This is a genomic window from Accumulibacter sp., from assembly GCF_023806625.1.
GTDB lineage: Bacteria > Pseudomonadota > Gammaproteobacteria > Burkholderiales > Rhodocyclaceae > Accumulibacter.
In genome coordinates, this window is record NZ_JAMTDX010000007.1 from 1 (window position 1) to 48,461 (window position 48,461).

Consider the following 48,461-nt stretch of genomic DNA (forward strand, 5'->3'; position numbering starts at 1 on the left):
CGCGAAGAGCTTCATGCCGCGAATGGTCGGCGAGTTTTCCGGTCGCTATCCCGAGATCGCCATCGAACTCGAGATCGCCGATCGTGAGCGGGTCCTCGAGCGGCTGCGCAACAATCTCGACGATCTCTATGTGATGGTTTACCCGCCGGACGACGTCGAGGTGATCTCTCACCCCTTCCTCGACAACCAACTCGTCGTCGTTGCCCCGACCAGCCACTGGGCGGCTGGCCGTCAGATCGACCTGGCGGACATCGCCGGTGAGCGATTCATCCTGCGCGAAGTCGGCTCGGGGTCACGCCTGACTGTAAACGCTCATCTCGTCGCCAGCGGAGTCAAGCTCGACGTCAGGATGAGCGTCAATAGCAACGAGGCGATCCGCGACCTGGTGGCCAGCGGAGTCGGTCTTGCCGTCCTCTCGTCCCACGCGCTTGCCGCGAATCCGGCAGTCGACGGGCTCTGCGTTCTCGACGTTCGCGGTTTCCCGCTGCGCAGGCCTTGGCGAATCGTCCATCTGAAGCAGAAGATCCTCTCGCTGCCTGCGCAGGCCTTCCTCGATCAGGTCCTCGCGTTTGCTGTCCGACTGTCGCGCGAGGGCTAAAGGCCATCCCGGTTGCCGATGTTTCGCGAGGCGGTGAACGGTACGGCAGCGACGCCGTATTTCGCGGCCACTCTCTCGTAGAGTTCACGCGCCGAGATGACCCTCGGATTGCGCAGATCCCGGCTCTGCGCCATCTGCAGGAAACGCAGGCCGCGCTTGGCCAGGCCGGGATCCCAGCCCTTGAGTTCGAGAAGCGTGAAGATGGCCTTTGTCGCATTGACCAGGAACTGCAGATTGGGGACTCGTTCAGCGGCGTCGGTGAGCAGCCTGACGGATCCTTCGACGTCGCCGCGCCGGGCGGCGAGGACGCCTCGATTGTTGATCTCGACGATTTCCTTGCCCACTTCGGCAAGCAGGGTCTGGCCTTCCTCTTCCTTTCCGGCACGGGCGTAGATGGCCTGCACCTCGCCGATCATCGCCCGGTCCTCGTGGTGCTCGGCGGCAAACTGGCGAAGGATTTGGCGGGCGTTGGTCTCGTCACCGCTGGCCAGGCATGCCTGTGCCAGGTCCAGCGTCAGCCTCCGTGAGATCACGCCAGCTCTTCGCTCCTCGGTCAGCGCCTGGCGCACTGCCAGAGCCTTTTCTGCCGCCAGTCTGGCTTTGACCAGTTCGTCTTCCTCGCTTGCCCGCAGGCTGTCGATGACCAGAGCGGCAAACTCACCCTCGGGCTTGCCGCGCCAGTCGCGGCGGAGCTGCTCGGCGAGCCTCCGTGCTCCATCGAGGTGGCCGCGGGCGAGCATCACCCTCGACAGATTCGCGTAGTCTTCGAGTGTCGTCAGCGAGGACCCCTGCCGTCGCTCGATCACCTTGGCGTAAGCCTTTTCGGCCGCCGGCAGATCCTGATTGCGGGTTGCGACGTCGCCAACGAGGCGCTGCCGGGCCGCGTTGTTCGGCGAGATCGCCGCGGCCCGCAAGAGCACCTGCTGGGCTTCGACCGGTCTGCCAAGTTCCTCACGGACTTCGGCGAGGAAGTCATAAGCCGCTGTGAACTCGGGAAACTCATCGACCAGCGAGACGCCAAGCAGCTCTGCCTCGGGCAGTTGCCGTTGCCCGCGCAGGGCAACGGCCAGGCCCATGCGTGCCCACGGCAGGAGGCGCTCGGCGAGGACCTGCTGGTAGACGAGCTGCGCTTCGCCATGACGTCCGAGAGCGTTCAGGATTTCGCCTTTGAGGCGCAGCGCGTCGAAAAGGTAACCGCTGTCTTCGGCGACCAGTCGGTCGCAACTGGCCAGGGCCAGGGCGTAGGCACCATTGTCCAGATGAGCATGGACCTGTCCGAAGAACTTCTTCTTGTGGATCGCACGGAGCAAACGCGCCTGCAACTCGTCGGCGCTGAAAGGCTTGATCAGATAATCGTCCGGGGCGAGTTCGGCCACGGCGACGACGTTCCGGTAGGCACGCTCGCTGGTCACGATCATGAACACCGTGCTCCGTGGCAGGAGATGCTGCTGCCGAAGTTCCTCGAGCAGTTGTTGCCCGTCGCGTCCGTCTTCAAGCAGGTAGTCGGAGAGTACGATGTCGAAGCTATGCGCCTTGACCTGACGGAGCACTTCTGTCGAGTTGCCCGCATTCTGGATGGCATTGACGCCCATTGAGCCGAGCATCATGCGCAGCGAGCTGCGGGCGTTCGGATAGCGGTCGACGAGCAGCGCTCGCATCCGTGTCAGAGAGCTGCCGAGGCTGTGCAGCAGGTCGGCGTTGATATCGGCTGGTCGCATGGAGCCCACCTTACGCGACACGCTCCCGGCGATCAAGTTGCGGTCTCGGCTCGGTCGACCCGGTGTCGGGGTTGGTACTTGCCTGCGCTACGCGGGTCGAGCCGGGGGATCGGCGAGGCTGCGCTGCCGGAGGACGGCATTGTCCGCCGTCCGCGACCGCTGCCAGCCGAACCGAGGCAGCCTGTCAGCCGCCTCATCGCCATCCCTCAGCTGGCCGATGCGCGAATCAGGTGATCGAACGCTCCGAGCGCCGCCGTCGCCCCGGCACCCATGGCGATGACGATCTGCTTGTAGGGCACGGTGGTGACGTCGCCGGCGGCGAAGACACCGGACAGCGAGGTCTGGCCGCGGCTGTCGATTTCGATCTCGCCGCGTGCCGAAAGCGCCAGGGTTCCCTTGAGCCAGTCGCTGTTCGGCAGCAGGCCGATCTGGACAAAGACGCCTTCGAGTTCGAGCATCCTGACCGAGTCGCTGGCGCGGTCGGTATAGACGAGTCCGCTGACCTTCTTCCCGTCACCGGTGACTTCGGTGGTCAAGGCCTGGGTGATGACCGTGACGTTCGGCAGGCTGAAGAGCTTCTTCTGCAGGACCGCATCGGCACGCAGAGTCGCCTCGAACTCGAGAAGAGTGACGTGTCCGACGACTCCGGCGAGGTCGATTGCCGCTTCCACCCCCGAGTTGCCTCCGCCGATGACTGCCACCCTCTTGCCCTTGAACAGCGGGCCGTCACAGTGCGGGCAGTAGGCGACGCCATGTCCGCGATACTCGCGCTCTCCGGGGACGTTCATCTCGCGCCACCTCGCGCCAGTGGCGATGATCACCGCCTTGCTTCGCAACGCTGCGCCGCTCGCCAGTCGCACTTCGATATGACCGTCCTGTCCCGCGGGCCTGAGGGCTTCGGCGCGCTGGAGGTCGATGATGTCGACGTCGTATTCCCTGACGTGCTCCTCGAGTCCGGCGGCCAGTTTCGGGCCGTCGGTTGCCTTGACCGAGATGAAGTTCTCGATGGCCAGCGTGTCGAGAACCTGGCCTCCGAAGCGCTCGCTGAGCACTCCGGTGCGGATTCCCTTCCTCGCCGCGTAGATCGCCGCTGCCGCACCGGCGGGACCGCCGCCGACGACGAGCACGTCGAAAGGCGCGCGCGCGGAAACCTTCTCGGCCTCGCGCTGTGCGGCTGCACTATCGATCCTGGCGACGATCTCCTCGAGCAGCATCCGCCCCTGCCCGAAGTGGTGGCCATTCAGATAGACGGTCGGCACGCCCATGATCTGGCGCGCTTCAATTTCCTGCTGGAACAACGCGCCGTCGATCATCTGGTGGGTGATTCGCGGATTGACGACGGACATCAGGTTCAGTGCCTGGACGACCTCCGGGCAGTTGTGACAGGACAGGGAAATGAAGGTCTCGAAGTGAAACTCACCAGGGATGGCGCTGATCCCTTCGATGACCGCGGCGTCGACCTTCGGCGGGTGACCGCCGACCTGCAGCAATGCGAGGACCAGCGAAGTGAATTCATGGCCCATCGGGATACCGGCGAAGCTGATACGCGCCGCCTCGCCCGGACGGCCGACGGCAAACGAGGGACGACGCTGCGCGTCTCCGTCTTCCCTGACCCGAACCTTGTCCGAAAGCGCAGCGATGTCGTTGAGCAGGGCCAGCAGCTCTCGCGCCTGGTCACTCTGGTCGAGTGAAGCGACGAGTTCGATTGGCTGGCGGATCATTTCCAGATACGCTCTGAGTTGCGTCGCGATGGCGGCGTCCAGCATGGGTCTTCTCCCGTTGTCGAGTGTCATGGAAAAGGGGCCGCAGCGTGGCCCGCTTTGCGGCCCCTTTGCCGTGAAGCCCGAGAGGCAGCCGCCGGCCAGGCCGGCCGGCAGCCAGTGACGGCAGTCGCGTCAGATCTTGCCTACGAGGTCGAGCGACGGCGACAGGGTTGCTTCACCCGGCGTCCACTTGGCCGGGCAGACCTCACCCGGATGGCTGGCAACGTACTGAGCTGCCTGGACCTTGCGTAGCAGTTCCTTGGCGTCGCGACCGATGCCAAGGTCGTGGACCTCGCAGACCTTGATCACTCCCTCGGGATTGATCACGAAGGTGCCGCGCAGCGCGAGACCTTCCTCTTCGATCATGACGCCGAAGTTTCGGGTGATCGTTCCGGTCGGGTCACCGATCATCGGATAACGGATCTTCTTGATCGTCTCCGAGGCGTCGTGCCAGGCCTTGTGGGTGAAGTGCGTGTCGGTGGACACCGAGTATACCTCGACGCCGATCTTCTGGAAAGCAGCATATTCGTCGGCGAGATCGCCGAGTTCGGTCGGACAGACGAAAGTGAAATCGGCCGGATAGAAGAAGACCACCGACCACTTGCCCTTGAGGTCGGCGTCGGACACCGGAACGAACTTTCCGTTGTGGAAGGCGGTCGCCTTGAACGACTTTATTTCGGTATTGATCAGGGACATGCTCAGATCTCCTTGAGAGTGAGTTGAGGAAACGATGCGACCAGCGCATCGTAGTGAAGCCTTGCCAATTGTTCCAATTGATTCTCACAATTTCGGTCATAGCACCTGGCTATGGCTGGCCACCGATTGGTGGCGACTTGCCCAGGACCGCCCGGGTTCTGGCGGGCCCGCCGGGAGACGCTGGCGCGTGCGACGTTCCTGCTTCTGGGCTGCATTCTAGCCGGTGTGGGCTTGTCTGGCGACCGCCCGTAGCGTCGGTCGGCGGTGCCCCGGCCTGACCCGGGCGCTGTTGCGGGGCGTTCGGGAATCCGCGTCGCGTGGACTGAAGACCGGTCGGCTGCGCCACGGACAACCGGCTTGTGCCCGATCGAGGCTCCTCCGGGCGACTGCGGGGCGGCAGCAAAAGCTGCCACCTTCCGGTCACCTGACGTAAAATCCAAAGTTTTCGCGGAGTGCTGCGGCTGCGCAGTGGCCATTGCCGATGTTCTTTCCAGAGCGTTTCGACGTCATCGTCGTCGGTGGCGGCCATGCCGGCACCGAGGCAGCGCTTGCCGCGGCACGCGTTGGTGCGAAAACCCTGCTGTTGACCCACAGTCTGGAAACGCTCGGTGCGATGAGCTGCAATCCGTCGATCGGGGGGATCGGCAAGGGCCATCTGGTCAAGGAGATCGATGCTCTCGGCGGGGCGATGGCCGAGGCCATCGACGAGGCAGGAATCCAGTTTCGGGTACTCAACTCGAGCAAGGGCCCAGCGGTACGGGCGACCCGCGCGCAGGCTGACCGGGTGCTTTACCGGCAGGCGATCCGTCGCCGTCTGGAGAACCAGGCGCGCCTGGCCATTTTCGCGCAGCCATGCGATGACCTGATCGTCGAGGGCGGGCGTGTCGTCGGGGCAAGGACCCAACTCGGGGTTTCGTTTGCCGCGCGCGCCGTCGTCCTGACTACCGGGACCTTCCTCAACGGTCTGATCCACGTCGGACTGGAGAACTGCCGCGGAGGCCGGATGGGCGATCCCCCGGCGCGCGCACTGGCTGATCGCCTGCGTGACATGCGTCTCCCGGCCGGGCGGTTGAAAACCGGTACGCCGCCACGGCTCGACGGTCGTACGATCGACTTCTCGCAGATGAGCGAGCAGCACTCGGACGACCCTTTGCCGGCGTTCTCCTTTCTCGGGGATGCCAGCAGGCATCCGCGGCAGCTGCCCTGCTGGATCACGCACACCAATCCGCATACTCACGAGATCATTCGCGCGAATCTCGACCGCTCGCCGATGTACACCGGCGTGATCGAGGGAATCGGACCGCGCTATTGCCCGTCGATCGAGGACAAGATCCACCGCTTCGCGAGCAAGGACAGCCACCAGGTCTTCCTCGAACCGGAAGGGCTGGCGACGCACGAGATCTACCCAAACGGCATTTCAACGAGCCTGCCATTCGACGTCCAGCTGGCCATCGTCCGTTCGATCCGCGGTCTCGATCGGTGCCACATCCTGCGCCCCGGTTACGCGATCGAGTACGACTACTTCGATCCGCGGGCGCTCAAGGCATCGCTCGAGACGCAGACCGTCGAAGGACTTTTCTTCGCTGGTCAGATCAACGGCACGACAGGCTATGAGGAAGCGGCCGCGCAGGGACTTCTCGCCGGCACCAACGCAGCGCTGCAGGTCCAGAGCCGGGAGCCGTGGACGCCACGGCGCGACGAGGCCTATCTGGGCGTCCTCGTCGACGATCTGATCACGCGGGGGGTTTCCGAGCCTTACCGGATGTTTACGAGCCGAGCCGAGTACCGGCTGTCGCTACGCGAGGACAACGCCGATCTTCGACTGACCGACATCGGGCGTCGTCTGGGGTTGGTCGGCGACGATCGCTGGGCGGCGTTCTGCGCGAAGCGTGAGGCCATCGAGCGCGAGACCCAGCGGCTCAAGGCAGTCTGGCTTCGTCCAGGGGATGTGCCAGACGAGCAGGCAGTGGCGATTCTCGGCAAGCCGCTGGATCGCGAGTACAGGCTCTACGACCTGCTGCGACGGCCGGGAGTGAGCCACCGGGATCTGGTCACCCTGCCTACGGGACGGGATTCCGGTGCGGTCCCGGGGGGCCATCCGGCGGTCGTCGAGCAGGTCGAGATCCAGGCCAAGTATCTGGGCTACATCGATCGCCAGCACGAAGAGGTTGCCCGAAGTCTGGCCAGCGAGCAGTTGCGCTTTCCCGAGCTCTTCGACTTCAGCAGCGTTCATGGCCTGTCCAGCGAGGTCAGACAGAGACTGGTTGCTCAGCGCCCGCAGACGATCGGTCAGGCGTCGCGTATCCAGGGTGTGACACCGGCAGCGATCGCCATCCTGCTGGTTCACGTCAAGCGTGCGCAGAACGCCGGCGATGGCCAGATGCCCGCGCGCCCGGATGCATGAGCCTCGAACTGCAGCTCGGGTCGGGCCTTCAGGCTCTCGGCCTCGATTTGCCCATCGCGGCGCAGGCGAAACTGCTCGACTACCTGGCCCTGCTCGGCAAGTGGAACCGGATTTTTCGCCTGACTGCGGTCGACGATCCGCTGCGGGCGGTGAGTCTCCACCTGCTCGATTCACTGGCCATTCTGCCCTTCGTCGGCCGTGGCCCGTTGCTGGATGTCGGCAGCGGTGCGGGTTTGCCGGGGATTCCTCTGGCCATCGCCCGGCCGGACCTGCGCGTGGTCGTCCTGGACAGCAACTCGAAAAAGGCGGCGTTCCTGAGGCAGGTGGTGATCGAACAGAGTCTGCCGAATGTTGGCGTACACTGCGGTCGTGTCGAAGCCTATCATCCAGCCGACGGCTTTGCCGTCATCGTGGCCCGCGCTTTTTCCGAGCTTGGCGCGCTGGTGCAGTGCTCGCGCCATCTGCTCGGGAACGACGGTTGCTGGCTGGCCCTGAAGGGCGCCTGGCCTGGGGATGAGGTCGCTCGCCTGCCCGGCGATGTGCAGCTTGCTGGCGTTCACCGGCTGGACGTTCCGGGCGTCGATGGCCAGCGCCATCTGCTGGTGATCAGCCGTACTGGCTAGCGGCGATGAAGGGGAGAGTCGATTTGGCAGGAATACTCGCGGTAACCAACCAGAAGGGCGGCGTCGGCAAGACGACGACCGCCGTCAACCTTTCGGCCTGCCTCGCGGAAGCCGGTCAGCGCGTCCTGCTGATCGACCTCGATCCACAGGGCAACGCCACGACCGGCTGCGGGGTCGTCAAGCGCGAAGCGATGCCCACGGTCTATCAGGTACTGATCGGTCAGGCGACGCTCGCCGCAACACGGCTGGGAACCAGCTTCGGCTTCGATGTCCTGCCGGCCAATCGCGATCTGGCCGGCGCCGAGATCGACCTGATCGACATCGGCCAGCGTGAGTACCGCCTTCGTGACGCGCTGGCCGGGATTCTCGGCAATTACGATTTCATCATTGTCGACTGCCCGCCGGCGCTGAACATGCTGACCGTCAATGGCCTGGTCGCGGCCGAGGCGGTGATGATCCCGATGCAGTGCGAATACTACGCGCTCGAGGGGTTGAGCGATCTCGTGGCGACGCTGAAGAAGGTGCGCGCGAAGCTGAATCCGGTGCTCGAGATCGAAGGCCTGCTGCGGACCATGTTCGATCCGCGCTCGACGCTGACCCAGCACGTCTCCCGCGAGCTCGAAGGTCACTTCGGGAGCAAGGTGTACCGAACGATCATCCCGCGCAACGTCAGGCTGGCCGAGGCTCCTTCCTACGGCAAACCGGTGATCGCTTTCGATCGCAGTTCCAAGGGGGCCCAGGCGTATCTTCAGCTGGCCCGCGAAATACTCGAACGGCGAGCGAGCATCGGCCGGATCGACGCCGTCGGGAAGGCACGAATCGGGAGCCGGACGTGAAGCCCAAGGGGCTCGGGCGCGGCCTCGATGCACTTCTCGCGGGCAACGAGTCCCAGGGACGCGAACAGCAGCGGACGCTGGGGGTGGATCAGATTCAGCCAGGCAAGTATCAGCCGCGCACGCGCATGGACAGTGCTTCGCTCGAGGAGCTTGCCGCGTCGATCAGGGCGCAGGGACTGATGCAACCGATCCTCGTACGCCCCATCGCTGGCGATCGCTACGAGATCATCGCTGGGGAGCGCCGCTGGCGGGCGTCCCAGATGGCCGGTCTCGTCGAGGTCCTGACCCTGGTTCGCGAGATTCCCGACGAGGCGGCGCTGGCCATGGCGCTGATCGAGAACATCCAGCGCGAGAACCTCAATCCGCTCGAGGAAGCACTCGGTCTGCAGCGGCTGGTCGACGAGTTCGGGATGACCCATCAACAGGCGGCCGACGCGGTCGGGCGCTCGCGGCCGGCGGCGTCGAACCTGTTGCGCCTGCTGCAGTTGGCGGCTCCGGTCCAGGATCTCCTGATGCGCGGGGATCTCGATATGGGCCACGCGCGGGCGCTGCTGCCGCTGGCTGGTGGACTGCAGGTCCAACTCGCCCAACGCGTGGCCAGCAAGGGACTGTCCGTTCGCGAAACGGAACGGTTGGTCCAGTCCGCCCTGGAGCCGCCCCGGGAAAGACCGCAGCCGAGACCGGACCGCGACGTGCTGCGTCTGCAGGACGAACTGGGTGACCTGCTCGGAGCACAGGTGGCCATCCGCGCGAACCGCCGGGGCTCCGGAAAGGTGCTCATCGAGTTCGCCAGTCTCGATCAGCTGGAGGGCATCCTGCAACGCATCCGGCATTGATGCGGCGCATCAACGGAGCCTCCCCGGGGGGCCTGATCCTTGGCTGTAGAGTAGGTCGGACAAGGCTATCGACATTTTTTTGCATGTGCGGTTTGCTTCCTCAAGTCGACTCTGGTATCCTGTGAATGTTTTGGAGGGGATGGCCGTGCATCCTCAGGTTCGCTGGATCCTCCGCTCCCAGTTGATGGTCACCGCGGCAGCGGGGCTGGTAGCGTGGCTTGCTCTGGGGCTGAACGGGGCTCTTTCCGCTGTGCTCGGGGGCGGGATCGCGACCGCCAGCGCTCTTGCCTATGTATGGCGCGCATTCCGGCCATCGGGGCAGACAGCTGGTGACGCGAGGAAGGCGTTCGACGCCCAGGTGGCCGGCGAAGCCTGCAAGTTCGCCGTGACGCTTTCGCTCTTTGCCCTGGTTTTCGGGACATACGCACAGCTGGTGGGCTTGCCGCTTTTCCTCTCCTATACGGCGACGATGGTTGTTTATTGGGTGGCGCTGCTTCGGCAGCAATAGTCGAACAGGGGGAAAGTATGGCTTCGGGCGAGGCATTAACGAGCAGTGCTTACATTGTCCACCACCTGACCAACCTGACGGTCGGCAACGGATTCTGGACCGTCCATCTCGACTCGCTGATCGTCTCCGGCTTGCTCGGGCTATTCGCCTTCGTCGGCATGGCCAGGCTGGCCGCAAAGGCCAGCGTGACGAAGCCCGGAAAGCTCCAGACGCTCGTCGAAATGATTTGTTCGTTCGTCGACCAGCAGGCCAAGGACACCTATCACGGACGCAGCCCGCTGGTCACGCCGCTGGCGATCACCATCTTCATCTGGGTCTTCCTGATGAACCTGATGGACCTGATCCCGGTCGATTTCATTCCGATGTTCCTCGCCCTGTTCGGGGTCCATTACTTCAAGGTCGTTCCGACCACCGATCCGAACCTGACCTTCGCGCTTTCGTTGAGCGTGTTCACGATCATGATGGTCATGAACGTCAAGGTGAAGGGCCTGGGCGGCTTTCTGCACGAGGTGTTCACGGTGCCCTTCGGCGCCAAGCTCGCGCCGGTAAACCTGCTCTTCCGGATCATCGAGGACATTGCCAAACCGATCTCGCTGTCCCTGCGTCTGTTCGGCAACATGTACGCGGGCGAGATGGTCTTCATCCTGATCGCTCTGCTCGGTTTCTGGCAGTTGCCGCTGGCGCTTCCCTGGGCGCTGTTCCACATCCTGATCATCACCCTGCAGGCTTTTGTCTTCATGATGCTGACCATCGTTTACCTGTCGATGGCCAGCGAGTCCCACGGTTGATGGCTGCCGTCCCTTCGGCTCGAGAGTTCGGTCCGCGTTGTCCCTGTGTCATTCATTTAGCATGTCTTACTAGGAGAAACTAATGGAAGCTGCCCTGTCTATGCTGCTTGGTAATACCGCCATCGCCGTGGCCATCCTGATCGGCGCGGGTGCTCTGGGCACCGCGATCGGGTTCGGTATCCTCGGTGGCCGATTCCTAGAAGGAGCTGCACGCCAGCCGGAAATGATTCCGACTCTCCAGGTCAAGATGTTCATCGTCGCGGGTCTGCTCGATGCAGTGACGATGATCGGCGTCGGTATCGCGCTGTTCATGCTCTTCGCGAATCCGTTCATCGCCGTCGTCAAGGGTTGATCGCGCTGCCTTCCGGACCAACTCTTCAAAGGAGGTTAGCGTGAACATCAACGCAACACTGTTTGGTGAAGCGATCTGGTTCGCCGTCTTCATCTGGATCACGCTGAAGTACGTCTGGCCGCCATTGCAGAAAGCCATGGCCGAACGACAGAAAATGATTGCCGAAGGGCTTGCCGCCGGCGAACGCGCCAAGAAGGAGCTGGAACTGGCCGGCAAGCGATCCGCCGACTCGCTGCGTGACGCCAAGGCGAAAGCCGCCGAGATCATCGCCGCTGCGGAGAGACGTGGCGTTCAGATGATCGAGGAGGCCAAGCAGGCGGCCAAGGTCGAAGCAGACAAGGTCGTCGCCTCGGCCAAGGCGGAAATTGCGCAGCAGGTCGAGCAGGCTCGCGCGGAACTGCGCAGTCGTGTCGCTGACCTCGCCGTGGCGGGCGCCGAGCGCATCCTGAAGCGCGAAGTGGACGCCAAGGTGCACGCGGGCATGCTCGCGGAACTCAGGAAGGAACTCTGAGACCATGGCCGAGCTCGTCACCATCGCGCGCCCTTACGCCGAAGCGGTATTCCGCATGGCGATTGAAAGCAGCACGCTGTCGGCGTGGTCCGACCGTCTTACGCTGCTCTCGGCAATCGCCAGGGATGATCAGATGCGCTCGTGCATCGGCAATCCGGAGCTGTCGGCCAGGCAGAAGAGCGAACTCTTCAAGTCGCTGGTCGGCAGAGCGCTGGAAGGTGGCGAAGCCAACCTGATCGACGTTCTCGCCGCCAACGAGCGGCTGTCTGCTCTGCCCGAAATCGCCAGTCTCTTCGAAGGGCTGAGAGCTGCCCAGGAGGGTGTCAAGGAGGCGACGATCTACAGCGCCTTCCCCCTGGACGACGCACAGCGCAAGGCACTGATTGCCGATCTCGAGGCGCGCTTCAAGACCCGGCTGACTGCCGAAGTCGTCGTCGATCAGTCGCTGATCGGCGGCGTAAAGATTGTGGTTGGCGATCAGGTTCTCGATACCTCTGTCCGCGGCAAGCTCGAGAGCCTGCGACTGGCGCTCACCAACTAGGAGAAATTCCATGCAGCTGAATCCTTCCGAAATCAGCGAACTGATCAGAAGCAAGATCGAAAATCTTGCGATTAGTGCCGATCTGCGCACGCAGGGGACCGTCGTATCGGTGACCGACGGGATCTGTCGCATCTATGGCCTGACCGACGTCATGCAGGGCGAGATGCTCGAGTTCCCGGGCAATACTTTCGGCATGGCGCTGAACCTCGACCGGGACTCGGTTGGTGCCGTGGTCCTGGGTGAGTACGACCAGATCAGCGAGGGCGACACGGTCAAGACGACCGGCCGCATCCTCGAGGTCCCGGTCGGCCCTGAACTGCTGGGGCGGGTGGTCAACTCGCTCGGTCAGCCGATCGACGGCAAGGGGCCGATCAACGCCAAGCTGACCGACAAGATCGAGAAGGTGGCTCCGGGGGTCATCTGGCGCAAGTCCGTTTCGCAGCCCGTGCAGACCGGTCTGAAGTCGATCGATGCGATGGTGCCGATTGGCCGGGGCCAGCGTGAGCTGATCATCGGTGACCGCCAGACGGGCAAGACCGCCGTGGCCGTCGACACGATCATCAACCAGAAGGGCCAGGATCTGATCTGCATTTACGTGGCCATCGGTCAGAAGGCCTCGACGGTGGCGAACGTCGTGCGCAGACTCGAAGAGAATGGCGCAATGGGCTACACGATCGTCGTCGCAGCGACCGCCTCCGAGTCGGCCGCACTGCAGTACATCGCTCCGTACGCCGGCTGCACGATGGGCGAATACTTCCGTGATCGCGGGCAGGACGCGCTGATCATCTACGACGACCTGACCAAGCAGGCGTGGGCTTACCGGCAGGTTTCCCTGCTGCTCCGCCGCCCGCCGGGGCGCGAAGCCTACCCGGGTGACGTGTTCTACCTTCACTCACGGCTGCTCGAGCGCGCCGCCCGTGTGTCTGCCGACTGGGTCGAGCGGTTTACGAACGGCGAAGTGAAGGGCAAGACCGGTTCGCTGACTGCGCTGCCGGTCATCGAGACTCAGGCTGGCGACGTGTCGGCATTCGTTCCGACGAACGTCATCTCGATTACCGACGGTCAGATCTTCCTCGACACGGACCTGTTCAACGCCGGCATCCGCCCGGCGATCGATGCCGGTATTTCGGTCTCTCGGGTTGGTGGCGCGGCGCAGACCAAGGTGATCAAGAAGCTCGGCGGTGGTGTCCGTCTGGCTCTCGCGCAGTACCGGGAACTCGCGGCCTTTGCCCAGTTCGCCTCGGATCTCGACGAGGCGACGCGGAAACAGCTCGATCGCGGCCGGTTGGTCACCGAACTGATGAAGCAACCCCAGTACTCCCCGCTGCCGATTTCCGAGATGGCGATCACCCTGCTTGCAGTGAACAAGGGCTACTTCGACGACGTGGACGTCAAGAAGGCGCTGGCGGTGGAGAAGCAGATGCATGGCTACATCCGGCAGAAGTACGCCGATCTCATCACCAAGATCGAGACCACCAAGGATCTCGACGCCGAAGCCGAGCAGAAGCTCAGCCGGGCGATTGAGGAGTTCAAGGCCACGCTGGCCTGATCGATCGAGGAGATCACCATGCCTAGCGGCAAGGAAATCCGCAACAAGATCAAGAGCGTCGAAAGTACACGCAAGATCACCAAGGCGATGGAGATGGTCGCCGCGTCCAAGATGCGCAAGGCGCAGGACCGGATGCGCGCGGCTCGTCCTTACGGCGAAAAGATACGGGTTGTGGCGGGTAACCTGTCTCACGCCCTGACCGACTACCGCCACCCCTTCCTGACGGTGCGTGAAGACGTGAAGTCCGTGGGCCTGATCGTCGTCACTTCCGACAAGGGGCTCTGCGGGGGGCTGAACACCAACGTGCTCCGGCTGGCCCTGGCCAAGATGAAGGAGTGGGACGCGCAGGGCAAGAAGCTTCGCGTGACGGCCATCGGCAACAAGGGACTCGGCTTCATGCAGCGCGCCGGCGCGAACCTCGTGTCGCAGCTGACGGCCTTGGGCGACACCCCGCACCTCGAAAAGCTGATCGGCCCGGTGAAGGTGCAGCTCGACGCCTACATGAAGGGCGACATCGACGTGCTGTACGTGATCTACACGCGCTTCATCAACACGATGAAGCAGGAGCCGATGCTCTACCAGCTCCTGCCGCTGTCTGGTGATCTGGTCGGTGGTGGTGCGAACCGCTGGGACTACATCTACGAGCCAGACTCAAAGACGGTGATCGACGATCTGCTGGTCCGCTACGTCGAGGCGATTATTTACCAGGCGGTCGCCGAAAACATGGCGTCGGAGCAGAGCGCGCGAATGGTCGCCATGAAATCCGCTTCGGACAACGCCAAGAACGTCATCGCCGAACTCAAGCTGGTGTACAACAAGGCCCGCCAGGCGGCGATTACCAAGGAACTCTCGGAAATCGTCGCCGGCGCCGCGGCTGTCTGACCACGCGATAGTTTGCATATTGTTTAGGGATACAACGATGAATCAAGGAACCATTGTTCAGTGTATCGGCGCCGTGGTGGACATCCAGTTCCCGCGCGATGCGATGCCCCGGATCTACGACGCCCTGGAACTCGACAAGGCCGAAGAGTCGGATATGTGCGAGGCCGATCTGGTCTTCGAAGTCCAGCAACAGCTGGGTGACGGTATCGTCCGCACGATCGCGATGGGTTCGTCCGACGGGCTGCGCCGCGGCATGAAGGTGAACAACACCGGCGCCGCGATTTCGGTTCCTGTGGGCAACGGGACGGTTGGCCGGATCATGAACGTCCTCGGTCGTCCGATCGACGAGGCCGGGCCGATCGCCACCGACGAGCGGCGCGAGATTCACCAGCTGGCGCCAAAGTTCGATGAGCTCTCTCCATCGGTCGACCTGCTCGAGACCGGCATCAAGGTCATCGATCTCGTCTGCCCGTTCGCCAAAGGCGGCAAGGTCGGTCTCTTCGGCGGTGCGGGCGTTGGCAAGACCGTGAACATGATGGAACTGATCAACAACATCGCCAAGCAGCGTTCCGGTCTCTCGGTCTTCGCAGGTGTCGGCGAACGGACGCGTGAGGGAAACGACTTCTACCACGAGATGAAGGAGTCCAACGTTCTCGACAAGGTGGCCATGGTTTTCGGCCAGATGAACGAGCCGCCGGGGAACCGCTTGCGGGTCGCCCTGACCGGCCTGACGATGGCCGAACGCTTCCGTGACGATGGTCGGGACATCCTGTTCTTCGTCGACAACATCTATCGCTACACGCTGGCCGGTACCGAAGTCTCCGCGCTGCTCGGCCGGATGCCTTCGGCCGTGGGCTATCAGCCGACTCTGGCCGAAGAAATGGGTCGTCTCCAGGAGCGCATCACCTCGACCAAGGTCGGTTCGATCACCTCGATCCAGGCCGTCTACGTTCCGGCCGATGACCTGACCGACCCTTCCCCGGCGACGACCTTCCTGCACCTCGACTCGACGGTCGTTCTCTCACGCGACATCGCCTCGCTCGGCATCTACCCGGCCGTCGATCCGCTGGACTCGACGTCGCGGCAGCTCGATCCGCAGGTCGTTGGCGAGGAGCACTACGCGGTCGCGCGGGCCGTGCAGATGACCCTGCAAAAATACAAGGAACTGCGCGACATCATCGCGATCCTGGGAATGGACGAACTGTCGCCCGAAGACAAGCTGGCCGTCTACCGCGCGCGCAAGATCCAGCGTTTTCTCTCGCAGCCGTTCCATGTGGCCGAAGTTTTCACGGGCTCACCCGGAAAGTTCGTGCCCCTGAAGGACACGATCAAGGGCTTCAAGATGATCGTCGACGGCGAGTGCGACAACATTCCCGAGCAGGCGTTCTACATGGTTGGCGGGATCGAGGAGGTCTTCGAGAAGGCCAAGGCGTTGTGATCGCTTGCCCTTAGGTATCGATATCGTCGCGTTCCTCAGTCCAGAGGGCTGGCGGAACGCGCCCTGACAAGGAAAGAAGCATGGCAATCCGAGTGCATGTTGATGTCGTCAGCGCGGAGGAGATGATTTTCTCGGGCGAGACGGATTTCGCGGTCTTTCCAGGGGAGGCTGGAGAACTCGGCATCTATCCGCGCCACACACCATTGCTGACGCGTATCAGGCCAGGCACAGTGCGGCTCAAGGTACCGGACAAGAATGAGTACGAGATGGTCTACGTATCGGGTGGGATGCTCGAAGTCCAGCCTGCGTTGATCACCGTCCTTGCTGACACAGCAATCCGGGCCCACGACCTCGACGAGGCCAAAGCTCTCGAAGCCAAGCGACGTGCAGAGGAGGCCCTGAGAAACCGCAAGGCGGACGTTGGCATCGCGACCGCAGAGGCCGAGCTGGCTCAGGCTGTCGCGCAGCTGGCCGCAATCAAGAAGCTGCGCGCGCGTCACTGATCCGCGGCAACCTCACGAACATCGAGGCAGTCCTATCGGGGCTGCCTTTTTTCGTTGGCTCGCCACGCGCTCGATGGCGACGGCGGCAAGCAGCGGGTCAACGGGATCGGGCTGTCCGTTCGAGTCTCTTCTCGAAGCGCGCCAAGTCGTCACGGAGGACGTCGACGCCTCCGCAGAACTGCTCGACCTCGCTCCTTCGGGCCAGGACCCGTGCCTCTTCTTCAAGGTATTCGGCGACGGACTCGACCAACCTTGTGCTGCTCTCGGCGTGCCAGCGCGCGAAGCTGCCAGCCAACTGAACCGCGCGGCGCGCGACGATGTCGCCGACCAGCTGTGCCAGGTCGTGCTCGACATCCCACCGCAAGTTGCGAAAAACGAAGCCGAGCGCCTCTGCAAGGTCGACCGAACCGGAAATCCTGGCCGACGAAAACAGTGCAGCCGGGTCTCCGGCCATAAGGCCGGCCAGCGAATCCACCGGAAGCTCGATCGTCACGGCAGGGTCGACACCGTCCGGGGCCAATTCGCACAGACCTTGGTCGCCAATCATCAGACCGACGGTGATCGTGCCCCCGAGTCGCAGCTGTGCCAACTTCCCGGCAAAGGCGGCCAATCGTTCCCGAGCCCAGTGTTCACCAGTCAGCAGATGATTCACGAAGGCGAGTGCCGGCCGAGCGAACATCGCCCTCAGCACCAATTGCCCCGGGCAGCGCGTCCCCGCGTCACATCGCCAACTGGCGTGACGGCTGGGCGAGGCGCGCCGCCCGATCGCAGCTCTGCCAGCGTGTGCCGGCGCCCGTTGGCTGCGTTGCGTCGAGTGGAGCTTCCCGGTCCACGTGTCCGGGAAGTGCGGGTCCACTGAGCCATGGCCGGTCCTCGTCTCTCAGAACCTGAACCCTAAGTGCAGCGCGACGACACCCAGGGCCAGGTTGTAGTAATCGACCCGGTCGAAGCCCACCTGCTCCATCATCTTCTTGAGCGACTCCTGGTCGGGATGGACCCGGATCGACTCCGCCAGGTAGCGGTAGCTCGCTTCGTCGTCGGTGATCCACCTGCCGAGGCGGGGAATCACCTGAAAAGAATAGAAGTCATAGAACGGTGCGAGTGGCTTCCAGACTCGAGCAAACTCCAGGATCAGCACGCGACCGCCCGGTCGCAGTACGCGCAGCATCTCCGCCAGCGCCCGATCCTTGTGGGTCATGTTGCGTAGCCCGAAGGCCACCGAGACGCAATCGAAGTACTCGTCGGGGAAAGGGAGCGACTCGGCATCGCATTGGGCGACCGGGAGCATCACCCCCTGATCGAAGAGCCGATCTCGTCCTACCGTCAGCATCGCGTTGTTGATGTCGGTCAGCCAGACCTGGCCGCGCTCGCCGACCTTTCCGGCGAAAGCCTCGGCCAGGTCGCCGGTCCCGCCGGCGACGTCGAGGACTCGCCAACCTTCGCGGACGCCGCTCCTGGCGACCGCGAAGGTCTTCCAAAGGCGATGCAGACCTGCGGACATCAGGTCATTCATCAGGTCATATCGCCCGGCAACGGAGTCGAAAACGCCGGCCACGTGCCGGGCCTTGTCGCCTACAGGCACCTCCTGGTAGCCGAAATGAGTCGTTTCCGGGTTGTTCATTCGCTCCTCGACCATGCCCAGTTCGCGCCTGACGCTGTCAACGCTTCGTGCACCGCCCTCCGGCCCCGCTGCCGGGCACCGGCTGCTGAGCAGCGTCCCGGCTGGCGTGGGCCTTCTCGAGGCGTTCCAGATACGATTGCCAGAGTCGGTCATGCTGCCTGCCGAGCCTGTACAACAGGTCCCACGAGTAGATTCCGGTGTCGTGACCATCGGAGAAGACAGGCCGGACGGCGTAATTGCCGACCGCTTCGATCCGCTCGATCCCGACCTCCCTCTTGCCGACCTGAAGAACTTCCTGTCCGGGACCGTGCCCACGGGCTTCAGCCGAGGGAGTGAACACGCGCAGAAACTCGTAGCTCAGCAGGAATCTCTCGCCATCCTCGAAGCTGATCTCGAGCACGCGCGACTGCTGATGGAGCTTGATCTCGGTGGGAACCTTGGTGCTTTCGTCGAGGCCAGCCATCTCTGTCCCAGTCAGGAATCTGAAGCGGCATCATAGCGCAAAAGCGCTCGCCCGGTTCCAACCTGCGCGCGCAGCCGCCAGCGGTGGTGCGCCGGTCTCGCCATGAGACCGGGGCGGGTCTACAGCGCCCGTATAATCTCCGGTTATTGACCCCTCTCCGGATAACCTCTCGATAAGGACTGCCATGGACCTGATGGCTTTGCTCGCCCGGCCAGAAACCTGGATGGCTTTCGCAACGCTTACCGCGCTCGAACTGGTGCTCGGCATCGATAACGTGATCTTCATTTCGATCCTCGTTGATCGGCTGCCGCCGGGCACGCGCGAGAAGGCACGGCGCCTGGGCCTCTTCCTGGCGATGTTCATGCGTATCGCGTTGCTCCTGCTCCTCTCACTGATCGTCGGAGCGACTGAGCCACTGCTCGCCGTCCTCGGCAAGCCGATCTCGCCGCGCGACATCATCCTGATCGCCGGCGGCGTCTTTCTCGTCTGGAAGAGCACGAAAGAGATCCATCAACTGCTCGAAGGCGAGGAAGGACACGCCTCTGCCGCAGTGCGCGCGACTTTTGCAGCGATCATCGTCCAGATCATCATCATCGATATCGTCTTCTCGCTCGATTCGATCATTACCGCCGTGGGTATGGTGGACGAGGTCGCGGTGATGATTGCTGCGGTGGTCGCCTCTGTAGCCATGATGATGGTCTTCGCTTCGGCGATCGGCCGTTTCGTGTCCGAGCACCCGACGATCAAGATGCTCGCTCTGTCGTTCCTGATGGTCGTCGGTGTCGCGCTGGTCGCCGAAGGCTTCGGGCACAAGGTTCCCAAGGGCTACATCTACTTTGCGATGGCCTTTTCGGTGGTCGTCGAGATGCTCAACATCCGGGCGCGCAGGAAGATGGCCGAGCCCGTTCGCCTGCACGAGCCGTATACGCGCAGCGGTCAGGACTGACCAACCCAAGGACTCCGAATCGTGGACATCGCTCTGCTGTTCCTGCTGATTCTGCTCAACGCCGTCCTGGCAATGTCGGAGATAGCCGTCATTTCGTCGCGCCAGGCCCGGCTGTCGAAGCTCGCCGACGATGGAAACGCCGGCGCACGTACCGCGCTGGCCCTGAACCAGGATCCGGCGACTTTCCTGTCGACGATCCAGGTCGGCATCACGACAGTCGGGATCCTCAGCGGCGCGATTGGCGAGGCAACTCTGGCGACGCCAATCGCCCACTGGCTTGCCGGTTTCGCCCTCCTTGCTCCATATGCCGAAGGCGTTGCCCTGGCCATGGTCGTGGCCACGGTGACCTACTTCTCGGTCGTCGTCGGAGAACTGCTGCCCAAGCAGTTGGCGTTGCGCGCGCCGGAACGGGTCGCGTCGCTGGTCGCGCTGCCGATGGACCTCCTCTCGCGGCTGGCCAGTCCCCTCGTCTGGCTGCTCTCCTCATCATCGAGCCTGCTGCTGCGGCTTACCGGTACTCAGCGCACGGCACCTGCACCGGTCAGCGATGATGAAATCAACGTTCTCATGGGCCAGGGTGCACAGGCCGGCGTTTTCCACGCCAGCGAGCAGGCGATCGTTTCAAACGTCCTGCGCCTGGACGAGCAACGGATCAGCGCGATCATGACCCATCGCAACGACATCTACGTGATCGACCTGAACGAGAGCGAAGCCGAAATCCGCCGTCGCCTGGCAGAGAGCCCGTACAAGCGGATCGTCGTCTGCCGTGACGGACTCGATGAGGTCATCGGTGTCTTGCGGACGAGCGACCTGCTCCGCGGAGCCCTGCTCGGCGGTGCACTATCCATCGAGTCGTTTGTCAGGCCAGCCCTGTATGTTCCGGCAACCGTGACCACCACACAGTTGCTGGAAACCTTTCGCCGCGCGCAGCAGCAGTGCGCGCTGCTGGTCGACGAATACGGCGGCCTGCAGGGTCTGGTCACACTGACCGACGTGCTCACCTCGATCGTTGGCGACCTTCCTGGCTCGGAACCCGTCGAGGAGCAGGACATCGTCGTTCGCGAGGACGGCTCATGGCTCGTCGATGGCAGCGTCACTGTCGAGCGTCTCAAGACCGTCCTGAAGATCAGCACGGAGTGGCCGGGTGAGGAAGACAATGCCTTCAACACCCTCGGCGGCTTCGTGATGTACATGCTCGGACGCATCCCTTCGACGTCGGACCATTTCGTCGCCTGCGGCCTGCGCTTCGAAGTCGTCGACATGGACCGCAACCGGGTGGACAAGGTGCTCGTGGCGAGTGCTGCGCCCGAGCACGAGCCTCTCCAGGGGCGCTCCAGCTGAGATCCCCTGCCACACGGTCTCCGTCGCCACAGGTGCGCAGCGCGAGCCCTGGGGCTGAAGACCGGCAAGATCCAGGTCGCTCTCCACCTCGGCGGTGGATCAGCCGATGTAGCGCGTCGGGTCGGGGATTCCGGCGGCAGAAAAGCCTGCGCGTCGCAGCCTGCACGAATCGCACACCCCGCAAGCCTGCCCGACGTCGTTCGCCTGATAACAGGAGACGGTCAACGAAAAGTCCACTCCCAGCTCGCTGCCGCGGCGGATGATTTCTGCCTTGCTCATGCCGATCAGCGGAGCCCGGATACGCAGCCTGGTGCCTTCAACGGCGATTTTCGTCGCCAAGTTGGCCATTTCCTCGAACGCCTTGATGAACTCCGGCCGGCAGTCCGGATAGCCGGAATAGTCGACCGCGTTGACGCCGACGAAGATGTCGCCACTTGGCAGCACCTCTGCCCAGGCCAGCGCCAGCGCCAGCATGATCGTATTGCGCGCGGGCACGTAGGTGACGGGAATGCCCCCTGCGACCCCGTCGGTCGGCACCGCAATCCGGGCGTCGGTCAGCGCCGAGCCTCCGAAGTCGCCCAACTGGACCTGCATGACCCGATGCTCGTCTGCCCCCAGAGTCCTGACCAGGTTTGCTGCCGCGTTGATCTCGGCGCGGTGCCTCTGCCCATAGTCGACCGTCAGGCAATGGCAGGCGTAGCCACTGGCCTGTGCGATCGCCAGGGTGGTGGCCGAATCGAGGCCGCCAGAGAGCAGGACGACGGCGGCTGGCCGGGCAGGATTTGAAGAGAGGGCAGGCATCGGTCGCACTATAGCGCGTCCCCCTGGTTCGGCGCGAGATCCCGCGAGTCAGGGCGGGCAGGCAGCCCGGTCCATCTTGCGCGAGCGCGACCCGCGGGAGGACAATGTCGCCGAACGGGGTGCCGCAAAGCGGCCACGTCTGATCGTCCCGGGTGGTGATACCGGGCACGGCAGACCTGGGCCAGGCCGCGTTGGTGCCTTCGGCAGTTGCCCAGCGCTCTTTCCCGAGCCGATCTCATGATGCATCTGTACGCCGCCCTGCTCTCGCGCCCAGTGGTGCTGACCGGGACGATCAGGACGCTCGGACGAGGCATTCACAATGTGGAGAATCTCGTCATCACCGACGACGATCGACTCTTCGTCACTGGCCGCGGGGGCGTTCATGAATTCGCCGAAGCGTCGGGCCGATGCGAGAGGCGACTCGTTCCGGTCGACTGCCCGGGCCTTCCGGCCAGTTGCATGAAGAATGGAATAGCCGTGCACGGGGATCACCTGTACCTCGCCTGCGCGCATGTTTTCCAGGGAGCCGCGCCGTTCGCGTCGGCTGTCCTGCCCGACGTCAATCGCCTCGAGCAGGACCTTTCAGGTCTGCTGCGGCTTTCTCTGGCCACCCTGCCCCGTGCGGTGCAGTCATGGGTCGTTCGCTGTGACCTGACGCGACGCGATCTGGCTTTCTCTGCGTGGGCCGATCTGCCCAGCGGTGTTCTGGCCAACGGCATCGCCGTCGATGCAGACGGTGGGTTCCCGCGGCGAACAGTGCTCCGGGGGCAGCGACCGGCATCTGCAGGCTGCCGCTCGATGACAACCCGCGCGCAGAACTCTGGTACCGTCCGCCTGGGTGGAAGCCGAACGGCCTGAAGGCCGGCGATCAGACCGTAGGGTATGCCGGCAACTCGCCGGCGGCGGCCGTTTTCGGATGTGTGCCGATCGAGTCCGACGGCAGCGCCGGTACGCCGCAGGTCGTGAACACTGCGCCGATGCAGATCCTCGACGACCTCGCCTGTGTCCGGCAGGATTTCCTGCTCAGCCAGTTCAGCGACGGCCTTGGCCTGGGACAGGGGTCGCTCCATTTCGTGTCGCGCGGTGGGCGCAGAATCGGCGTCCTCGAAGACGCTCTCGTCACTCGACCCTGTGCCGTCGTCGTGGCCAGACGAGCCGCCGGGCTGTTCGACGACGATGACGTGCTTATTGCCAACAAGCGGCAGCGCGCCGTGCTGGTCTTCAAACCGGACGATCTCTGGCGCGACTGGCTGCGTGCGGCGTGATCGTGTCGCCAGAACCTGCTGCAAGCGAGCGCCGCCTATCGCCCCCTCTCCCCGCCCCACAGGATCTTGTGCAGCTGCACCTGCAGACGCACCGGCAAACGATCGACGAGAATCCAGTCGGCCAGCAGGGCCGGCGAAAGATCGCCGTAGACCGGGGAGAAGAGCAATGGACACAGAGCGCTGAGCTGGCGTTCGATGACCTGCTGGCGTGCCCACTCATAGTCTGCGCGGTCCTTGAGTACGAACTTCAGTTCGTCGTTCGCGGTCAGCAGGCGGAGGTTCGCCCAGTGATTGCGCTGGCTTTCCCCCGAGCCCGGGGCCTTCAAGTCGACAACGCGGGAGACTCGGGCGTCCACTCCTCCGATGTCGAGCGCGCCCGAAGTTTCCAGCGAGACGGCGAAGCCCGCTTCGCTGAGCTTGCTCAGCAGCCTGAGACAAGCCTGTTGGGCCAGCGGCTCGCCACCGGTCACGCAGACGTGGCGCACGCCGTAGCCGGAGACCACATCGACCGCCTGCTGCACCGGCATCTGCTGCCCGCCGCTGAACGCGTAGGCGGTATCGCACCATTGGCAGCGCAGCGGGCAGCCGGTCAGGCGAACGAAGACCGTCGGCCAGCCGGAGCGCGAGCTTTCCCCTTGCAGCGACAGGAAGATCTCGCTGATCCTCAGCGTGTCTTCAGCATTTCGCGTGCCCACCCGGCTATTTCTTGAGCCGCTGCTTTGCCGTGGTGGCCGCCGGAGTATCGGGGTACTTGGCGACCAGCGTCTCCAGCGAGGTCTTGGCGCCTTTCAGGTCACCGAGTTCCTGCTGGCAGGTCGCAACGTTGAGCAGCGCGTCGGGGGCCTTGGCGTGTCCGGGCCACTTGCCGACCACCTGGCGTTGCGCGTCGATCGCCTTCCGGCAATCGCGCAGCGAGTAGTAGGCATTGCCCAGCCAGTAGTAGGCGCCGGGAGTCAGAGTGCTGTCCGGGCGTGACCTGACGAAGCTCTCGAGTGCCGATGCGGCTTCCTTGACCTTGCCCGCCCGGAACATGTTCAACGCAGCCTCGTATTCGCGGGTCTCGGCCGCGGGGTCGCCCGCAGTCTTCCGCGGTGTTTCCGTTGCTCCCGCGCTGTCGTCGGCCGCCTTCACCTCGGCAGCTGGCGTTGACTTCGGCTCGAGCTTGCGCAGTCGCCCGTCGAGGTCGACATAGAAATCCTGCTGCCTTTTCCTCGCTGCCTCAAGCTCGTAAGTCAGCGTTTCGACCTGCCCGCGCAGGCGCGCATTCTCCTCGCGCAGAGCCTGGATCTGGTTTGCGAGATCGATTTGCCCCTTGGCGATCGTGTCCAGCCGCTCGTTCGTCTTGATCGCCAAATCCCTGATCTGTTGTCGCGCCTCGTCGTCGTCGAAGAGGCCGGCATGAACCGGACGGAGCAGAGCCATGCCCAACGCCAGAACCAGCGCGAGCATGAACGGGCGACGAGTGACGGGCGGCAAGAGTCGCCGCATCCTAGAACTCGCCACTGTAGAGCATGTCCCCGCGGCGGTTCTCAGCCCACGCAGCTTCGTTGTGGCCCTCGTTCTTCGGCTTTTCCTCGCCGAGGCTGACCGACTCCAGCTGGTCCTCGCGTGCTCCGAGCAGTGCCAGCATCTTCTTGATCGCGTCGGCGCGCTTCTGACCGAGCGCGAGGTTGTACTCCCGGCTGCCCCGCTCGTCGGTGTTGCCCTGGATCAGCATTTTGAACTGGCGGTTGTCGGTGAGGAACTTGGCATGCGCGGTGACCAGGTCCTTGTATTCGGCCTTCACCTCATAACTGTCGTAGTCGAAATAGACGCTGCGCTTTGACAGAATGCTCTTCGGGTCGGTCAGCGCGGCTGGCAGGCCGCGGCTGTCCACACCACCGCCGGTCACCGTGGCGACCCCCGGTCCACCGCGGGTTTCGACCGGCGCCCCGCCAGCCTGATCGCTGCCCGACGGCGTGGAACTGCAGGCGGCGATCAGAAGAGCCGCAGCAGCTGGGATGACGAATTGCTTCATGAATTGTCTCCTGCTCTAGGGAAGCGATCAAACTGTCGCGTTTACCGACCGAAAGGACCCCATGCCGGCTCTCGAACGTCTCCCGCAGTGATCGAGAGACGTTGCTTGATTCGCCCATCGGTCGACACGGCGGAGAGCACCCCTCGCCCTCCCATTTCGGTGGCAATCAGGATCATTCGGCCGTTCGGCGAAAAGGTTGGGGATTCGTCCTTGTGCGAGTCGCTCAGGATCTGAACCTGCCGGCTGGCCAGGTCCATCACCGCAAGGCGGAAGCTTCCGTCCCTTCGGCTGATGAAGGCCATCGTGTTGCCATCAGGAGATATCCGTGGGGTGACGTTATAGCTGCCCTCGAAGCTGACTCTCTGCACCTCGCCGCCACCGACTGCGATCCGGTAGATTTGCGGGCTGCCACCGCGATCAGAGGTGAAATAGACATACTGGCCGTCGGGGGAGAAGCTTGGCTCGGTATTGATCGCGCCGTCGCTGGTCAGGCGCTGGGCGCCTGAGCCGTCGGCATTGACGAGGAAGATCTGCGAGCCGCCTTCCTTGCTCAGCACGACGGCCAGCTTTCGTCCGTCGGGAGCCCACGCGGGCGCCGAATTCGACCCCTTGAAGTTGGCTACCACCGCGCGTTTGCCTGAGGCCAGGGAGTGCACATAGACCACGGGCTTCTTGTTCTCGAAGGAGACGTAAGCGAGTCGGCTGCCGTCCGGTGACCACGACGGCGAGATGATCGGCTCCTTGGAAATCAGCGCGATCTGCGCGTTCTGGCCGTCAGCGTCGGAGATATGCAGTTCATAACGTGCCGGACCGGATCTGACCACGTAGGCGACCCGGGTCGAGAAGATTCCCGGCTCACCGGTCAGCTTCTCGTAGATCACGTCAGCAATCCGGTGGCCGGCTGCGCGCAGCATCGCTTTCGACGTGACGAATGCCGACCCGGCGAGCACGTTCTGCTTGTTGACGTCGTAGAGGCGAAAGCGCGCCTCCTGGCGGCCGTCGTCGCTCGCGCCGATGCTGCCCGCCACCAGGGCGTCCGCACCACGGCCCCGCCATTCAGGATAGGCGACTGGCGAAGCCTCGGTCATTACCAGGCTGCCGGTGTCAACGATCCTGATCAGTCCGCTGCGCTCGAGGTCACCGCGGATCACCGAGGTGACGACGCGCGACGAGGCCGCATCTCCGCCGAAGTCGGCGATCGCCACCGGGATTCTATTGGCTCCGGCTCCGGTGATTTCGATGGTCAGCTCGGCATGCGCCGTCGCCTGCAGCAGGGCCAGGCTGGCGGCTGCGAACAGCCGGCCGAGGCGACGCGTTGCTGATTCGATTCCAGACATGGCAGAGTTCCCGAGAGAATGGAAGATTATATCGTTTCTCGAGAGCCCTGATTTGTAACCAAACGTGTTGACGGTAGCAGGGTGCACGTGGTCCGCCTGGTCGATCACCCGGGTATCCAGCCCGGCTGATCATCAGTGAGTGGCCAGACGGGCTCCCGCGCCGGCGCGAACGGCTGGGCAGGCGCGATCGAAGGTCTTCGGCGCCGACCGGGCGTGCGACCGGGGAAGCGAGGCTTGACGCTTGCCTGGCACGGTGACAGAATTCCCTGGTTAGGAAATGGTTTCCGGCGAGGCCGTCGCTGGCGGATGCCTCGCCCATCCGCGTCGTCTGACTCTTATCGGTAGGGGGGATCATGAACAGGAGCTTGAGCAAAGGACTCGCGATTGCAGTGCTGGTGGCGGCGGTCTCGGGGTGCGCGTCGGGAGTCAAGAGAGCCGACGAGAGCGCCAGGCGGCCGGCTTACTTCGCGGGCGGAGGCAAGCTCGCCGAGGACGTGACGGTATCGCTGAACCAGGAAGCGCAGGACAAGCTCGCCGACAATCTGAAGTTCGATCAGCAGAAGTTGCTGGCCACCGTGCGTCGCGCGCTCGAAGCGAAGAACCTGCTCGCCAAGGCTCCGGATGCGACGCTTCCGAAGATCGAGATCGTCGTCACCGACATTCGTGTCCGGTCGACCTTCTCCGCCGTGATGTGGGGATTCATGGCCGGCAATGACACTGTCAGCGGCGAGGTCATCGTCCGCGATCCGGCGGGACAGGATCTCCAGCGCTTCACCGTCTCTGCGTCGTACGCCCTTGGCGGGCTTGCCGGCGGGCAGGAGGAGACGCGAATGAACTGGCTGTACGAGACCTTTGCCCAGCACACCGTCGAGGAACTGACGGGAACCGGTTCCGACAGGTAGCAGCGGGCGCGTCGCGCTCGGGCGGTTCGCCGACGCTCAGTCGTCGTGCGGACGGTAAGGGATTTTGAGAACCCGCTCGAAGAGTTCCGGCTGGGCCGGTTTGGGCAGTGGCGACGACTTTCGGATGGCCCGCTCGACGGCCGAGTCGAGCGCCGGGTTGCCGCTCGATCGGCGAACCTTGACGTCGAGGACCTCGCCGGAGGGAAGCTGCGTCACCTCGAAAACCGCTTCGGGATTGCCCGGAATGTTCGGCGGCAGCGTGATGTTCCCGCGAATCTTGCCGCGCACCCGGTCGATGTACTCGTTGAGTGCGCGCTGGTTCCTGGCCGCTGCCCGTTCGGCTTCGAGCTGGCGAAGCTGGCGGGCCTCGGCCTCGGCTCGCGTGCGTTGTTCGCGAGCCGCCTTCTCCTGCTGCAACTGCTGGGTTTCGCGGCGCAGTTCGTCGTCGAAACTGGGGCGTCGTTCGGGCTGTATCCTGGGTTCTTCCCTGACCGGCGGTTCCTTCGCCTTCGGCTCCGGTCGGCGCGCCTCTTCCTTTTTCGCCGGCTCTTTCGCGCGAGGCTCTTCCTTCTTCGGCGTCTCCCTGGCGCGCGGCTCTTCCCTCTTCTGAGGCTCGCGGCTCTTGACCTCTTCCCTGGCCGGCTGTTCCCTGGGCTTCTTCTGTTCCTTGACGGCTATCTGCGGCTTGACCGGCGCCCTGGGTTCCGCCTTGACCTCGGGTTTCGCCTCGGACTTCGCCACCGGCCGGGGCTCCGGCTTCGGCTCGGGTCTGGCCTGAGGCCTGGGCTCGGGCTTCGGAGCCGGCCTGGGTTCGGGCTTCGCTTCGGGCCGGGGTTCGGGCCTGGCTTCCGCTCGCGGTGGCCGGGGGGGTTCCGGTTTCGCTTCCGGTATGACTTCGGGTGTGACCGGAGCCTCGGGGGCTGGCACGGCTCGCCAGACTTCGACTTCGACCGAGGCCGGCGTTTGGCTCTTCCATTGCACGCCGAGGAACAGGGCGCCGATCAGCAGCAGGTGGACGGCCGCCGAGAGCGCCAGTGATGGCCACTTGGCCGGCTCGTTCAGCGGCGGCGTCAGGTGGGCTGCTGCTTCCACGGCTCAGTGCTTCACTTGCCGGTCGGCTGAACGAGAAGGGCGATGCGTTTGACCTGTCGTTGCTGGAGTTCGTCCATGACCTCGAGAACGGCCTGATACCTGACGTTGCGATCCCCGGCGATGACCACTGCCTGATCCGGGTTCCGCCTCTGCGCGGCAACGATGGCTTCGACGAGTTCGCTCCGGCTGACTGCTCGCTCCTCCTTTCCCGGCACCTGGAGGGCTAACGACCGGTCGGCCCGGACATTCACCTGCAGCGGCTTTTCTGGAGGCTGTGCCGCCTTGCCGACCGAGGGCACGTCGATACTTGCGGTGGTCATCATCGGCGCGGTGACCATGAAGATCACCAGCAACACGAGCATCACGTCGATGTACGGGACGACATTGATTTCGTTCTTCAGACGACGCGGGCGCATGGCTCTACCTCATCTGCCGTTGCAGGATGTTCGAGAACTCTTCCATGAACGACTCGAAGCGCGACGAGAGGCGATCGATCTCGTGGGCAAAGCGGTTGTAGGCGACGACCGCCGGGATCGCCGCGAAGAGGCCGATCGCCGTGGCGACGAGCGCCTCGGCGATCCCGGGGGCCACCGCGGCAAGGGTGGCCTGCCCGACGTTGGACAGCCCGCGGAAAGAGTGCATGATCCCCCAGACGGTTCCGAACAGGCCTACGTAGGGGCTGACCGAGCCGACCGAGGCGAGAAACGCCAGGTGCGAGTCGATGCTGTCCATCTCGCGCTGGTAGGTCGCGCGCATGGCGCGTCGCGAGCCGTCGATCACGTCCTTCGGGTCGAGATTCTTCTGACTGCGCAGTTTCGTGAACTCGCGGAAGCCGGCTTCGAAGATCCGCTCCATGCTGCCCGTGCCGTGACGGTCGTTGATCGCGCTCTGGTACAGACTGTTGAGCTCACCGCCGCTCCAGAAGTCGCGCTCGAACTGCTCGGTCTTGGCACGTGCGGCCTTGACCGTGAACCACTTGCGGAAGATGTAGTACCAGGACATGAACGAGACGCAGGCGAGCAGCAGCATGACCGCCTGCACGACTGCGCTCGCGTTGAGGATCAGGTGCAGGATCGAGAGGTCTTGCGAGACGTTCATTGCAGGGCTTCCAGTTTGTTGCGCAGGATTGCGGGAATCGGTGTCGGTTTCATCAGCGAGGCGTTCACGCAGGCAATGTGGATCGCGCCAGTGACCAGTTCCTCCCATTCCCCGTCGCCACACGGGCCGAGACGCCTGATGTGCTGGCGAAAGAAGATCTGCGCCCGGCCGATGCGTTCGACCTCCAGACCGACGATCACTCGATCGTCGAGGCGCGCCGGCTTCAGGTAGTCGATGCTGACGTGGCGCACGACGAAGGCGATTCCCGGATCACGCAGCAGATCGGCCTGCTGGTGACCGATCTCGCGCAGCCATTCGCTGCGGCAGCGTTCGAAGTACTTCAGGTAGTTCGCGTAATAGACGACGCCGCCGGCATCGGTGTCCTCGAAGTAGATCCGGACAGGCACGGTGAAGGCGTTGGGTTTCTGCAGGCGTTTCATCGGCGAGGGGAATTCTAAGGCAGCGTGCTGACGGAGACTGTAAGGGATTGTGATCCGGGTCCTTCGCTCAGCCTGTCTGCCACAGGTTGCCCTGCGCAGTGTCGGGTGCCTGGTCGATCCCCAGGTGGCGGTAGATCGCCGGGGTGGCGACTCGCCCGCGCGGCGTGCGCTGCAGGAATCCCTGCTGGATCAGATAGGGTTCGAGGACATCCTCGATCGTGTCCCGAGCTTCACCGATCGCAGCCGCCAGGTTGTCGACGCCGACCGGACCCCCGGCGAACTTGTCGATCACCGCCGAAAGCAGCTTGCGGTCCATCACGTCGAGGCCGCCATGGTCTACCTCGAGCATCAGCAGCGCCGCGTCGGCGACGTCGCGCGTGATCCTCCCGCTCGCCCTGACCTCGGCGAAGTCGCGCACACGGCGCAGCAGACGGTTGGCGATTCGGGGTGTGCCGCGCGAGCGCCGAGCGACTTCCAGCGATCCGGCGTCGTCGATCGGCACTCCAAGCAGTCCGGCCGAGCGGGAAACGATCAGTTGCAGTTCTTCCGGGGTGTAGAACTCGAGACGCGCAACGATTCCAAAGCGGTCGCGCAGAGGATTGGTCAGCATGCCTGCGCGGGTCGTCGCGCCGATCAGCGTGAACGGCGGCAGGTCAAGTTTGACCGATCGTGCGGCGGGTCCCTCGCCTATGACAATGTCGATCTGGAAGTCCTCGAGGGCAGGGTAGAGGATTTCCTCGACGACTGGCGACAGCCTGTGGATCTCGTCGATGAACAGCACGTCGCGGGGCTCGAGGTTGGTCAGCATCGCGGCGAGGTCGCCAGGGCGCTCGATCACCGGGCCGGAGGTCGAGCGCAGGTTGACGCCCATCTCGGTGGCGATGATGTGTGCCAGCGTGGTCTTTCCGAGACCGGGGGGACCGAAGAGCAGGACGTGATCGAGCGTGTCATTGCGCCTTCGTGCGGCTTCGATGAATACGCTCAGCTGTTCGCGGATCTTCTGCTGTCCGACATAGTCGATCAGTCGTCTCGGGCGCAGCGCCCGTTCAAGTGCTTCTTCCTGAACCGAACGCGCTTCGGCGGAGATCAGTCGGTCGAGCGGTGCGCGGGCGAGGCGTTCGTTTTCGATCATCGCGCTTCCTCGTGCTGGAGCGCGGCTTTGGAATCGGGAGACACCGAGTGGGCGTGTGCGAGCCACTCGCGGATCAGCACCTGACCAAGGGCGAGCAGCGTGGGTCCGAGGAACAGACCGATGAAGCCGAAAACGAGGACGCCGCCGAAGACTCCGACGACGATCAGCAGCAGCGGCAGGCTCGCCGTGCGCGAAATGAGGATCGGCTTGATGAAGTTGTCGACGCTGCTGATTCCAAACATTCCCCAGAGGACCATGAACAGCGCCCAACCGGTCTGTCCCTCGTTGTACAGCCAGACCGCAGCGCCCAGCCAGATCAGCGTCGCTCCGACGACCGGGATCATCGAGAAGAAGAACGTCGCCACGGTCAGCAGCACGACGCCCGGCACGCCGGCGATCAGGAAACCGATCATCGCAACGACCGCCTGTGTCGCAGCGGTGCCGACGATACCGGCCATGACTCCGGTTACCGTCCCTTCGGCCAGCGCCAGCATCCGCTCACCGAGGTCGCCGGCGAGCGCGCGGCTGCTCGTGTGCAGCGCGTCGGCGTAGATGTGCGCGTCGCGGAAGATGAAAAAGACGAAGAAGATGACCAGCAGGAGCTGCAGCAGGCCCTGCGCGAACAGAGCGGCGGCGCCGAGGGCGAGTTTGCGCGTCGGGTCGAGCAACTGGTGCAGGAGGTTGTTCATCTCGTCGCGACTCTCGACGAGTTCCTGCCAGTACACGGCGGCGTCGCGGCCGATCAGCGGCAACCGCTTCAGCCACTCGGGGGGTTCGCTCGGCAGCCCGCTCTCCATCAGCGGCTTCAGGTGGCGTATGGCGACCTCGACGGCATCGGCCAGTGAACCCGAAAGCAGGGCCATCGGCGCGACGAGGAGGATCAGCAGCAGGATCGAGACGAGCAATGCGGCGAGGCTGCTGCGCCCGCGGCAGAACCTCAGCAGGCGATTGCGGATTGGCAGCGTGGTCACGCAGATGACGATGGCGAACAGCAGAGTGCCGGTGAACGGCAGCAGGACGGCGATGCAGCCGACGAAGAGCAGGGCGACGAGCGAGATCTGGATGAGGTTCTTGTGCGCGGCGTTCATGGTCGACTCAGACTCGTGAGAGCAGCTTGAGCGCCTGACGGATCCCGTCGGAGGTCGTGACATCGGGCGGCAGCTGTTTCAGTGCAGCCCCAGCTTCGCGGTCATTGTAACCCAGCGCCAGCAGCGCATTGAGGATGTCACTGCGCGAACTGGCGGCTGCCGGGCTGCTCGCCGGGAGCGCGTCGCCCAGTTTCCCCTTGAGTTCGAGGAGCAGACGCTCGGCGGTTCTGGCGCCGATTCCCGGGATGCGTGTCAGGCGACCAACCTCCTGCCGCGCAACCACCTCTGCGAGGTCGCCGACCGACAGTCCCGAGAGGACCGACAGGGCCAGGCGCGGACCGACTCCCGAGATCTTCAGTAGTTGGCGGAACGCGAAGCGTTCGTCCTCGCTGAGGAAGCCGTAAAGAAAATGACCGTCCTCGCGAACCGCGAAATGAGTCAGCAGAGTCAGCTTTTCGCCGGTGCCCGGCAGGTTGTAGAAGGTGCTCATCGGCACATCGAGTTCGTAGCCCACGCCCTGAACGTCGACGACTACCTGCGGCGGGTTCTTCTCCAGCAGGATACCGCTGATTCGTCCGATCATCAGCCGCGCTCCCTCACCTGCCGGCGATCAGGCGGCCGTTGCGCATGCGCAGCGCGTGACCAGCCAGTGGTCCATGAGCCAGACTGCCGTGCGCGTGTGCGATCGCACAGGCGAGAGCATCGGCAGCGTCCGGACTCGGGTCTGCCGGCAGCGACAGGAGGTGGCGTACCATGTGCTGGACCTGCTCCTTTTCGGCGTGCCCGTGGCCGACCACGGCCTGCTTCACCTGCAGGGCCGTGTACTCCGAGACCGGGATTCCGTTGGCCACCAGCGCAGCGATCGCCGCTCCGCGCGCTTGGCCGAGGAGCAGCGTCGACTGCGGATTGGCATTGACGAAGACGATCTCGGCTGCTGCCTGGTCCGGGCGGTGCAAGGCGACGAGTTCGCTGAGTCCGGCGTAGATCGTCCCCAGACGTTGGGGCAGCGATTCCCTGGCGTTCGTGCGGATGCGGCCACCGGCGACGTAGGTGAGCAGATTCCCCGCCTTCTCGATCAGGCCGAAGCCGGTGACCCGCAGCCCCGGATCGACGCCCAGGATGCGCAGCGCTGGACCGCTCGAGCGGATCATTTCGCTGCCGTCCTGGCAAGGTAGACGCCACCCACCGCGATCGCCATACCGGCAAGCGCCGCTACGCCGAGCGTTTCGTCGAACAGCAGCCAGGCGATCACCGCCGTGCTCGGCGGGGTCAGGTAGAAAAGGCTGGCGACATTGACCGCACTGCCGCTGCGGATCAGGATGTTCAGCAGACTGATCGCGCCGAAGGAGAGGACGAGCACCAGCCAGAGCAGCGCAAAGACGAAATCGGCCGTCCAGCGGATGTGCATGCTCTCGGTGGCTGCGGCGACCAGCCCGGTGATCAGCGCCGTGGGCAGGAACTGGATCACTGCCCCGGTGCGCAAGTCGAAATGCGGGCAGAAACGCTTCTGGTAGAGTGTTCCGACGGTGATTCCAAGGAGCGCTGCGAGCGCCGGGATGAGCATCACCGCGACCGGCGTGTCGCCGACCTTGCTGGCGACGACCAGGGTCACCCCGGCCAGGCCCAGTACGAGTCCCAGCCACTGCCGTGGCGAGACCCGCTCACCCAGCAAGACGCCAGCGCCAACGGCGGTCAGCAGCGGCTGCATGCCGACGACCAGCGAGGTGATCCCAGCCGGCAGGCCACGGCTGATCGCGGTGAACACACCGCCGAGATAGAGCGCATGGACGAGCAGCCCGGAAACCCCGATGTGTACCGTCTGCCGCGCATCTCTCGGCCACGGTGCCCGAGTGGCCAGCGCAAAGCTCGTCATCAGCACGAGCACCAGCACGTAGCGGGCGAGCAGGAAGGTCAGCGGCTCGGCGTACGGTAGCCCGAACCTTGCCCCGATGAAGCCGGTACTCCACAGGAAGACGAACAGGAAAGGCAGCAGGGGGCGAAAGCGATTCATCCGATCGGCCGGAAGATACAGTGCGGAAGTGTATCAAGCATCGCTCGGTCGATGGCTACACGGCGACCGCTTCCTCGCCTCGTCGGCACGTTGTGGCGTTTCGTCGCGCAGGCCAGGCTGGCGACGAATTACACCGCGTCAGGAAGAGGCGGACCATCTGGCCAGATCTCCGTGCCGGCCAGCGACCCGCCGGACGCCGTCAGAGGGCGAACTGCAGGCGTGCGCCGGCGACCGTCGAGTTCGGCAGATACAGACCAGGATTGACGATCCGCTGGACGACCGGCTGAAAGCTGAATCCGGGGACGATCTGGGCCCTGTAGGTCAGCTCGATCGCCGTTTCGGCAGTTCCGGAAACCGGGGTCAGGGCGTCGGCGGCGATCTGCTCGCGCCCCTGCGAGTCGACATGGCCGCGGGTCATGGCCAGTCCGACGCTGTCCTTGTCCCGTCCAGCCAGCGGCCCGCGCAGGTTCAGGCCGACGCTCAGCGAGTAATTGATTGCGTCGGTTCGGCCATCGGTGAAGCCGTAGCGCGCGAATACGGCGAGATCCCGGTTCGCCGCGGGGACCGCATAGACGCTCTGCTCGGCCAGCACGTAGGCCCCCCAATGTGTCGCCATCTGCGGGTCTCCGTTCGCGTCGACGGCGGTGATCTGGGGGAACCTCGGCGCGTATCGCCAGGCCCCGACGGCGACCTTGCTGATCGGTTCGAGGCCCGCGTCGCCCTCCTTCTCCGCGGCGCCGAGCAGCCCGGCCTTGAGCGGGCTGAAGCCGAGTTCGCCGATCACCATGCTGCCGGTGCTCCTGCTCCATGAAAGGTTCGGTCCGGCGCTGTCGAGACGGTCGCTGGTGACGCCCCGGGTCACCGCGAGCATCGCGTACCAGGAGGGATCGGGATCGACGCGCAGGCGCGCACCCCAACTGCTCGTCGCGTAGATCGACGGCGCGGCGAGCGTGCCCGGGTAAGCCGCTTCGGCAGCCATGCCGAACGAGGGGTGCAGGAAGATTCCCGACGATTCAGTCACGTAGAACTCGCTGTCGATCGGATAAAGGCCGACGCGCAGCGATGCCTTGTCGTCGAGGAACGACTGCTGCAGCCAGGCCTTGAAGATACCCGTACGGTTGGCCGGAGCCTCGAAGTTGTCGACCCCCATCAGGCTGCCGACATAGTTGCTGTTCGGGCGACCGCCACCGTTGCCGATCACGTGGAGGTACGCCGATCCGCCTTTCCAGCCGAAGAGCTTCTCGCCGTCGAACTGGAGGATCAGGTCGGCATGGCTCACGTACGCGCCACCCCGCTTCAGGCCCCCGGTCGTGTTGTAAAGATAGTCGCCGGTGTAGCCAAGGTCCGCCTGGACGCCCGCATCGTAAAGTTGCCGGCGCGTGCCGGCCCAGTCTCCGCTGAGCGTGGTTCCGCTCCAGTCGGGTGCGGCCTCAGCCGGCGACCGATCTTCCGTCGATGCTTCCTCTTCGTCAGTCGCCTGGCCCTCTTCGGCAATGGCCGTCGCCACGGGAGGCTCGGCAGCGACCGCCAGCGCAAGCGGCGCCGGCAGAGCCAGCAGCGCGACGAGCAGCGCACCCAGCGCCGGGCGAGAGGGGAGGGATTCAACGGACATCCGGTACTCCTTTGCGGTTGATCAGCCTTGCCGGTCGTGCAGCCGGTGGCGCGTGCGCGCATCCAGCGTCCGTCCGGATGATCGGCATGCTCTGGTCGGTCGGTGCCACCGTGCTTGTCCAGCGAAGCGAGGTCGTCCCAGGCGCCCGCCAGCGATGCGCAACGCGTCGCTGGGTCGCTCGGGAAGCGGTAGCCAGTCAGCCCAACCGACCCATCGTACGATGGTAGCATGGAAGGCGAGTTTGCGCAGCCGGCTGCCTCGGCTCGACGTCACAGCCGGCAGGCCATGAATGCGATGAGGCTCGCAGCGCCGCGATCGTACGCTCCGGGAAGACCTGGGCGACGGGCTGTGCGGGATCGAGCAGGTTCGCCCGGGTCTTCGGGGCGGGCGACGCCCAACCGCTCCAGACGGAGCCACGGTTCTCCGTCGGGGACGGTGGGGACCGTCCACACGCACTGTTCTGCAGGTAGAATCAGGACTTTCATCTGCGGGGACAGATCCGTGACACGAATAATTGTCGTAACGTCGGGCAAGGGAGGAGTCGGCAAGACGACGACCAGCGCGAGCTTTGCCTCGGGCCTCGCCCTGCGCGGGTACAAGACTGCCGTCATCGATTTCGACGTCGGCCTGCGCAACCTGGACCTGATCATGGGTTGCGAACGCCGCGTGGTCTATGATCTCGTCAATGTCCTGCACGGCGAGGCGACCCTGACGCAGGCGTTGATCAAGGACAAGCACTGCGAGAACGGCAATCTCCACGTGCTGCCGGCGTCGCAGACCCGGGACAAGGACGCGTTGACCGAAGAGGGGGTCGAGAGGGTCCTCAAGGAACTCGAGCACATGGGTTTCGACTACGTCGTCTGCGATTCACCGGCCGGGATCGAGCGTGGCGCTGTGATGGCGCTGACCTTCGCTGACGAGGCGCTGGTCGTCAGCAACCCCGAAGTCTCCTCGGTGCGCGACTCGGATCGCATACTCGGCATCATCCAGGCCAAGTCGCGGCGCGCACTGCTCGGCGGCGAGCCGGTCAGGGAACACCTGCTGATCACCCGCTACTCACCGAAAAGGGTGAATGAGGGCGAGATGCTGTCGTACAAGGACGTGCAGGAGATCCTGCGCGTTCCGATCATCGGGGTCATCCCGGAGTCCGAAGCGGTGCTCCAGGCTTCCAACGCGGGAACTCCGGCGATCCACCTGACTGGCACCGAGGTCGCCGGGGCCTATCATGACCTCGTCGGCCGCTTTCTCGGTGAAAGCATTCCGCTGCGCTACGTCGACTACGAGAAGCCCGGCCTGTTCAAGCGCCTGTTCGGGAGCAAATGAGGATGTCCCTCCTGTCCCTGATCTTTGGCAACAAGCCGAAATCGGCGGTGATTGCCAAGGAGCGCCTGCAACTCATCATCGCGCACGAGCGCAGTGGGAGCACCCGGGCGCCCGATTTCCTGCCAGCGCTGCAGCAGGAACTGATGGCCGTGATCTCGAAGTACGTATCGGTCAATCCCGAGGACATCAAGGTGTCGCTCGAGAAACAGGGGAATTTCGAGGTGCTGGAGGTCAATATCGTGATGCCGGAGGGCGGCAACCGCCCCTGAAACGCCCCTTCGGCGTTCAGGACTGAACGTTCGGAAGGCCCGACCAGATTTCGTTGAGGTCGGGGAATTTCCATTTCCCGGGGTCTTCGCGGCTGACGATCCTGAACCGACAGCCCGGTTGCTCGAGGTCGACCACCGCGGGCAGGATTCGGGCGCTGGAACGCGTCGAGAAGAAGACCTTGACGCGGGGACTGAGCAGCGACTTGTCTCCCTGTTCGACGACCACGCCGAGGCGCCCGCAGTTCAGCAGGACCAGCGAGCCGATCGGATAGATGCCGATGCTCTTCACGAAAGCCTGAAAGACGTTCGAGTCGAAGTGTCCGGTACTCCATTCGGCCATCCGGCGCAGTGACTCGGCCGGGTCCCAGCCGGCCTTGTACGGACGGTTCGAGGTGATCGCGTCGTAGACGTCACAGACGGCGCCCATTTTGGCGACGAGACTGATCTCGTCGCCCTTGAGCCGCCGTGGGTAGCCTGAGCCGTCGACCTTCTCGTGATGGTGGAGAACGACATCGAGAGCAACCTCGTCGGCAACTCCCCCCTCGCAGAGCATCCGGTGGCCTTCCTCGGGGTGCGACCTGATGATCGCGAACTCGTCGTCGGTCAGTTTGCCCGGTTTGTTGAGTATCTCGAGAGGCATGACCGCCTTGCCGAGATCGTGAAGGAGACCGGCGGTTCCGGCCACACGCGCTTGCTGCTCGTCGAAGCCGAGTTGTCTGGCGAGTGCGATCATCAGCGCGCAGACGGCGACCGAATGCATGTAGGTGTAGTCATCGGCCGTTTTCAGCCGGGCGAGACTGATCAGCGCGCCAGGGTTGCGGCTGACCGAGTCGGCAATCTGCTCGACGAGTTCGCGCGCGCCTTGGGCGTCGATGGCCCTGCCCATTCGCGCCTCCTCGAACATCGAGGCCACCGCCTGCCGGGAACTGGCGACGATCCTCGCCGCGCGCGCGAACTCGGCGGCCACGGGGACTCGTCCCGTATCGCAGGGCTCGCGCGTTGCCGCATCTGCCGGGCGCGGATCGTCGGTGTCGGTCGTCGTGGCTGACCACACCGGGTCTGCGCCTCGATCTTCGGCGATATCGATGCCCCGCGAGATGTCGATCAACACCTCCCGAACGCTGCTCTGGCGTATCGTCTCGATCTCCATTACGTCGGTGATGACGAAGGACGAACGCCAGAAAGGGTGGTCCATCCAGGAGCCGCAGAACTCCTTGACGTACATTCCGACGACGAGCCGATCAACGGGGATTCGTTTGAGCATTCAGGTTGCGGGCCTCGCGAGCCGACTTCAGCGAGCGGCAACTTTACACCAGGCGCGGGCGCCTGTCGAAAGCCGGGGCCGCGAACGGCCCCGGCGCTGAGGAAGGACGGTCAGTCGAGACCTGCCTCGGCGCGCAGGATCGCGGCCTTGTCGAGAGCTTCCCAGGTGAACTCGGGCTCGTCGCGCCCGAAGTGGCCGTAAGCGGCAGTCTTGCGGTAGATCGGCCGAAGCAGATTGAGCGCCTGGATGATTCCCTTCGGGCGCAGGTCGAAGTTCCTGCCGACGATTTCGATGATCTTCTCGTCGCTGACTCTGCCGGTTCCGAAGGTATTGACCATCAGCGAGACCGGACGAGCCACGCCGATCGCGTAGGCGACCTGGAGCTCGCAGCGCTCGGCCAGGCCCGCAGCGACGATGTTCTTGGCCACATGGCGGGCGGCATACGCCGCTGAACGGTCGACCTTCGACGGGTCCTTGCCCGAGAACGCTCCTCCTCCGTGTCTGGCCGCGCCGCCGTAGGTGTCGACGATGATCTTTCGCCCGGTAAGCCCACAGTCGCCGTGCGGCCCGCCGACGACGAAACGCCCTGTCGGATTGATCAGGTAATGCGGGTTGGCGCTCAGCAGCTCGCGCGGGATGACCGGCTTGATCACTTCCTCGATCACCGCCTCGGAGATCTGGGCATGGGAGACATCCGGGTCGTGCTGCGTCGACACGACGATCGTGTCGATCGATACCGGTCGGCCATCGACGTAGCGCACCGTGATCTGACTCTTCGCGTCGGGCCTCAGCCATGGCAGGCGCCCGTCGCGGCGCACTTCGGCCTGCCGCTGCATGACCCGGTGCGCGTAGTGGATCGGCAGCGGCATCAGCATCGCCGTTTCATTGCACGCATAGCCGAACATCAGGCCCTGATCGCCCGCGCCCTGGTCGAGGTCGAGGCCTTGCCCCTCGTTGACGCCTTGGGCGATGTCCGGCGACTGCCGGTTGATCGCGGTCAGGATCGCGCAACTCTTGTAGTCGAAACCGATTTCCGAGTCGTCGTAACCGATCCGGCGGATCGCGTCCTGGGCCACCTCACGGTAGTTGACATGTGCCCTGGTGGTGATTTCGCCCGAGATCACCACCAGGCCGGTGGACACCAGCGTCTCGCAGGCGACGCGGGCCAGCGGGTCGTCGGCCAGGATCGCGTCGAGAACGGAATCGGATATCTGGTCGGCGACCTTGTCCGGGTGTCCTTCCGAAACCGACTCCGAAGTGAAGAGGTACTCTTTGCTCACGTTGCGTCTGCTCCACAAATCAAAAAAACCCCGGAAAGCCAGCGTTGCCGGCTCCGGGGTCTGAGCAGACGACGCTTTAGCAGTATTTGTCAGCCGCTCAAGCGGCGCTGCCCGCCCTGCAAGTTGTCCTGATTAACTCGGCGGATGGATAATTATATCTTTTCTCCCCCCGTCGGGGCATCCCGATCGTCGAGCTCCGTGCTTCAGATCCTTCGTCCGGGGGTGATCCGGTGATCACCCTGTTTCGTCTGCTGAGTCGTCTGCCGCTGTCCTGGCTGCAGGCGTTGGGTGCGCTGCTCGGCTGGCTGACCTGGCTCGCTTCGCCGACGTATCGCCGCCACATGCGCGAAAACATGGTTCTCGCTCTCGGCGAGGCAGAGGCGCGGCGGCTGCGGCCGGCGGCGATCGCCGAGGCCGGCAAGGCAGCGTTGGAGCTGACCCGGATCTGGCTTCGTCCGCTGGCGGAAGCCGCTGCTCGCGTGGTGCAGGTCTCGGGCTGGGAACTCGTCGAGCAGGCGACCCGCGAAGGGCGGGGAATCCTCTACCTGACGCCGCATTTGGGGTGCTTCGAGATCACCGCGCAATACCTGTCGACCCGTGCGCCAATCACGGTTCTCTACCGCCCGCCGCGGCAGCCCTGGCTGCAGGCGATGATCGAGGCCGGTCGGGCCCGCGACCAGCTGTTCCTTGCGGCAGCCGACCTCTCCGGAGTGCGCAGCCTGATCAAGGCGCTCAGGCGCGGTGAGGCGGTGGGCATGCTCCCCGATCAGGCGCCGAAGGCCGGAGAAGGCCGCTGGCTCGACTTCTTCGGCAGGCCTGCGTATACGATGACGCTCGCTGCGCGGCTGACCGAAACGCGCGCGACGGTGATCATGGTCTGGGCCGAGCGTCTGCCGCGCGGGCGCGGCTATCACTTCCGGCTGCAGAAGCCGACCCGTCCGATCGAGGGCAGCATCGAGCAGCGCGCGCAGCAGATCAACACCGAGATCGAGCATCTGATCCGCCAGTGTCCGGCGCAGTATCTGTGGGGCTACAACCGGTACAAGGGTCGGAAGACACCGGCGCCTCAGAGCTCGTGAAGGAATCTGCTGCGCGACCGATCTGCGGTGTCGCTCGCTCACTTCTCGCCCATCCATCCGATAGGTCTGGTCGTTCTCTCGCTCGCGTCGGGCATCTCGGCCTGCTCGCGACGATTTCTCGACAACCTCTCAGTCGATCTCGACCGGACTTCCCTCGTAGCTGCCGGTGATTCTCGACGAGCAGGGTTCCTGGCCCTGGCTCCCGAGCGTCCTGGCAAAGCCTCCGCTCACCCCGAAGGCGGCGAGAAGGGCGCGACCCTCCTCATCCTCGGGCTCGATCCGCAATACACAGTCATCGTCATCCATCAGCATCAGCACTTTCATCTCTTGCCTCCATCGGCGCCCGACTGGCACACCGGGCGCGCCAGATGTCCAGCGGTTGGTCGGTTCCCCGGTGCCCGCTGCTTACACCGGGGCAAGGAGGTCAGGGCAGGCTGTCTCGACCTCTGGCGCGAGTCTCACCGATCCGCAGTCCCCAACCAAGGAATTAGTTCACGGCGCGAGCCACTGCGCCGTGTGGTGTGCGATTGCCATCGTCGGCCCGCAGGCCCCGGCGCTCGCCCGGTCTGGCCGGGATCGCGGCCGATCACTCGGGGCAAAGGGATGGTGCTATATTGCCGGCGCGCCGGTCGGCGCGGGTCAACTGCCCGGCACCTGCCGGCAAGCGAACCGTGAGCCGCCCGGTTTGCGGACTTTTCGAGGGGGACGCATGTGGAAAGCGATCCTGGCGATCGTCGTCGGCGCGGCCGTCGGTGCACTGTTGCGCTGGCAGCTCGGAGTCCGGCTGAACGCGATCTTTCCGACGCTGCCTCCGGGTACGCTGCTCGCCAACCTGATCGGTGCGTACGTGATCGGGCTGGCGATGGCTCTGTTCGCTGCGTATCCGGCGCTGCCGCCGGAGTGGCGTCTGACCGTGATCACCGGCTTCTGCGGCGGCCTGACGACCTTTTCGACGTTTTCGGCCGAACTGACGACCCTGCTCCAGGAGGGGCGGCTCTCCTCGGCGCTGGCCATCGTCGCTGCGCATGTCGCGGGTTCCGTGCTGATGACCCTGGCGGGAATGGCCACGGTCGTCTGGGCGAGGGCTTCGGGCTGAAGGCCAGGCCATGTGCGGGCCCCACCGAAGCCGGAGTGGCCGGCGCCGGGTTGTCGACCGGCAGCACCTGAGCCCAGGGACGGCGTCGCCCCGCGGCCTGTTCAGCACGTACTGCGCGAGCGGATCTGTTTCTCGGGGGTGACCATGGAAGGTTCCTTTGTACGCTTCTACGTCCGGGAGAGCGAACGGCATCGCGGAGTGCTGCTCTGGGAGTGGCTGCTCAGGCAGGGGAACGGGCTCGGACTGAGGGGAGGGTCGGCTTTCCGATCGATCGGCGGCTTCGGGCGGCACCATGCGGTTCACGAGCAGCGCTTCTTCGAGCTGGCGGGCAGCGGAGCGATCGAGGTCGAGTTCGTCGTCGGGAGCGAGGAGGAGGAGCGACTTTTCTCGCTGCTCCGGGCAGAACGTCTGGGCCTCTTCTACACGCGCATCCCGGCCAGCTTCGGGGTGGTCACTCCCGATCGCGTCGAAGGACCGACAACGACCGGTGCGCCGTGATCGGGGACGACGCTCCGGCATCGCCTACCGCAGTGCCGGCGGTCGCCGGCGGAGCACGGAGTCCTGACGAGTCGCGTCAGCTATTGACCCAGTCGATGATCGGCTGCCACTGCTCGAGATCCCGGGCCGCCCGCGACGCCGAGAGATCGAACATGGTCATGCCGTTCATCGTCGTCTGCACGTACAGTTGCGTCGTGCGCAGATGGGTGAGGACGGGCAGGTCGAAGCCGCTCAGGAAACGCTCGAGTTCGGCTGCGGCGCGCGTGCGCGGGTCGACCCGCATGCCGACGACGGCGACGAAGGCACTCTCGTTGCGGACCGCCTTTTCGGCAAGCAGCGCCTCGATGAAGTGGCGCGTCGCGAGGATGTCGAACAACGACGGCTGGACCGGTACGAGCACCCGGTTGACCTGCTTGACGACTGTGTCGAGAGCCTTGCCGTGCAGCCCGGCGGGCGTGTCGAGGACGACGTGAGTCGTGCCCTTCGGGGGGCGCGCGGTTTTGCCGGGCTCGATCTCCCAGCTCTGGATCTTCGGCAGGATCGATGGTCGCAAGCGGAGCCATTCGCGCGACGACTGCTGACGGTCGACGTCGCCGAGCATCACCCTGTGGCCGGCACGTGCCAGGTGCCCGGCGAGATTGATCGCCAGCGTGGATTTTCCGGAACCACCTTTCGGGTTCGCAATCAGGATGGATTTCATGCCTGCTTGTCCTTTTCATGATTCGTGGCGAGGCGGCGCAACTCGTCGCGAACCAGGTTGATGTGTTCACGCAAAGTGTAAAGCAGATCGGTGAAGGCGAGAGGAATATTCAGCCCGCTGGCCGTCGCCTCGATGCGCTCCAGGTGGTTCAGGTATTCGTCGTGGCGCTGCCCATCGTAGTGCTGCAGGAGGTCGTTTTCGAGGAACTTGAGATCCCCGTAGCAGCGGTAGATCTTCGAGCGGACACGCCAGCCGTAGATCGCCGGGGCGAATTTCAGGAGCGGCAGCGAGAGCATGACAATCGGCAGAATCATGACGAACAGTCGCTCGACCAGGACGGCCATCCAGAAGGGCAGGTAAACCTGCAGGAACGGTGGGCCCGACCGATAGTACCGTTCGGCTTCCGGCGACAACGGAAAGCTGTGATCCTTGTAGGCCGGAAACTCTCCGGCGCGCTGGAAGAAGCCGCCCTGGCCATTGACCTCGCTCATCGCCTGCAGGAGCAGGCTGACCAGCGCCGGATGCAGGTCTTCGCGGACGACGACGTTCGCGGTCGTCGCGAGCAGCTGCGTGTCGCGCGGCGGAACGTCGCGAACCAGGTCGACGACGCCCTTCGGAAGGACAATTTTGGACAGGAAAGGGAAACGCCTCAGGTAGGCGTCGGCCTGGCTCAGGCTGACCACGCGCAGCCCGGGAGAGCGAAGTATCACCTGGACCACGGGCGCTTCCTGTGCGGCGACGATGAACGCCGCGTCGATCCGACCCTGCTGCAGCGCTTCGGCAGCCGACAGACCGGCCAGCGGCAACAGATTCGGGCTGGTCGCCGGAATCTCGTTGGCCTCGAGCAGAGTCAGGGCCAGCCCGCGAATCCCGCTGCCGTCCTCGCCGACGGCCACTTGCTGGTTGGCGAGCTGGTGGAGCCTGTCGACCCGCCGCGTGCCGCGATAGAAAATCCACACCGGCTCGTAGGAGACGCTGCCGAGCGATCGCAGCGTGCCTGACTCGTCGTCCTCACCGGCAGCCACCGGGGTGATCCCGCCCTGGACGAAGGCGACGTCGGCTTCACCCTTCTCGAGACGTTCGAGGTTCTCGTACGAGCCCGCCGAAGTCCTGACCTCGAGCGTGATCCCCTTGGCGGACAGCAATGACGCGTAGCGTTGCGCGTAGGCGTAGTAGGCGCCGGTCTCGCTGCCCGTGCTGATGACGATGTGCCTCGGTGGTTCGGGCTCGACGAACTGATAGGCGATGACCAGGCCGATTGCCGTGATCAGGACGATCGGCCAGGCCGTCGCCAGCAGGTAGCGGAGGGCGACGAGTCGCGCGCGCAGGCGCTGCATCAGGGCAGCAGGACGGTCGATCCGCTGAGCTTGCGCCCCTCTAGATCACGATGGGCGTCGGCCACCCCGGCCAACGGGTAGGTCTGGCGCACGGCGATGTTCACCCGTCCCGATTCGACCACCTCGAAAAGCTGACCAGCCAGCGCGACGAGGTCGTCCCGCCTCGCCGTGTAATGCATCAGCGTCGGACGCGTCAGGAACAGCGATCCCTTCTGCGAGAGCAGCAGCGGGTCGAAGGCGGGGACCGGCCCCGAGGCGTTGCCGAAGCTGACCAGCAGGCCACAGGTTCGCAGGCTGTCGAGCGATCCGGCAAAGGTGTCCTTGCCGACGCCGTCGTAGACCACCGCCACCCCTTCGCCGCCGGTGATTTCGCGCACGCGGCGGGCGAAATCCTCGCGCGTGTAATCGATCACGTGGTCGCAGCCGTTCGCCGCAGCCAGTTCGGCTTTCGCTGTGCTCGACACGGTACCGATCACCGTGGCTCCGAGCGCCTTCGCCCACTGACAGGCGATCAGGCCGACGCCGCCGGCAGCGGCATGGATCAGGACCACGTCACCGGCCCGTACCGGATAGGTGCGCAGCAGCAGGTACGCGCTCGTCAGACCCTGCAGCATCATCGCCGCGGCGGTCGGGAAATCGATCGACTCGGGGAGCTTGACGAGCCGGTCGGCCGGCAGGCAGCGGACTTCGCTGTACGCACCGACGGGTCCGCCCGCGTAAGCCACGCGATCGCCCGGCCGCAGTTCGCTCACCGTACTGCCCACCGCCTCGACGATCCCCGAGGCTTCGAGACCAAGACCACTGGGGAGCGGCAAGGGGTAGAGGCCGCTGCGGTGGTAGATGTCGATGTAATTGAGTCCGACCGCCCGGTGGCGAACGCGCGCCTCGGCTGGTGCCGGGTCGGCGACGTCGATTTCCTCGCGGCACATGACCTCGGGACCGCCGGTCCGATGGATACGAATGGCAAATGGCATCGCTATCTCCTCCTGGAAACGGACGCGGCCCTTCGGTCTTGGCAGCCGCCGCGTCCGGAATGGTCATCGGCGACCCGTGCGCCTGGCGCTCTGCCGGATCGCCGAAGCCGGATGCTCGCCGTTCGATCTACCCCGAGGCTGCGCCCTACGGGCAACTGTGACAGTCTAGTCGGCCGCCCGCTTGGACGGCAAGCGAAAGAACTCGCAGGAAGGCCGTAGCCTGCCGCATGGGCGTCGACCACCAGCCGCCTCTGCCGCGGGGCCGTCGGCTCGGGTCATGCCGGGATCAGGCGCGCGTACTCGATCGCCAGCCACTTCAGACCGGCGGCCCCAAAGTTCACCTGGACGCGCGCTTCGCTCCCGGAGCCCTCGGCCGAGACGATCACCCCGAGCCCGAAGCGCGCATGACGAACGTTCTGGCCGATGCGCAGGCCGCCAGCCAGCGCCGCCGGCTGCTCGACCCGGGCCGGCGGCGGGCGGCCGATCGGGGCAGCCCGGCCGATCGGGGCAGACCGGTTGATCCGGCGCAGCAATGGCGCGGGCAGCTCGTCGAGAAAGGCCGACGGCAAGGAGTAGCGCGTCTGCCCATGCAGCAGGCGCGTCTGCGCGTGGCTCAGGTAGAGGCGCCGGCGTGCCCGGGTCAGCGCGACGTACATCAGGCGCCGCTCCTCTTCGACCCCGTCGCGTTCCTGAGCCGTCGTTTCGTGCGGGAAAAGGCCCTGCTCGAGCCCGGTGATGAAAACCGTGTCGAACTCGAGTCCCTTGGCCGCATGCACGGTCATCAGCTGAACCGCGTCCTCGCCGGCAGCCGCCTGGTGCTCGCCAGCCTCGAGCGAAGCGTGGGCCAGGAACGATGCCAGCGGGCCGGCTTCGGCGAGCGACGCCGTCTCGCTCGTCGCGTTGCCGTCCTCGAGCAGGAAGGTCGTTGCCGCGTTGATCAGTTCGTCGAGGTTGTCGAGACGGTCCTGCCCTTCCTTGTCGGTCAGGTAGTGTTGGCGAAGCCCCGACTCGTTGATCACCTGGTCGATCAGTTCGGGCAGCGCGAGGTGCGCAGTGCCGCTGCGCAGACCTTCGATCAGGCCGACGAATCGGGCCAGCGATCCGCCGGCCTTGCCGCCGAGGCTGGCTGCCGCGTTGTACAGACTTGACTGGGTCTGCCGCGCGGCGTCGTCGAGCGCTTCGAGGCTGCGCGCTCCGATGCCGCGCGCCGGGAAATTGACCACCCGCGCGAACGCGGTATCGTCGTCGGGATTGGCGATCAGGCGCAGGTAGGCGAGCGCGTGCCTGATCTCCTGGCGATCGAAGAAGCGCAGCCCGCCATGGACCCGATAGGGAACGCCGGCGGTGAACAGCTGATGTTCGAGGACGCGCGACTGGGCGTTCGAACGGTAGAGCACGGCGATGCGATCGCGCGACGCACCGTCGGCGACGAGCTGGCGAATCTCCTCGACGACGAAGCGGGCTTCGTCGACGTCGGTATGAGCGTCGAAGACGCGGATCGGTTCGCCGGCCCCGGCGTCGGTCCACAGGTTCTTGCCCAGGCGACCGCGATTCTGCCTGATCAGGGCGTTGGCTGCGTCGAGAATGTTCCCCTGCGAGCGATAGTTCTGCTCGAGGCGAATGACGTGATCCAGGGCGAATTCGCGCTGCATGTCGCGCATGTTGCCGATTTCGGCTCCGCGAAAGGCATAGATCGACTGGTCATCGTCGCCGACCGCGAACAGGCAGGCCCCGGGCCCTTCGGGGGCGACGCTGCCCCGGCCGGCGAGCAGCTTGAGCCACGCGTACTGCAGGCGGTTGGTGTCCTGGAATTCATCGACGAGAATGTGCCGGAAGCGCGCCTGATAGTGGTGGCAGAGCGGCTCGTTGCGCTGCAGCAGCTCGTAAGAGCGGAGCAGCAGTTCGGCGAAGTCGACGACGCCCTCGCGCTGACACTGCGCCTCGTACTCGCGGTAGAGCTCGACGCGGCGGCTCGTGTAACGGTCGTAAGCCTCGGCCTGCGCCGCGCGGAGGCCCTGTTCCTTGTGCGCGTTGATGAAGTGCATCAGTTCGCGCGGCGGATACTGCTGGTCGTCGATGTTCAGCCCCTTGAGCAGGCGCTTGAGCGCGGCGAGCTGGTCAGCCGCATCGAGGATCTGGAACTGCAGCGGCAGGCCGGCTTCGCGGTAGTGGGCACGCAGCAGCCGGTTGCACAGACCGTGGAAGGTCCCGATCCACATCCCCCGCGTGTTGATCGGCAGCATCGCCGCGAGTCGGGACTGCATCTCCCTCGCCGCCTTGTTGGTGAAGGTCACCGCCAGGATGCCGTGTGGCCCGACCTGGCCGGTCGAGATCAGCCAGGCGATGCGCGTGGTCAAAACACGGGTCTTGCCACTGCCCGCGCCGGCGAGGATCAGCGCGTGCTGCGCCGGCAGGGTGACCGCGGCGAGCTGCGGGGGATTGAGATGGGCGAGCAGGTCGGACATGGAACTTCGCTTTTTGGCGGAACGCGAGGATTATAGTCTCCGCGCCGCATCCGGGCCCGATTGGAGCTGCAGGCGCGAGGCCGTTCTTGCGCTGCCGAGCGTTGCCGGATCTTCGCCGTCGACTTGGCAGGGATGCGCGACGGTCGGTCCTTGAGCGTGGGGGGTCTGCAGATGGGCGGGCAAATGCTGCAGTTCATGCCCGCCGCCCCGGCCCGCCGGCCGAACGGGGTCGCCTGCGCGACGAGCGCATCGCGGTGCTGGAAGCGGATGCTGCCCGCCGGGCCGGGAAACCCCCCGCGGGATTTACCAATACCAGCTGATGCTGGATCAACGTCAGTCAGCGTCTGGCCTGTCCGTCATCGCCCCCCAGCAGGAGCAGCTGTTGGCGACCCTGGCCCGGCCCGAGCCCACAGAGGGGGCTTCGGGATTTCGGACAGCAGGATAAGTGGTAGCCTTGCCCCATC

At 64.7% G+C, this 48,461-nt stretch carries 52 protein-coding genes; 24 read left to right on the forward strand and 28 right to left on the reverse strand.

Going from position 1 to position 48,461, the window contains the following annotated elements; all coding sequences use genetic code 11:
- Positions 1–598: LysR substrate-binding domain-containing protein (locus NFW05_RS00940; protein WP_295301977.1), on the forward strand; the 598-nt coding region annotated here is incomplete at its 5' end.
- Here the strand turns inward: NFW05_RS00940 and NFW05_RS00945 are convergent.
- The 3 genes from NFW05_RS00945 to ahpC form a co-directional block, all read right to left on the reverse strand.
- Positions 595–2,316, reverse strand: a complete 1,722-nt coding sequence (locus NFW05_RS00945; protein WP_295301979.1) for a tetratricopeptide repeat-containing response regulator — start codon at positions 2,314–2,316, stop codon at positions 595–597. The two genes, NFW05_RS00940 and NFW05_RS00945, sit on opposite strands and share 4 nt — an antisense overlap.
- 206 nt (positions 2,317–2,522) lie before the next feature.
- Positions 2,523–4,082 carry an alkyl hydroperoxide reductase subunit F gene (ahpF, locus tag NFW05_RS00950; RefSeq protein ID WP_295301981.1) on the reverse strand — a complete coding sequence of 520 codons (1,560 nt, stop codon included), beginning with the start codon at positions 4,080–4,082 and terminating at the stop codon, positions 2,523–2,525.
- Positions 4,083–4,211: 129 nt separating this feature from the next.
- Positions 4,212–4,775, reverse strand: coding sequence for an alkyl hydroperoxide reductase subunit C (gene ahpC / locus NFW05_RS00955; RefSeq protein WP_295301983.1), 564 nt, complete (start codon positions 4,773–4,775; stop codon positions 4,212–4,214).
- A gap of 481 nt (positions 4,776–5,256) precedes the next feature.
- On the opposite strand from ahpC, the gene mnmG reads away from it, so the two are divergent.
- The 13 genes from mnmG (at position 5,257) to NFW05_RS01020 (ending at position 16,546) form a co-directional block, all read left to right on the forward strand.
- A complete protein-coding gene (gene mnmG / locus NFW05_RS00960) occupies positions 5,257–7,179 on the forward strand; it encodes a tRNA uridine-5-carboxymethylaminomethyl(34) synthesis enzyme MnmG (protein WP_295301985.1) in 1,923 nt (640 codons plus the stop codon).
- Positions 7,176–7,802 carry a 16S rRNA (guanine(527)-N(7))-methyltransferase RsmG gene (gene rsmG, locus NFW05_RS00965; protein ID WP_295301986.1) on the forward strand — a complete coding sequence of 209 codons (627 nt, stop codon included), beginning with the start codon at positions 7,176–7,178 and terminating at the stop codon, positions 7,800–7,802. The genes mnmG and rsmG overlap by 4 nt, the downstream gene beginning before the upstream one ends.
- Positions 7,803–7,825: 23 nt before the next feature.
- The gene (locus NFW05_RS00970; RefSeq protein WP_295301988.1) at positions 7,826–8,638 is read left to right on the forward strand and encodes a ParA family protein; all 813 of its coding nucleotides are present in this window, start codon (positions 7,826–7,828) and stop codon (positions 8,636–8,638) included.
- The gene (locus NFW05_RS00975) at positions 8,635–9,474 is read left to right on the forward strand and encodes a ParB/RepB/Spo0J family partition protein (RefSeq protein ID WP_295301990.1); all 840 of its coding nucleotides are present in this window, start codon (positions 8,635–8,637) and stop codon (positions 9,472–9,474) included. The genes NFW05_RS00970 and NFW05_RS00975 overlap by 4 nt, the downstream gene beginning before the upstream one ends.
- 139 nt (positions 9,475–9,613) lie before the next feature.
- Positions 9,614–9,982 (forward strand): ATP synthase subunit I, encoded by a 369-nt coding sequence (locus NFW05_RS00980; RefSeq protein WP_295301991.1) that lies wholly within the window; start codon positions 9,614–9,616, stop codon positions 9,980–9,982.
- 17 nt (positions 9,983–9,999) lie between these two features.
- Complete coding sequence (atpB, locus tag NFW05_RS00985; protein ID WP_295301992.1) at positions 10,000–10,770, forward strand: F0F1 ATP synthase subunit A; 771 nt, start codon at positions 10,000–10,002, stop codon at positions 10,768–10,770.
- Positions 10,771–10,864: 94 nt separating this feature from the next.
- Positions 10,865–11,122, forward strand: coding sequence for a F0F1 ATP synthase subunit C (gene atpE / locus NFW05_RS00990; RefSeq protein ID WP_169065069.1), 258 nt, complete (start codon positions 10,865–10,867; stop codon positions 11,120–11,122).
- 40 nt (positions 11,123–11,162) lie between these two features.
- Positions 11,163–11,633: a F0F1 ATP synthase subunit B gene (locus NFW05_RS00995; protein ID WP_295301994.1), complete on the forward strand. Its 471-nt coding sequence runs from the start codon at positions 11,163–11,165 to the stop codon at positions 11,631–11,633.
- 4 nt (positions 11,634–11,637) lie between these two features.
- Positions 11,638–12,174: a F0F1 ATP synthase subunit delta gene (locus NFW05_RS01000; RefSeq protein ID WP_295301995.1), complete on the forward strand. Its 537-nt coding sequence runs from the start codon at positions 11,638–11,640 to the stop codon at positions 12,172–12,174.
- A 10-nt stretch (positions 12,175–12,184) separates the two neighbouring features.
- Positions 12,185–13,723: a F0F1 ATP synthase subunit alpha gene (gene atpA / locus NFW05_RS01005; RefSeq protein WP_295301997.1), complete on the forward strand. Its 1,539-nt coding sequence runs from the start codon at positions 12,185–12,187 to the stop codon at positions 13,721–13,723.
- A gap of 18 nt (positions 13,724–13,741) precedes the next feature.
- Positions 13,742–14,605, forward strand: a complete 864-nt coding sequence (atpG, locus tag NFW05_RS01010) for a F0F1 ATP synthase subunit gamma (RefSeq protein ID WP_295301999.1) — start codon at positions 13,742–13,744, stop codon at positions 14,603–14,605.
- 37 nt (positions 14,606–14,642) lie between these two features.
- Positions 14,643–16,043, forward strand: a complete 1,401-nt coding sequence (gene atpD / locus NFW05_RS01015; RefSeq protein ID WP_295302001.1) for a F0F1 ATP synthase subunit beta — start codon at positions 14,643–14,645, stop codon at positions 16,041–16,043.
- A gap of 80 nt (positions 16,044–16,123) precedes the next feature.
- Positions 16,124–16,546, forward strand: a complete 423-nt coding sequence (locus tag NFW05_RS01020) for a F0F1 ATP synthase subunit epsilon (RefSeq protein ID WP_295302003.1) — start codon at positions 16,124–16,126, stop codon at positions 16,544–16,546.
- Positions 16,547–16,643: 97 nt separating this feature from the next.
- Here NFW05_RS01020 and NFW05_RS01025 read toward each other — a convergent pair whose 3' ends face one another.
- From NFW05_RS01025 to NFW05_RS01035, 3 genes are all read right to left on the reverse strand, one after another.
- The gene (locus NFW05_RS01025; protein WP_295302004.1) at positions 16,644–17,225 is read right to left on the reverse strand and encodes an SCP2 sterol-binding domain-containing protein; all 582 of its coding nucleotides are present in this window, start codon (positions 17,223–17,225) and stop codon (positions 16,644–16,646) included.
- Positions 17,226–17,426: 201 nt separating this feature from the next.
- Positions 17,427–18,167: a bifunctional demethylmenaquinone methyltransferase/2-methoxy-6-polyprenyl-1,4-benzoquinol methylase UbiE gene (gene ubiE, locus NFW05_RS01030; protein ID WP_295302005.1), complete on the reverse strand. Its 741-nt coding sequence runs from the start codon at positions 18,165–18,167 to the stop codon at positions 17,427–17,429.
- A 37-nt stretch (positions 18,168–18,204) separates the two neighbouring features.
- On the reverse strand, positions 18,205–18,630 hold the full coding sequence (locus NFW05_RS01035) for a DUF971 domain-containing protein (RefSeq protein WP_295302006.1): 426 nt from the start codon (positions 18,628–18,630) through the stop codon (positions 18,205–18,207).
- Positions 18,631–18,820: 190 nt separating this feature from the next.
- On the opposite strand from NFW05_RS01035, the gene NFW05_RS01040 reads away from it, so the two are divergent.
- Complete coding sequence (locus NFW05_RS01040; RefSeq protein WP_295302059.1) at positions 18,821–19,576, forward strand: TerC family protein; 756 nt, start codon at positions 18,821–18,823, stop codon at positions 19,574–19,576.
- Positions 19,577–19,597: 21 nt separating this feature from the next.
- Positions 19,598–20,917, forward strand: a complete 1,320-nt coding sequence (locus NFW05_RS01045; protein WP_295302007.1) for a hemolysin family protein — start codon at positions 19,598–19,600, stop codon at positions 20,915–20,917.
- 99 nt (positions 20,918–21,016) lie between these two features.
- On the opposite strand, the gene queC is transcribed toward NFW05_RS01045, so the two are convergent.
- Complete coding sequence (gene queC / locus NFW05_RS01050) at positions 21,017–21,718, reverse strand: 7-cyano-7-deazaguanine synthase QueC (protein ID WP_295302008.1); 702 nt, start codon at positions 21,716–21,718, stop codon at positions 21,017–21,019.
- A gap of 237 nt (positions 21,719–21,955) precedes the next feature.
- Between queC and NFW05_RS01055 the strand changes: the two genes are divergently transcribed.
- Positions 21,956–22,576: a hypothetical protein gene (locus tag NFW05_RS01055; protein ID WP_295302010.1), complete on the forward strand. Its 621-nt coding sequence runs from the start codon at positions 21,956–21,958 to the stop codon at positions 22,574–22,576.
- A 104-nt stretch (positions 22,577–22,680) separates the two neighbouring features.
- Positions 22,681–22,983 carry a hypothetical protein gene (locus tag NFW05_RS01060; RefSeq protein ID WP_295302012.1) on the forward strand — a complete coding sequence of 101 codons (303 nt, stop codon included), beginning with the start codon at positions 22,681–22,683 and terminating at the stop codon, positions 22,981–22,983.
- A 35-nt stretch (positions 22,984–23,018) separates the two neighbouring features.
- On the opposite strand, the gene queE is transcribed toward NFW05_RS01060, so the two are convergent.
- From queE to tolB, 4 genes are read right to left on the reverse strand one after another with little or no spacing between them, the layout of a single operon-like run.
- On the reverse strand, positions 23,019–23,678 hold the full coding sequence (queE, locus tag NFW05_RS01065) for a 7-carboxy-7-deazaguanine synthase QueE (protein ID WP_295302014.1): 660 nt from the start codon (positions 23,676–23,678) through the stop codon (positions 23,019–23,021).
- 4 nt (positions 23,679–23,682) lie between these two features.
- Positions 23,683–24,471 carry a tol-pal system protein YbgF gene (gene ybgF, locus NFW05_RS01070; RefSeq protein WP_295302016.1) on the reverse strand — a complete coding sequence of 263 codons (789 nt, stop codon included), beginning with the start codon at positions 24,469–24,471 and terminating at the stop codon, positions 23,683–23,685.
- 1 nt (position 24,472) lies between these two features.
- Positions 24,473–25,000: a peptidoglycan-associated lipoprotein Pal gene (gene pal / locus NFW05_RS01075; protein WP_295302018.1), complete on the reverse strand. Its 528-nt coding sequence runs from the start codon at positions 24,998–25,000 to the stop codon at positions 24,473–24,475.
- Between the two features lie 41 nt (positions 25,001–25,041).
- Positions 25,042–26,337 carry a Tol-Pal system beta propeller repeat protein TolB gene (gene tolB / locus NFW05_RS01080; protein ID WP_295302019.1) on the reverse strand — a complete coding sequence of 432 codons (1,296 nt, stop codon included), beginning with the start codon at positions 26,335–26,337 and terminating at the stop codon, positions 25,042–25,044.
- Positions 26,338–26,702: 365 nt separating this feature from the next.
- Here tolB and NFW05_RS01085 point away from each other — a divergent pair, with 365 nt between their 5' ends.
- The gene (locus NFW05_RS01085) at positions 26,703–27,239 is read left to right on the forward strand and encodes a DUF4410 domain-containing protein (RefSeq protein ID WP_295302021.1); all 537 of its coding nucleotides are present in this window, start codon (positions 26,703–26,705) and stop codon (positions 27,237–27,239) included.
- Positions 27,240–27,275: 36 nt separating this feature from the next.
- Here NFW05_RS01085 and tolA read toward each other — a convergent pair whose 3' ends face one another.
- From tolA to NFW05_RS01135, 10 genes are all read right to left on the reverse strand, one after another.
- Complete coding sequence (tolA, locus tag NFW05_RS01090) at positions 27,276–28,331, reverse strand: cell envelope integrity protein TolA (RefSeq protein ID WP_295302023.1); 1,056 nt, start codon at positions 28,329–28,331, stop codon at positions 27,276–27,278.
- An 11-nt stretch (positions 28,332–28,342) separates the two neighbouring features.
- Complete coding sequence (gene tolR / locus NFW05_RS01095) at positions 28,343–28,747, reverse strand: protein TolR (protein ID WP_295302025.1); 405 nt, start codon at positions 28,745–28,747, stop codon at positions 28,343–28,345.
- A gap of 4 nt (positions 28,748–28,751) precedes the next feature.
- The gene (gene tolQ, locus NFW05_RS01100; protein WP_295302026.1) at positions 28,752–29,429 is read right to left on the reverse strand and encodes a protein TolQ; all 678 of its coding nucleotides are present in this window, start codon (positions 29,427–29,429) and stop codon (positions 28,752–28,754) included.
- Positions 29,426–29,869, reverse strand: a complete 444-nt coding sequence (ybgC, locus tag NFW05_RS01105) for a tol-pal system-associated acyl-CoA thioesterase (RefSeq protein WP_295302027.1) — start codon at positions 29,867–29,869, stop codon at positions 29,426–29,428. The genes tolQ and ybgC overlap by 4 nt, the downstream gene beginning before the upstream one ends.
- A gap of 67 nt (positions 29,870–29,936) precedes the next feature.
- A complete protein-coding gene (gene ruvB, locus NFW05_RS01110; RefSeq protein ID WP_295302029.1) occupies positions 29,937–31,001 on the reverse strand; it encodes a Holliday junction branch migration DNA helicase RuvB in 1,065 nt (354 codons plus the stop codon).
- Complete coding sequence (locus tag NFW05_RS01115) at positions 30,998–32,089, reverse strand: AI-2E family transporter (RefSeq protein WP_295302031.1); 1,092 nt, start codon at positions 32,087–32,089, stop codon at positions 30,998–31,000. The genes ruvB and NFW05_RS01115 overlap by 4 nt, the downstream gene beginning before the upstream one ends.
- Positions 32,090–32,096: 7 nt before the next feature.
- Complete coding sequence (gene ruvA, locus NFW05_RS01120; RefSeq protein ID WP_295302032.1) at positions 32,097–32,672, reverse strand: Holliday junction branch migration protein RuvA; 576 nt, start codon at positions 32,670–32,672, stop codon at positions 32,097–32,099.
- A 13-nt stretch (positions 32,673–32,685) separates the two neighbouring features.
- Positions 32,686–33,240: a crossover junction endodeoxyribonuclease RuvC gene (gene ruvC / locus NFW05_RS01125; RefSeq protein WP_295302034.1), complete on the reverse strand. Its 555-nt coding sequence runs from the start codon at positions 33,238–33,240 to the stop codon at positions 32,686–32,688.
- Positions 33,237–34,100, reverse strand: a complete 864-nt coding sequence (locus NFW05_RS01130) for a DMT family transporter (RefSeq protein ID WP_295302036.1) — start codon at positions 34,098–34,100, stop codon at positions 33,237–33,239. Before NFW05_RS01130 ends, ruvC begins: the two co-directional genes overlap by 4 nt.
- 199 nt (positions 34,101–34,299) lie before the next feature.
- Entirely contained in the window at positions 34,300–35,712 is a 1,413-nt protein-coding gene (locus NFW05_RS01135; protein ID WP_295302038.1) for a carbohydrate porin, read from the reverse strand.
- 501 nt (positions 35,713–36,213) lie between these two features.
- Here NFW05_RS01135 and minD point away from each other — a divergent pair.
- Together minD and minE are read left to right on the forward strand one after the other, a co-directional pair.
- Positions 36,214–37,035: a septum site-determining protein MinD gene (gene minD, locus NFW05_RS01140; protein WP_295302039.1), complete on the forward strand. Its 822-nt coding sequence runs from the start codon at positions 36,214–36,216 to the stop codon at positions 37,033–37,035.
- 2 nt (positions 37,036–37,037) lie between these two features.
- A complete protein-coding gene (minE, locus tag NFW05_RS01145) occupies positions 37,038–37,304 on the forward strand; it encodes a cell division topological specificity factor MinE (protein ID WP_295302040.1) in 267 nt (88 codons plus the stop codon).
- 16 nt (positions 37,305–37,320) lie between these two features.
- Here minE and NFW05_RS01150 read toward each other — a convergent pair whose 3' ends face one another.
- Positions 37,321–38,568 (reverse strand): HD-GYP domain-containing protein, encoded by a 1,248-nt coding sequence (locus NFW05_RS01150; protein ID WP_295302041.1) that lies wholly within the window; start codon positions 38,566–38,568, stop codon positions 37,321–37,323.
- A gap of 110 nt (positions 38,569–38,678) precedes the next feature.
- Positions 38,679–39,848, reverse strand: a complete 1,170-nt coding sequence (metK, locus tag NFW05_RS01155) for a methionine adenosyltransferase (protein WP_295302043.1) — start codon at positions 39,846–39,848, stop codon at positions 38,679–38,681.
- A gap of 230 nt (positions 39,849–40,078) precedes the next feature.
- Between metK and NFW05_RS01160 the strand changes: the two genes are divergently transcribed.
- Complete coding sequence (locus tag NFW05_RS01160; RefSeq protein WP_295302045.1) at positions 40,079–40,927, forward strand: lysophospholipid acyltransferase family protein; 849 nt, start codon at positions 40,079–40,081, stop codon at positions 40,925–40,927.
- 129 nt (positions 40,928–41,056) lie between these two features.
- Here the strand turns inward: NFW05_RS01160 and NFW05_RS01165 are convergent, their stop codons facing one another.
- On the reverse strand, positions 41,057–41,251 hold the full coding sequence (locus tag NFW05_RS01165) for a hypothetical protein (protein WP_295302047.1): 195 nt from the start codon (positions 41,249–41,251) through the stop codon (positions 41,057–41,059).
- Between the two features lie 385 nt (positions 41,252–41,636).
- Here NFW05_RS01165 and crcB point away from each other — a divergent pair, with 385 nt between their 5' ends.
- Together crcB and NFW05_RS01175 are read left to right on the forward strand one after the other, a co-directional pair.
- Complete coding sequence (gene crcB / locus NFW05_RS01170; protein WP_295302048.1) at positions 41,637–42,023, forward strand: fluoride efflux transporter CrcB; 387 nt, start codon at positions 41,637–41,639, stop codon at positions 42,021–42,023.
- A gap of 144 nt (positions 42,024–42,167) precedes the next feature.
- Positions 42,168–42,521 carry a DUF190 domain-containing protein gene (locus tag NFW05_RS01175; RefSeq protein ID WP_295302050.1) on the forward strand — a complete coding sequence of 118 codons (354 nt, stop codon included), beginning with the start codon at positions 42,168–42,170 and terminating at the stop codon, positions 42,519–42,521.
- Between the two features lie 76 nt (positions 42,522–42,597).
- On the opposite strand, the gene NFW05_RS01180 is transcribed toward NFW05_RS01175, so the two are convergent.
- The 4 genes from NFW05_RS01180 to NFW05_RS01195 form a co-directional block, all read right to left on the reverse strand.
- Positions 42,598–43,221: a ParA family protein gene (locus tag NFW05_RS01180; RefSeq protein ID WP_295302052.1), complete on the reverse strand. Its 624-nt coding sequence runs from the start codon at positions 43,219–43,221 to the stop codon at positions 42,598–42,600.
- Positions 43,218–44,558 carry a TAXI family TRAP transporter solute-binding subunit gene (locus NFW05_RS01185; RefSeq protein ID WP_295302053.1) on the reverse strand — a complete coding sequence of 447 codons (1,341 nt, stop codon included), beginning with the start codon at positions 44,556–44,558 and terminating at the stop codon, positions 43,218–43,220. The genes NFW05_RS01180 and NFW05_RS01185 overlap by 4 nt, the downstream gene beginning before the upstream one ends.
- Positions 44,558–45,532, reverse strand: coding sequence for a quinone oxidoreductase (locus NFW05_RS01190; RefSeq protein ID WP_295302055.1), 975 nt, complete (start codon positions 45,530–45,532; stop codon positions 44,558–44,560). Before NFW05_RS01190 ends, NFW05_RS01185 begins: the two co-directional genes overlap by 1 nt.
- Positions 45,533–45,807: 275 nt before the next feature.
- Entirely contained in the window at positions 45,808–47,997 is a 2,190-nt protein-coding gene (locus NFW05_RS01195) for a UvrD-helicase domain-containing protein (RefSeq protein WP_295302057.1), read from the reverse strand.
- Between the last annotated feature and the right edge of the window lie 464 nt (positions 47,998–48,461).

Coding starts and splice junctions, on each gene's coding strand:
- NFW05_RS00945 (WP_295301979.1), bottom strand. CDS start 2,316: ATGCGACCAGCCGATATCAACGCCGACCTGCTGCACAGCCTCGGCAGC.
- ahpF (WP_295301981.1), bottom strand. CDS start 4,082: ATGCTGGACGCCGCCATCGCGACGCAACTCAGAGCGTATCTGGAAATG.
- ahpC (WP_295301983.1), bottom strand. CDS start 4,775: ATGTCCCTGATCAATACCGAAATAAAGTCGTTCAAGGCGACCGCCTTC.
- mnmG (WP_295301985.1), top strand. CDS start 5,257: ATGTTCTTTCCAGAGCGTTTCGACGTCATCGTCGTCGGTGGCGGCCAT.
- rsmG (WP_295301986.1), top strand. CDS start 7,176: ATGAGCCTCGAACTGCAGCTCGGGTCGGGCCTTCAGGCTCTCGGCCTC.
- NFW05_RS00980 (WP_295301991.1), top strand. CDS start 9,614: ATGGCCGTGCATCCTCAGGTTCGCTGGATCCTCCGCTCCCAGTTGATG.
- atpB (WP_295301992.1), top strand. CDS start 10,000: ATGGCTTCGGGCGAGGCATTAACGAGCAGTGCTTACATTGTCCACCAC.
- NFW05_RS01000 (WP_295301995.1), top strand. CDS start 11,638: ATGGCCGAGCTCGTCACCATCGCGCGCCCTTACGCCGAAGCGGTATTC.
- atpA (WP_295301997.1), top strand. CDS start 12,185: ATGCAGCTGAATCCTTCCGAAATCAGCGAACTGATCAGAAGCAAGATC.
- atpG (WP_295301999.1), top strand. CDS start 13,742: ATGCCTAGCGGCAAGGAAATCCGCAACAAGATCAAGAGCGTCGAAAGT.
- atpD (WP_295302001.1), top strand. CDS start 14,643: ATGAATCAAGGAACCATTGTTCAGTGTATCGGCGCCGTGGTGGACATC.
- NFW05_RS01020 (WP_295302003.1), top strand. CDS start 16,124: ATGGCAATCCGAGTGCATGTTGATGTCGTCAGCGCGGAGGAGATGATT.
- NFW05_RS01025 (WP_295302004.1), bottom strand. CDS start 17,225: ATGTTCGCTCGGCCGGCACTCGCCTTCGTGAATCATCTGCTGACTGGT.
- ubiE (WP_295302005.1), bottom strand. CDS start 18,167: ATGAACAACCCGGAAACGACTCATTTCGGCTACCAGGAGGTGCCTGTA.
- NFW05_RS01035 (WP_295302006.1), bottom strand. CDS start 18,630: ATGGCTGGCCTCGACGAAAGCACCAAGGTTCCCACCGAGATCAAGCTC.
- queC (WP_295302008.1), bottom strand. CDS start 21,718: ATGCCTGCCCTCTCTTCAAATCCTGCCCGGCCAGCCGCCGTCGTCCTG.
- NFW05_RS01055 (WP_295302010.1), top strand. CDS start 21,956: ATGATGCATCTGTACGCCGCCCTGCTCTCGCGCCCAGTGGTGCTGACC.
- ybgF (WP_295302016.1), bottom strand. CDS start 24,471: ATGCGGCGACTCTTGCCGCCCGTCACTCGTCGCCCGTTCATGCTCGCG.
- pal (WP_295302018.1), bottom strand. CDS start 25,000: ATGAAGCAATTCGTCATCCCAGCTGCTGCGGCTCTTCTGATCGCCGCC.
- tolB (WP_295302019.1), bottom strand. CDS start 26,337: ATGTCTGGAATCGAATCAGCAACGCGTCGCCTCGGCCGGCTGTTCGCA.
- tolR (WP_295302025.1), bottom strand. CDS start 28,747: ATGCGCCCGCGTCGTCTGAAGAACGAAATCAATGTCGTCCCGTACATC.
- tolQ (WP_295302026.1), bottom strand. CDS start 29,429: ATGAACGTCTCGCAAGACCTCTCGATCCTGCACCTGATCCTCAACGCG.
- ybgC (WP_295302027.1), bottom strand. CDS start 29,869: ATGAAACGCCTGCAGAAACCCAACGCCTTCACCGTGCCTGTCCGGATC.
- ruvB (WP_295302029.1), bottom strand. CDS start 31,001: ATGATCGAAAACGAACGCCTCGCCCGCGCACCGCTCGACCGACTGATC.
- NFW05_RS01115 (WP_295302031.1), bottom strand. CDS start 32,089: ATGAACGCCGCGCACAAGAACCTCATCCAGATCTCGCTCGTCGCCCTG.
- ruvA (WP_295302032.1), bottom strand. CDS start 32,672: ATGATCGGACGAATCAGCGGTATCCTGCTGGAGAAGAACCCGCCGCAG.
- ruvC (WP_295302034.1), bottom strand. CDS start 33,240: ATGATCCGCTCGAGCGGTCCAGCGCTGCGCATCCTGGGCGTCGATCCG.
- NFW05_RS01130 (WP_295302036.1), bottom strand. CDS start 34,100: ATGAATCGCTTTCGCCCCCTGCTGCCTTTCCTGTTCGTCTTCCTGTGG.
- NFW05_RS01135 (WP_295302038.1), bottom strand. CDS start 35,712: ATGTCCGTTGAATCCCTCCCCTCTCGCCCGGCGCTGGGTGCGCTGCTC.
- minE (WP_295302040.1), top strand. CDS start 37,038: ATGTCCCTCCTGTCCCTGATCTTTGGCAACAAGCCGAAATCGGCGGTG.
- NFW05_RS01150 (WP_295302041.1), bottom strand. CDS start 38,568: ATGCTCAAACGAATCCCCGTTGATCGGCTCGTCGTCGGAATGTACGTC.
- NFW05_RS01165 (WP_295302047.1), bottom strand. CDS start 41,251: ATGAAAGTGCTGATGCTGATGGATGACGATGACTGTGTATTGCGGATC.
- crcB (WP_295302048.1), top strand. CDS start 41,637: ATGTGGAAAGCGATCCTGGCGATCGTCGTCGGCGCGGCCGTCGGTGCA.
- NFW05_RS01175 (WP_295302050.1), top strand. CDS start 42,168: ATGGAAGGTTCCTTTGTACGCTTCTACGTCCGGGAGAGCGAACGGCAT.
- NFW05_RS01180 (WP_295302052.1), bottom strand. CDS start 43,221: ATGAAATCCATCCTGATTGCGAACCCGAAAGGTGGTTCCGGAAAATCC.
- NFW05_RS01185 (WP_295302053.1), bottom strand. CDS start 44,558: ATGCAGCGCCTGCGCGCGCGACTCGTCGCCCTCCGCTACCTGCTGGCG.
- NFW05_RS01190 (WP_295302055.1), bottom strand. CDS start 45,532: ATGCCATTTGCCATTCGTATCCATCGGACCGGCGGTCCCGAGGTCATG.
- NFW05_RS01195 (WP_295302057.1), bottom strand. CDS start 47,997: ATGTCCGACCTGCTCGCCCATCTCAATCCCCCGCAGCTCGCCGCGGTC.